Genomic DNA, 57,671 nt, shown 5'->3' on the forward strand with positions numbered 1-57,671 from the left:
CCAGATCCTTTTTCAATAAAGACTTTACTTTTATACTAATTTTTCATCTTGCTTATTTTTATGTAATCCAGAATCTTAAGCTGGCTGCCTTTTTTTTCTATTAATCCTTCATTTCTAAATTCGGTTAATGTTCTGCTTACTGTTTCGGATGCAGTTCCTGACATCGCCGCCAGATCACCCCTTGTTACATTGATGCTATCTCCTTTTACCATTTCTTGCTGACGAAAGAGTCTCAGCAGGGACTCTGCAATCCTCTTTCTGACCGACTGATAGGCCAATTGCAGCAAATGTGTGTCTTTGCTTCTGATTTCATTCGAAAGGATTTTAATGAATTTCTCCCCTACATCAGGGTATAATTTTAGTAATTCTTCGAGCTGTTCTTTTGGAAAAAAACAGACCTGACTGTCTTCCAGTGCTGTTGCGGTATCGGTGTAGGTATCATCTGAAAGAATCGTGTGAGCCCCTAAAAAATCATTGGTGTAGTACATACCGGTCATAAGTTCCCTGCCGTCTTCAGACAGCTTAACCGTTTTGATTTTACCTGAGATTACCAAATAAATACCTATGGCACGATCGCCTTCATAATGGATAATCTGATTTTTCTTAAAAGGCCTGTGAACATGCTCTTCTATCATTTTTTTCAGTTCAGAGAGCCCTTCTTTATCTCCCACTAAACTTTCAAGCCGTCCGAGCGAGTGGCTGTAAAAATCTATTTCAGACTTCTTTTTGTTCAGCCTGCTTTCTATTGCATGTAAAAGTTCCATATCATCAAAAGGTTTGGTCAGATAATCATCCGCTCCCATTTCCATGGCTTTTCGCAAATCCGGCCTTTCTGATTTTGCAGTAATAAAAATAAAGGGGATTGTACTTGTTTTGGGATTTTTATTGAGCATATACAATACACCGTAACCGTCGAGCTCCGGCATCATAATATCACATAAAATGATATTGGGCAGGTTTGCAACAGCAGATTCAACACCTGCCTTGCCATTATTAGCCTGATAAACAGCATATCCGGCTAAATTAAGAATTTCTACAATATTTTCCCTAATGTCATTATTGTCTTCAATAATCAGTACTTTACTCATGATATGGAAAATGTTAAGGTGAATAATGTTCCCTCTTGTTTATTACTTTTAAAATCTGCCGTTCCATTCATCAGGGATACATAACGGCTCACTATATTTAAACCAAGACCAGTCCCTGGGATACTGCCGGTGTTGTGCGCCCTGAAAAAGGCCTGAAATAAATGTTTTTGTTCTTCCAAAGGAATCCCAATCCCGTCATCGTGCACTGAAAGAATATAGCTTGTATCACTAATTTCAGTTGTAAAATCAATACAGCAACTATCTCCTGAATACTTTATCGCATTTGTAATCAGATTAATAGCGCAATTCTTTAATAAATTAGCATCCAGATATATCATGGTTTGAATACCTACATGTTTACAGACAATCTTTTGGCTGGGTTTGGCCAGAAGCTGCATTTCTTCGGCTATTCCTTCACCAAATTTAACCAGATCAAAACAAGTAAAACTAGCTTTCATCTTTCCTGTTTCTAATTTTTCAACATAAAGAAAATCATTCAGTATAGCCGTTAAACTCATCACCGAATTTTTAATTTTCCCAACGTGCTTATTTATAGGCTCACTTTGAAATGCCTCGGCATATTTTTCAATTAGTGAAGCCGATAACTGCACTGTGCTTAAAGGGGTACGAAACTCATGGGAAGCCATGGATAAAAAACGATTCTTCAATTTATTGAGTTCTTTTTCCTTCTCCAGAGAAATGCTTACTTTTTCTTTTGCTTTTTCCAAAGCAAAAATAGTATCATTAAGCGATTTGGTCCTCTCTTCTACCAACTCTTCCAAATGTGATGCATAATCCTTAAAACGTTCTTCATCTACTTTCTGCTGAGACTGATCGTGAATAAATCCGGCATAAATAGTCCTGCCTGAATATTGCACTTCACTCACACCTAATTTCATCGGAAACTCATAACCTCCTTTACGCAGTCCTGTCAGTTGACGGCCAATACCAATGATCCCTGGCTTTCTGCTTGTTTTGTAACTACTTAGATAGGCATCGTGCCTATCACGGTCAGGCGAAGGCATCAGCATCGAAATGTTTTGGCCTACAACTTCTTCTTCGAGATAATCAAAAAGAATACAACCTGCCGGGTTAATTGTTTCTATTGTCCCAATTTCATCTATTGTAATTATTCCATCCAAAGCATTTTGTACAAGAGCATATAGCAGTGCAGCATTATTCATCATCAAACCGATCAAATTATGATGATCCTTATAAAGGTCGACTATTTAAAAATGGAAAATCACTTTATATCAGGTTTTCACACCACAATTAACACATTATCATCGTTTTGGCTATAAATAAGACCTATTGTATTTGTTTTGCACCCAACAAAATAATATACATCATTCTTTATTCTGCTTTAGCTCATTTGAGTTCACTTATACATGTTGGTTCTTTGACATGAAAATCTAAAACCAAATTTGATGCACTACAATCCAAGACCACTCTGCATGCTGCTTATTAAAGATCATTCCAAAATAACAGATACACTTCAGACCGCTCTGACCAATTTGGAATCTAAACATTCCATTACAGTGTTTAAAGATGTAGAATTGTGCCTGAAACATTTAAGAAAAAAGCCTAAAGCCGCATCGCCAATCTTATTTTTTAATTTAAATGATACCAATGGACATAAACTTCTTACTGAAATAATAACTGTCAGAAATGATAAAAAAAACAAAGATCTCCCCATTGTAGTATATGATCCAAAGGCAGCCCTTTGTGATGAAGAAATATTCATAGCAGGCGCCAATATCTATATTAAAAAATCAAGCGACATTTTTGAACTCAAAAAAGTGCTTAAGAAAGTGATTAATATGGATTGGTATTTTGAGTCCGAGAAATTTAATCGTGAAACCTTTTTCGTGTCAGTATAATTGCAATTTTTTCTCCACATAAAAAAAGTGCCCTACATCACTTTTATTGCTGATGTCTGTCATTTTGAATTCCTTGCTGTTACCTCAACTTTGTACAACAAGGAAGAAGGATAATAAGTTCTTCTGGCAGGCTAAATTTAAAGAAACCATCATCAACAAAAAGATGGTTCAGGACGCCTTAAATGGAAGCACCAATTGAGAACAGCTGAAATTGGAGTTACAGTAAAAAACAGCATAGAATACCCAACCCGGTATTGTTGATGTACCACAAAAAAGCTAAAACAGAAACACCCCAAAACAAACATCAGGAGTTACGGATGTCTTAGAAAATATACAGTTAAAAATCAATCTAAAATAATGTATTAGCATATAGCAAAAACCTCAGATGGATATTATAAAGCCATTCATTAAATGCAATCAACATGAAAAACACAAATACATTAGTTGCCTTTTATGCCACTCATCTTAAAGCCGAAACAGCTATTAAGAAACTCGAAAAAAGCGGATTCGATATGACTAAACTATCCCTCATAGGAACAGACTACCATAGTGATGAAACTGTAACGGGTTACTACACAGTTGGAGACCGCATGAAAAAATGGGGAAGCTTTGGGGCTTTTTGGGGTGGCTTCTGGGGATTACTGTTTGGATCCGCTTTCTTTTTTATTCCGGGACTCGGGCCTCTGCTGGTTGCGGGACCTCTTGTTTCAGCCATTATTGGGGCGCTGGAAGGTGCCGCCTTACTGGGAGGCAGCAGTGTTATTGTGGCCGCATTGGTAAGTTTAGGTATTTCAAATCATGATGTTTTAAAATACGAAACAGAGATAAAAGCAGGCAAATTTATGCTCTTGGTGCATGGAAGCAAAATCCAAACAGAAAATGCACGCAAAGTACTGGGAATCCATATTCCTAAAGAAAACGGTGTAAAAGACCAAGAATCTGTTTCTGCTGAAGAAATCGAAGCCGAAACAATGCAATAAGTAAAGAAAATATTCAAACTTATAACTTTAAAAAAATGAAAACGATAAAACAATTAGGCATCTATTTAGACCATGCCGCAGCGAATTTGATTGATTTTACCGGTAATGATAAAGGGCCTCAGGTTATAGCATCTGACTTTGATATTCAGGACAAACACGAAACCCTGCAAAGAAGCGAGAGTGAAATGCACCATAAAGAGCAGGATAAGCAAAGGCAATACTTTAAGAAAATCGCAGCTATTGCCGTAGACTTTAATCAACTTGTCTTATTTGGCCCTACTACGGCAAAAACTGAATTACTACACTTTTTGCAAAAAGACAACAGTTTTGAGAAAATTCAAGTAGAAACTGAAAACACCGTTAAAATGTCCCTTAAAGAGCAAGAGGTTTTTGTTCACGACCATTTTAAAAAATTTGACTTTAAAAATAGTTGAGATGGAAAAAATACTTTTTAAAATAAACTGCTATGCTGCAGAAAATGGAATTATCATCAAAGTCATCTCCCTTTATCAAAGTATTCAGTACTATCTGGGAATTGTATTTCCAGTCTGACAAAATCGGTGCTTGGGATTCTTTCAAGAAGCATTAACTAAAAATGAATTATAAATTTTTAATACATACATTATGAAAACCAACGAAGAATTACAAAAAGACGTTCAAAATGCCATTAAATGGGAACCTCTTTTACATGCTGCAGAAATTGGAGTAACCGTAAAAGATGGTGTAGTAACCCTAACGGGTATGGTAGACGGATATTATAAAAAAAAGGAGGCTGAAACCGCAGCCAAAAATGTATCGGGAGTAAAGGCAGTTGTAGAAAAAATAGAAATTAAATACTCCCATACCTTTACCAAAACTGACAATGATATCGCCAATGAAGTCTTAAAAGCCTTAAAGGACAATTGGGCTGTGGCAGAAGATCATGTTAAGGTAAAAGTAGAAGATGGCTGGGTCACACTTGAGGGTGAACTGACCTGGAATTTTCAGAGACAAGATGCCAAAACTGCCATCAGCTTCCTGCCGGGAGTAAAAGGGGTGACCAATGAGATCAAAATCAAATCGGACATCAAAGATGCTATCGAAAAAAAGGATGTCGAAAAAGCACTGGCAAGAAGCTGGTCACTGAACGCTAAAAATATCACGGTGACTGTAAATGGTACCAATGTAAAATTAACAGGTTTTGTTGATTCGATTTATCAAAAAGATCAAGCCGAAAAAATCGTCTGGAAAACTCCAGGGATATGGTCCATTGACAATGATCTTGTTGTGGAATATGATTATGCCATTTTATAAATGCAGAACAAAACAGAGGGCAATGTCCTCTGTTTTTATTTACAAACCTCGGCTCATTGATCTCTAAATTAAAAGTATTACAAGATTACCAAAACACTTAAAATAAGCTTATGATATCGATAAAAAGAGAAGGGATTATACTGGAGAAAACCGAACTTGTATTTGAAGACGAAGGGGTAATGAATCCGGCTGTTATCAAAAAAGGAGATGCTGTTCATCTTTTTTACCGGGCCGTACGCCATGGTAATTATTCAACTATAGGCTATTGTAAACTAAAGGGACCATTGAATATTGTTCAACGAAACACTGTGCCTCTTATTATTGCTGAATTTGACTACGAAAGTCACGGAATAGAAGACCCCAGAATAGTAAAAATTGAAGGCGTTTATTACCTGACCTATACCGCATTTGATGGTGTAAATGCTTTAGGATGTCTGGCAGTTTCGACAGATTTAATTCATTTTGAAAAAAAAGGGATAATAGTACCCACTATTACTTATAGCCAGTTTAATGAATTGACAAATGCTGAAAATTTAAACAACAGCAAATATTTCAGATACAACCAGCACAACGGAATGGTCGAACAAGATGGCAAAAAAATACTCCTATGGGATAAAAACGTTATTTTCTTTCCCCGAAAAATAAAAGGTAAATTCTGTTTTATGCACCGCATTAAACCCGAAATCCAGATCATTGTTGCTGTTAGTTCACTTACAGATCTAACAAATGCATTCTACGAGGATTACTTCATGAATTTTAATGACCATATTTTACTCTCACCAAAATACGATCATGAATGCAGTTATGTTGGTGGAGGATGTCCGCCGATAGAAACGCCCAAGGGATGGCTTATTATTTATCATGGGGTCAAGGACAGCATTGATGGATATGTATATTCGGCCTGCGCTGCTTTATTGGATCTTGATCATCCGCAGATTGAAATAGCACGCCTGCCCTATCCTCTTTTCAGTCCAAAAAGGGATTGGGAACTGGAAGGAGAAGTCAATAATGTGTGTTTCCCCACAGGAACAGTTGTCTTTGAGGATACTTTATATATCTATTATGGTGCCGCAGATGAACAAATAGCCTGCGTATCGGTTAGCTTATCAGGTTTAATTAATGAATTAATACTTAATACTAAAAAAAATGACAATTAAGACTCCGCTTCTAAACAGTATCAGCCTATGGGCATCAAAAAAAAACACAGCTATTTCAGAGGATAAAAAAGAGCATAAAATACCTGAAATTTTATTTATCACCTCATTTCCTGCCCGCGAATGCGGTATTGCAACCTATTCTGAGGACTTAATTGCTGCTTTAAATAATAAGTTTGAGAGTTCTTTTAATATAAAGGTCGCTGCTCTGGAATCCATAAATGACAGCTATAGTTATGGTGATGCTGTGGATCAAATTCTTAAAACGGATTCTGCTGATTCCTACCAGAAGCTCTCTGAATACTGCAATAGCGATGAGGGAACTAAGCTACTTTTAATACAACATGAGTTCGGACTCTTTAAAAATAATGAGACCGATTTGATTAAATTCTTAAGCGCTTCGATAAAACCTGTTTTAATTGTCCTTCATACTGTTTTGCCTCTGCCCAATCAGGAGATGAAACGAAATATTATCGAAATGGATACCTTTATTGACGGATTTATTGTCATGACTCAAAGATCCGCTGCATTGCTGCAGAACGTTTATGGCATTGACAGGGAGAAAATTTCGGTTATTGCCCATGGAACCCATTTGGTAAAACATGGGGATAAAGAAATATTAAAAGAAAAATACGGACTTGCAGGTAAAAAAGTAATCTCCACTTTCGGACTCTTAAGTTCTGGTAAATCAATTGAGACCACTTTAGATGCACTACCGGTTATCACAAGCCAAAACCCTTCTATTTTATTTTTGATCATTGGGAAAACTCACCCGTCAGTAGTTAAAGAGGAAGGAGAAAAATATCGGGATTTTCTAAAAAAAAGAGTCGAAATCTTAGGACTGCAAGAGAACGTAAAATTTATTAATGTCTATTTGCCATTAGAGGAATTACTCGAATATTTGCAGCTTACAGATATCTATCTTTTTACCTCCAATGACCCGCATCAGGCTGTAAGCGGCACTTTTTCCTATGCAATAAGCTGTGGCTGTCCCATTATATCTACCCCAATTCCACATGCACTTGAAGTACTTCAGGATGGAACCGGAGTTATCATTGAGTTTGGAGATACGATACAATTGGCTGAAGAAGTTCTAAGGCTTTTAAAAAATTTACAGTTTCGTAAAGCTATTTCGGCCAACGGCATCCACAAAATGGCACCTACGGCATGGGAGAATTCCGCAATTGCACATGCCGGATTATTTAAAAAAATCATAGCCGAAAAAATAGATTTGCATTATAAAATTCCGGAAATAAATCTGAGCCATTTCAAAAATTTAACCACTTCATTTGCCATGATCCAATTTTCAGTAATCAACCATCCTGATATCAGCACAGGATATACTTTAGATGACAATGCCCGTGCATTAGTGGCTATCTGCCAGCACTATGAATTGAAAAGGGAGCCTGAGGATTTAGAACTCATTGAAAAATATTATAGTTTTATCAAATTTTGTCTGCAGGAAAATGGGAGTTTTTTGAACTATGTCAACATAGATCAAGAATTTACCAAACAAAACAGTGAAAATCTGGAGGATTCCAACGGAAGAGCAATCTGGTCTCTGGGTTTTATGCTTTCCCTTTCCAGTATTTTTCCTGTCGGATTTACAGCAGATGCCGCAAAGACCATGAAGAGAGCTTTACGAAAAGTACATACAATTTATTCCACAAGAGCAATGGCATTTGTCATTAAAGGAGTTTATTATCGTAACAAAAATGCGGTAGATTTTGAAAATATTGCACTTATAAAACTGCTTTCGAATCGATTGGTAAAAATGTACAGACATGAATGCAAATCTAACTGGAAATGGTTCGAAAGCTATCTGACTTATGGCAACAGCATACTGCCCGAAGCGCTTCTTTGTGCCTACTTAGCCACAGGTGAATATCAATATAAGGAAATTGCCAAAGAATCTTTTGATTTTCTTTTATCTCATATTTTTACAGACAATAAGATCAAAGTAATATCCAATAAGGGATGGCTTGACTCAAACAGGCATAAAAAAGAAACCGTAGGCGGAGAACAGCCCATTGATGTTGCCTATACGATTCTTGCCCTTGAGCGATTCAATGGTGTTTTTAAAAATTCATCCTATCTGGAAAAAATGGAAACTGCTTTTAGCTGGTTCTTAGGCAATAATCATTTGCACAAGATCATCTATAATCCATGCACTGGCGGCTGCTATGACGGTATGGAAGAAAATTATATTAATCTCAATCAGGGTGCAGAATCTACAGTAAGCTATTTAATGGCACGTTTAACTATGGAAAAATATACTGCTAAAAAAGAGCTGCTGCATAAAAACACAAGTAAAATCAAGCTTTCGGAGAATATTACTGCTTTAAACATATAAATCATCATCCAAAAATGTTGCTAAAAAACAAATCAGATCAGTCCGATGATTTAAAGATACTTCACTGCCGAGAGTTCTAGTTCTGTATTAAATTCATAAAGCCGGGGCTGGCCTGTGGGGATATTTACCTTGACAATGTCAAGCGGATCGATGTTTTCAAGGTACATCATCAGGGATCTTAAACTGTTGCCATGGGCTACTATTAAAATATTTTGACCCATTTTTAATTTTGGTTCTACTTCTGTTTTATAATAAGGAACCACGCGGTTATACGTATCCAGCAGGCTTTCTCCTCCTGGAGGACATATATCGTAGCTTCTTCTCCAGATATCCACTTGTGCCAAGCCATACTTTTGCGCTGTTTCATCTTTGTTGAGTCCCTGCAAAGTACCGTACATACGCTCATTAAAAGCTTTATTTTTTACAATAGGAATCCTTACCTTCATTTCAGCGAGAATAATTTGCAGGCTCTGCTGCGCCCTTGTAAGCATGGAAGTATAGGCGATATCAAAAACATAATCAATCAGTTTTTGCCCTGCCTGTTTTGCTTGTTCTCTTCCAAGGTCAGTGAGCGGAATATCCAGGATTCCTGTAAAACGGTTCTCTAAATTATAAAGCGATTGTCCGTGTCTGACAAAGATTAATAGTGCCATTTTTTTTCATTAAAACCAGTATCAAAGCTAACGTAAAAACAGCCTGAGAAAGTGTTCCAGATCACTCTTTACAATGTTAATGATCATTTCCCTATTGGCTGTTTTAGACCAAATTTGCTGGACAGATTTAAAAACTAAATCCTCTAAATCCAATCTCTAAAAATTACAATCATGAAAACATTATTCGCACTTATCGCCCTAGCCGCTTTAACAGCCACTATCCTTATGAATACTGTAGGCAGAAGAGTCAAACCAACTAAAACCAAGTCCTAAACCCTAAGCTATTTCTTTATGTGTTTCTCTGCTACAGCAAGTTTTAGTGCCGGGATTGTCCTTGCAGTTATTGGAGTCGCCTCCATAAAAAAAATACAGCATCGCTCACAAACTATGTTTGCCTTAATCCCTTTTATATTTGCCATACAGCAGTTCTCTGAAGGATTATTATGGTTATCCATTCCCAATGAAAAGTGGTCCTGTCTGCAAACCAGTATTACTTATTTTTATCTGATTATCGCACAAATTATCTGGGCCGTCTGGGTTCCGGTTGCCATACTGCTTTTGGAAAAAGAACAAACCCGAAAGCAAATGCAAAGAATACTTGTGGCAATTGGGATGTTTGTTTCGATGTACCTTACTTACTGTTTGTTCCATTTTAGTATTAGATCCGAGATTGACTGTTATCATATAGCCTATATCCAGACTTATCCCGAGGACTTTCGGGTGATGGGTGGATTGCTTTATATCATTGCTACAATACTTCCTCCTTTCTTTTCACACATCAGACGCATGTGGTGGTTAGGGGTAATGGTTTTGATATCCTACATCGTTACAACTGTTTTTTATGAAAGTTATCTGGTATCAGTATGGTGCTTTTTTGCTTCCGTGATTAGTTTATCGGTATACCTGATCTTGTCAGAGATAAAAATAAGTCATCGTGAAGAAATATACCTGAAAAGAGCTGTAGGACGGAACTAAAAAAAATCAGTTCATCACGATATGTAACTAGAATCAGTTTTTAGAATGTCGACGATCATTTATCAAGACTTTGATAAGGCGCAACTTTACTTCCATAAATCTATACACAAATGAAAACCAACGACGAACTACAAAAAAAAATCATAGAAGCCATAAATTGGGAACTCCTATTATCAGCCGCAGAAATTGGCGTTGAAGCTTCTGACGGAATTGTTACCCTAACGGGATCGGTAAACAGCTATGCAAAAAAAGAAGAAGCCGAAGCAGCAGCTAAAAATGTATCGGGCGTAAAAGTGGTAGTAGAAAAAATCGAAGTAGTACTCAACGATAAAACTCAAAAGTCAGATAATGAAATTGCAGCCGAAATTATAAACGCTTTCAAATGGCATTGGGATATTCCGCATAACAGAGTGCAGGTAAAAGTCGAAAATGGCTGGGTAACACTTACCGGTTCTCTGGAATGGAACTACCAGAAAGAAGAGGCTAAAAAAGCAGTAAGCGTGCTCATAGGTGTCAAGGGGATCATCAATAACATTATGATTATCTCTTTGTCCAAAGACCGGATCAATAAAAAAGACATTGAAGATGCTATAGAGCGAAACAAAATTATAGGAAATATAGCCATCACAGTCGAAGTTATAGACAATTCTGTTACGCTAAAAGGGAATGTCGAATCCTGGTTTCAAAAAAATGAAGCAAGCCGTCTGGCCTGGAAAACTCCTGGTGTACTGGAGGTCAAAAACAACTTACATGTAGAACTTGAGCAATAGCCCTGAAACATTCCCTGGCAAAAAAAAATATGAATTATGGAAAAAGTAAATATGGATAGTCTGGTCACCGTACTGGCCGAAATTGAAAATCTGGGATTTACATCCCAATTTGAAATTAATGGAAAAACCATGGTTTCGCTTAAAACAGATAATCATTATATGCCGGATCAAATAAAAATAGTCCATTTCTATCGTTTTGAGGGAGAATCCAATCCTGAGGACAGCTCTATCATGTATGCTATTGAGACCCATGATAAAGAAAAAGGAACCCTTGTGGACGGTTACGGAATCGCCTCAGATTCTGCAACAACAGATTTTATATGCAAAGTAAATGATATTCATAAATGATAACTTCACCAAAGATGAAAAAACTGAATCCATCCATTACGATCATTTTTGTAATCTCGGCAAGTATAATTCTACTGAACCGATACACCCAGTTTCATATTAATGATTACAGGGTGCATTTTTTCTTTCTTTTTTTTTCTGTATCTTTAATGGTAATTCTGATTGGACAGTTTTTTAAAAAATTACAAAGCAATTGGTCGATCATTGCTGTTTTCCTAATCATTGGCATCCTATGCGGGCTTAAAGCTTTTTTTACATGGGGCGGAGACTGGAAAACACAAACCATACTTTACAGAAATATTCAAAATAAAGGCAAAACAATCAATTATCAATTGCGTGGAGACCGATTTGCATTTGGATACAAAAAACGAATTATAGGTATCTACCATCTGGCACCTTTTATGGAGTGGACAATAGATGTAGATACACTTTATCTGGATAAAACAAAATGGAGAAAGATAAATCTGCAGGTCAATGAGATGAAACTCAAATAGAAAAAAAATAATAACCTAAAACTACTGTAATGGAATTTATAGATTATTATAAAGTTCTCGAGATACCCAAAACGGCAAGCAAAGCCGAAATTAAGAAAGCCTACCGGAAACTGGCCAGAAAATACCATCCTGATCTGAATCCGAATGACAGGCAGGCTGAAAAGAAATTCAAAGAAATCAACGAAGCCAATGAAGTGCTGGGCAATGAGGAAAACCGTAAAAAATATGATACATACGGAAAAAACTGGAAACAAGCCCAGGAGTTTGAAAAATCAGGTTACAATCCAAATGATCGGCAAAGTTCCGCAAGACAGTATCAGGATGGTAATTCCGAAGAAAATTTTTCGCAGTTCTTTCAATCGATGTACGGCAGTGGCAATTCGCAGCGAAGAAGCACGTCTAAATTTAAGGGAGAAGATCTGAATGCACAATTTCAGCTAACCTTAAAAGAGGCATTTTCTACCCATAAGCAGATCATCACTGTTAATCATAAAAATATCCGAATTACCATTCCCGCCGGAGTTGAGAATGGACAGACCATAAAAATTCCAGGACATGGCAGCAGTGGTATTAATGCAGGACCAAATGGTGATTTATTCCTAACTTTTTCCATAACTGATAATGCTGATTTTAAGCGTGAAGGCAACAATTTGTACAGCAATACCGAATTAGATGTTTTTACCGCTGTTCTGGGAGGCGAAATTACTATCAATACCTTCGATACAAAAGTAAAACTCAATGTACCTGCAGGAACACAAACAGGAACAAGGGTAAAATTAAAAGGGAAAGGTTTTCCTGTTTATAAAAATGAAGATCATTTTGGAGATTTATACATCACTTATATTCTTAAAACACCTGTTAACCTTACCGAGAAACAAAAAGAACTCTTTGTTGAACTTTCTGAATTAAGTACTTCTGAATAAGCCAAAATAATTATTGCAGTTTTAAAAATAAATTACCATGAAAAAATTACTCGTTACTACTGACTTCTCAAGTATCTCAAGGGCAGCAATACGATTTGCAATTCAATTTGCTTCTCAGACTCCCTGTGAACTCCTATTCTATAGCGTAAATACAAAACAACTTAAAGATAATATTGACAATTATTATAAAAAAACCACGCAGGACTATAAACTTAAAAAATTCATACTATCCATTTACAAAACAACCAAAAAAGAAGTTGGAAAGGCAGAATTTGTAACAGAGAACCATACTCACGTCGATAAGGCCATTATCGCTTATGCACAAAAATGGAATGCTGATTATATTTGCATCAATACATCTGGTCCGGGGATTTTCAATCAATTGATAGGTACTACCGCTTCAAAATTAATTACCACTTCTCCTACTCCAATTATAGTAGTACCCTACACGTATCGCATGAAACCGATCAATCTTTTATTATATGCCTCAGATCTTACAAAACTAGGTATCGAGCTCCCTTTTGTTAAAAAATTTGCAGCTTTGTTTACGGCAGCTGTTGCAGTATATCATTACGATGCATTATTAGATCAGGGTAGTTTCAAGGAAGATTTTAATAAAATAGCCCAAAACAACCAGTCGGATAAAGTCTCTTTCAATTTTAAAAAATTAAATATCGAATATTCTTTGCTGAACCACTTAGAATTGGATATCAGAACGATAAGACCCTCAATCCTCGTAATGTTTACCAACCAGAACCGGGACTGGTATGAACGTCATTTTCTGTCCAGTAAAACCAAAGAGTTTGGTTATGACACCAGTACACCTATTCTTGTTTTCAGAAAGTAACCCAAAAAAAGGCAACTTACAAATGACTACAAACAAATTCAATACCGATGGTTTAACAGCTGCCCAAGTACTGGCTGCAAGGAAAAAATACGGTCAAAACGTATCTTCTTATAAAAAAACGAACCGCTACACCGCTGCGATGATCCGAATGATAAAGGAACCCATGATGATTCTGCTGCTTATAGCCTCTAGTATATATTTCATTAGTGGAAAAACGGCTGATGGTTTCTTTTTAGCTTCAGCAATCGTTTTGATTGCTGCTATTTCGTCTTACCAGAATGCAAGAAGCCGGAATGCCCTTGAGCAGTTAAAAGATTTTACCAAACCCAAATGCAAAGTCATTAGAGATGGCAATGCTATAGAAATAAAAACTGAAGAAATCGTTATTGGAGACAGTCTTCTGATCGAAGAAGGCGTATTAATTGCTGCCGATGCAATCATTATACATTCCAATGATTTTTCGGTAAACGAATCAATTCTTACAGGAGAATCCATGGCAGTCAATAAAGACAAAGAAGCTAAAGACAATATAATTTATCAAGGTACCACGGTTGTTGGCGGATTGGCTATTGCAACAGTAACTGCTATTGGCAGCGAAACCAAACTGGGTAAAATAGGCAAAAGCCTTGAGCGGATAAAAGAAGAAAAAACACCTTTAGAGATTCAAATTGGCAATTTTGTAAAGAAAATGGCCATTGCCGGAGCCATCGTTTTTTTAATTGTATGGGGAATCAACTATTTTCATTCCTTTAAGATATTTGACAGTCTGCTAAAAGCCCTAACCCTGGCCATGAGTATTCTTCCTGAAGAAATCCCTATTGCTTTTACAACCTTCATGGCAATTGGTGCCTGGCGGATGATGAAAGAAGGGATTATTGTCAAACAAATGAAAACTGTTGAAACATTAGGAAGTGCTACCGTCATTTGTATTGACAAGACAGGTACTATTACCGAAAACAAAATGAGTCTGGCTAAAATTTTTTCTTTAAAATCAGAGAAAATTACCGATTTGAAAGATCAGCTTTCTGAGGATGAAAAAAAATTAATTACCCTGTCGATGTGGGCAAGTGAACCCATTGCTTTTGACCCAATGGAAATTGCCCTTCATGATACCTATACACAAGTCATTGAAAAAGACCAGAGACCTGATTTCAAACTGGTACATGAGTATCCTTTATCAGGAAAACCTCCCATGATGACGCATGTTTTTGAAAATAAATCAGGTAAAAGAATCATTGCCGCTAAGGGAGGCGCAGAAGCCTTAATAGAAATATCTGCACTTACTGCCGATCAGAAAAAAATAATTCTAAAAGCAATTCAGGAATTATCACAGGAAGGTTACCGTGTTCTGGCAGTAGGAGAAACTCATCACTCCTCTGGAAATTACCCCAAAATACAACAGGAATTTAAATTCGAATTTATTGGACTATTGGCCTTTTATGATCCTCCAAAAAAAAATATCAAACTCGTTCTGCAGCATTTTTATAAAGCCGGAATAGACGTAAAGATCATCACTGGAGATAATGCCCTGACTACTTCATCCATCGCAAAGGAGATCAATTTTAAGGGATACGAAAAAAGCATCTCCGGTGATGAGCTGATGCAACTTAACCATAAAGAACTCAAAAAATGCGTAAGGGATACTACTTTATTTACCCGAATGTTTCCTGAGGCTAAACTCAAAATAATTGATGCCCTGAAATCAAATAAGGAAATTGTGGCCATGACCGGTGATGGTGTAAATGATGGACCAGCGCTAAAAGCTGCTCATATCGGAATTGCAATGGGTAAAAAAGGAACAGAAATTGCCAAACAGGCAGCTTCTCTAATTTTGGTCAATGATGATCTCTCGAAAATGGTGCATGCCATAGCCATGGGCAGGAAGATTTATGCCAACATCAAAAAATCAATCCAGTTTATTATTTCGATACATATTCCCATCATATTTACGGTTTTTATTCCACTGGCATTGGGCTGGAGATATCCTAATATATTTTCTCCTATTCATATCATCTTTTTAGAATTAGTGATGGGGCCCACCTGCTCTATTGTGTATGAGAATGAACCAATGGAAAAAAATACAATGGCACAGCAGCCAAGACCTTTTACTTCAACATTTTTCAATTGGAAAGAACTCTCCACCAGTATTATTCAGGGATTGGTAATCACTATCGGTACATTATTAACTTATCAATACTCTATTTATAACGATTATAGCGAACAGCATACCCGAACTATGGTTTTTGTAGTATTGGTAACGGCTAATATCTTTTTAACATTAATGAACCGCTCTTTTTATTATTCCATTTTTACCACTTTGCGCTACAAAAATAATCTGGTTCCTTTAATAATAGGAGTTACCATTTTTATTACAGGAATGTTACTATACATCAAACCTTTTGCCGCATTCTTTGCCTTCGAACCTCTTAGTGGGCCTCAGCTATGTATGGCAATTGGAGTTGGTTTTCTGGCTGTTATCTGGTTTGAATTAGTAAAAGTATGGAAACGAAATTTTAATGAATTTAAACCATGACGCTATCACTCACTTCAATTATAAAAAAACTGCTTGTACTATTTTTAATTTTTACAGGACTCTATTTTGCTAAAGATCTTCTGATGCCTCTTTGCATTGGCGGTATTTTAGCCACCTTATTTTTGCCTTTGTGCAAATGGATGGAAAGTAAAAAAATAACAAGAAATATTTCCATATTCTTTTGCCTTTTAACCTTTTTGTCGATAATTTTTATTCTGATTGCTGTTTTAGGCTTAAAAATTTCGGAACTTTTAACCGATTTAGCTTTTATCAAGCAAAAAGCAATTGAATCGGGAACTCATCTGCAGAAATACATTTTTAATCATCTAAACATTTCTATTGACGAGCAATTTGAAATCCTTAAAAATGAACAGCCGTCCTACTCTTATATACTGCAGACAATTTTTGGGTCTGTCGCTTATTGTTTCACGACCTTTATTCTGGTGATGGCCTACTTTGTTTTTTTACTTCTATACCGAGATCATATCAAAACTTTTCTATTGAAAATTACACCCGCAGCGCAAAAATCAGAAATAAAAAATATACTGTATAGTGCTGCACATATTTCCTATCAATATTTAATAGGACTCTCCAAGATGATTGGTCTGCTTTGGATTATGTATGGCATTGCCTTTAGCATCATAGGAATTAAAAATGCGATTTTCTTTGCGATATTATGTGGTATGCTTGAAATCATTCCCTATATAGGTAATATTACAGGAACTGTTCTGACCGTTATTTTTGCGGCTATTAATGGTGCACATCCGCTAATGCTTGCCGGAATTGTACTGAGTTATGGCATCATACAACTTGTTCAGACATGGTTCTTTGAACCTTTGATTATGGGACCGCAAGTTAAAATAAATCCTCTCTTTACCATTATTGCTTTGGTAATGGGAGAATTGCTCTGGGAAATACCCGGACTTGTTTTGGCTATTCCCCTTACGGCACTGCTCAAGATTGTCTGCGATCATATACCTTCCTTAAAACCATACGGGTTTTTAATTGGAACCATTAAACCTGTAGTTCATCCTAAAATTATTTGACTTTAAATGGTATCAAATGTCTGTACTTCCTTTCAAGTAAAACAGCATTAAACCTGATTCTGTCATATAAGAGCCCCACAAGCAAAGCCACAACGCCAATGAGTAAAACGTGTAATCCCATATTCGAATAAAAAATACCGCCAATAATGCCGCCAAAAAAGAAAAAACTGATAATGGTCATTCGTAATTTTATTGATACAAAGAGTTTTTTTCGAAAGAGTTCCTCCTGATAAAAAAACAGTTGCGACAATTCGATTCCAAGATCTGTAAAAAGCCCTGTTAAGTGTGTTGTTCTTACTGTGGCGTTGGAAATTTTTGTTACCAATGAATTCTGCAGCCCCATGGCAAACAATAAGGTATAGGCTATAAAGTTGGGGTTTTGAGTTACTAAATGCTCTCCAAAGACAGCAATCCCAAGTAAAATTAAGCTTTCAATCGCTGTTGGAATGACATAACTGTATTTTTCATTTCTTCGCAAAAGAAACTCTACGAGCAGACTGGAGAAAAAAGACCCAAGGAAAAAGAAAAAAATATATAAAAAGTATATAAATCCCTGTTTAAAATTGAGTTTGAAAATCTCATCTACAAAAAAAGCAAAATGTCCTGTAACATTGGTCGTCAGTTTTTGAACTGCCAGAAAACCTGCAACATTGACCAGTCCGGCCACAAACGATAATAAAGAGGCTATTTTTAGGTTGTGCCTTAAGTTTCTTTTGTTTCCCTGATGTTTGAACATTGATTTGTGATATTCTGTAATTATTGAACTATAATATCCTTTTTAGGAACGTTTGGGTTCTATTTTATTGCTGTCACGCTCAACTTTGCATAACTGAAATCTCTTCTTTTCAATTTCCAGACTGTTTCTGCTGAAAAAGGAATTTTTATACCATTTATGTCTTTATAATTGGCCATTCTGCAAAGCCATGATTCCCTTTTCTTAGCGGTCATGAACACGAAGGGTTTCCATCGTAACAATTTCACATAAAACATAATACACCACCCCAATCATAACTGTAATTCCTCAAAATGAGAGAAGTCTACGATGTGTTTTTTTTAGCTGCTTTTTTCATCACGCTACTGGGTTTAACGGTTTATTGTAATTATTCCTGTGATCAGTCAAACAGAGTTAAATTGGTAATATGATATGAAATTCTGCCCCAATATTTTCTTGGGCTTTTGAAAAAATAATTCCCTTATGATTCTCTACAATTTTTTTTCCTATCGACAGTCCAATTCCTGTGCCTATATATACTTCATTATTGTGAAGCCTTTGAAAAATAGTAAAAATCTTATTTTCATATTGCTGATTAAAACCTATGCCGTTATCTTTAATAATGATTTCGCAATATGCTAAACCTGGATCCAGATCGTTATACGTTTTAACTTGTTTTGTAGTAAGTTTTTTAGAACTTATTTCTATTTTAGAAAGGGAACCATCATTTTTATAAAACTTAATGGCGTTGCTGATTAAATTATAAAAAAGCTGATTCATTTGCAGTGGAATTGCATTGATAACGGGTAAGTGCCCTACTTTTATTTTAAAATTACGATCCTGAATCAACAGCTCGAAATCAATTAAAATATTTTCGACAACGGTATTCAAATCAGTCGCTATAAATTGCCTGTCGGGATTATCAAGGTATGAATAGGCCAGTAAATCCTTAATAAGTGTATTCATCCTAATAGATGATTGGCTTATTTTTTCCAGTAGTAAAAGAGCAGGATCAGAAATTTTTTCTTCCATTCCTAAAAGTCTGCTGATAAACATCAGTATTTTACGCAACGGTTCCTGCAGGTCATGACTAGCTACATAAGCATATTCCTGCAATTGACCATTGGCAGTATGCAGGTTTTTAACCGAGTCCTCCAGTTCTTTATTGGCTGTGAGCAGATCTAGAGTTCGCTCCTGAATTTTAACTTCTAAGCCTTCAGTTAATGTCTTCAATCTCTTTTCAATGTTTCTGCGCTCTGTAATATCCTCAATAGCCAGCAGGATTAATTGTTTGTTACTGGTTTCGTAAGTGACCTGCCTGGCGTTTAGCAACATGATACTTTCCCCGTAAGGCAAAAGATTTACTGACATCTCATAATCATCAAGCTGTGTTTTTTGCTGAAGTACCTTTTCAAGCATGACACGCATCTGAATATTGTCAAACAGATGATTCTGGATTTCATATATTGGTCTGTCTGCCGCCTCTTCTTTGGTGATGTTATATTTTTTAGAGAATGCCCTGTTAATGTTTTTTATAATCAGCTTGTTATCCAGAACTACGATAGGCTCCCTAAGGGTAGCAACAATGGCCTCTGTATAATTTTTTGAAATATTGATTTCCAGCTGCTTGTTTAAAAGTTCCTGATTAATCTGCGATAGCTCTTCATTAGTGGATTGCAGCTCCTCTTTAGAAGTTTCCAGCTCTTCATTCAAACTTTGCAATTCCTCGCTTCCGCTCAATAATTCTTCATTGGCACTCTGCAACTCCTCATTAGAGGCTTCCTGCTCTTCACTAATGGCATTTACATCATCATGTATTCTATCCAATTCTTTTTCAAGTTGTGCAATCCTCTTTAAATTGACATCATCCCGCATTTCTTCAGCTGTAAATTCACTTGATGACAGTGCCTTAGTACTGCTGATTTTGTGAAACAGCACTAAAAAATAAGACTCCGAAGTGTCCGGCAGAGGCTGTACTTCAATTATAATTTCACTTACAATTCCTTTCTTTTTTATCTGAATTCCTTCTTTTTTTATAAGCTCTCCCGTTTCTTTTGCTTTGTGCAGGGCATTACGAAGCTCAAAAGCTAATCCGTTCCGAACCATTTTAAGCAAATTAAATGTGGGTTTTCCCTGCGAAAATTTAATAAATTCTGCAATATCCTTATTGATATGAACAATATCCAGATGTTCATTTACAATGACACTTGCTGGTATATAATTCGAAAGCAATATCGATTCTGCACTTTTTCTAAAATCCTCTTTTATAATTTCTTTTTTTGGAAGGTCTGATTTAAAACTTTTTGATTTATCTGCAGTACCCCAGCGTGAATTTGTTACTCTCCCGGAAACCTCTTTTCGGGTATATATTTTTCCAGATTTATCAAAAGACTGAAAAAGTTCTCCCCCAGGAACGGCAGTCTCTGATTTTCCAAGAAGTAGAAACCCGTTTTCTTTTAAGGCATAATGAAAAGTACTTAAAGATTTTTTTTGTAAAAATGTATCCATGTATATAAACACATTGCGGCAGGTAATCAGATCCATTCTGGCAAATGGAGGATCTGTAAGGAAATTATGGACCGCAAAAACGCATAAGTCCCTAATTTGTCTTTTAATGGTATACCCATTTGCATTGGATGTAAAATATTTGGAGAGGATGGCTTCAGATACATTTCGCATTTGAGATTTTCTATAAAATCCAGCTCTTGCCTTAGCAATAGCAACTTCTGAAATATCCGAAGCAAAAATCTGAATTTCCTTTCCCTGCAGGTTTTCTCCTAAAAATTCATGAAGTGCAATGGCCAGGGTATACGCCTCTTCACCTGTAGAGCAGCCTGCAATCCAAATGCGTATTGCATTTCCTTCCGGTACATTGCCCGCCAGTAATGGAAAAACTTTTTCCCTCATTAACTGGAAAATTTTAACATCCCTGAAAAATTCCGTTACAGGAATGAGCAGATCGTTAAATAAATCTTCAGAAGCCAATTTATCGCCCTGCAGAACTTTAAGATAATCCTTAAGACTCAATATTTTGTCTAAGGCCATTCTTCTGGCAATACGCCGGCGTATGGTAGTTTGTTTATAATAGGCAAAATCAACTCCGCTGTGATGAAGCAGAAGTTTAACAATTTCATGAAATACGGCATCATCTTTTAGAACATTCTCTTCACCTGTAGTGCCTTTTGCTTTCCTAATTTCAACTAATTTTGCTACTATTTTCACCGGTGATAATACATAATCAACAACTCCGGCATTAATTGCATTTTGAGGCATTTCATTATAAGAAGCATCCATATCCTGGGCAAAAGTAACACCTCCGTGTTCTTTAATTGACTCCAGTCCAATTGTTCCGTCAGATCCATTTCCGGAGAGAAGCACCCCACAAGCTAAGTTAAGATGAACCTCTGCCAGTGAAGTAAAAAAGATGTCTATAGCCTGATTTTTCGTATCCTTGATACGCGGACTCAACTTTAGGACTCCATCAAAAGAAGTCAAAATTTTGTTTTCCGGAATAACGTAAATTGTATTTGGAGCCAAATGAATGTCATCTGTAATTTCATTAATTGGTATTTTTGCTACACGGGAAAGCAGTTCAGTAAGCATGCTGTCATGCAATGGATGTAAATGCTGTACAATAACATATGCCATCCGGGAATCTTCTGGGATAGCATCAATAAACTGGGTAAAAGCCTCAAGCCCCCCTGCCGAAGCTCCAATACCTACAATTGGAAAGTCCTGGCGCGTAGCCTTGGGCAGGATGTTTTTTTTGTGGAGCATGGCTTCTAATTTTAATTTTGTTGTTAAGCATCTTCTTAAAATGAAGTCGTATAATTAAAGATTTCTTTGAAACCTAAACTGTAATTATAAAAGATTCTAATTTTGAATGCTTCAGGTTTTCTCTCCAATCCATTTCGACAACTTTTTTTATGAGTTTCTTTAATTCGTTAATATCAGTGGGTTTAACGATATAGGCATTTGCACCTGAGCCAAAAGTATTCTTTATACTTTCTTGAGATGATGAAGTAGAATAAATAGCAATTACAGGAATTTCCTTAAATAAAATGTCTTCCCTAATTTGCTCCAAAGTTTCAAAACCTGACATTACAGGCATATTAAGATCTAAAAAAATGATATCCGGAATAATACGATTTTTGTCATAAAGAAAATTTAAAAGCTCAAGTCCATTTTTACAAAATTCAACCGTTACATTCAAATGAAGATCCTCTACTGCATCAGCAAAAAAGTCTCTGTCATCCTGATCGTCGTCAGTGAGCAGAATCCGTATATTTTCTTTATTTGCCATTAGTTGTTTATCATTTATTTCAAATATACGATTTAATAAACGTTAGATGATGTATTATTGCATAAACAATAAATTAAAACTTAAATAAGCACCGAAAACCACAATTCCATTACTTGTTATATCCTCTCTTGTAAAATCTTATTAGATTTCTTATTAGGCAAACAATTAGCATTTTTATAACACACAACATTACTATAAAACATAAAAACTATTTGATTATAATAATTTTTAAAAGAAATTATTATAGAATGAAAATAATGTTTTTACTCTTTAATAATTTCTTTTCTGTATGCTGTACCCCAAACAGCTAGTTGTTTAATTGAGTCCTTTAATTTTATTCCGTGTTCGGTAAGTTCATATTCTACGGTTATTGGCTGCGTTTCTAAAACAGTTCTTTTTAAAAGCTGATTCAATTCCATATCCTTTAGTTCTTTGCTCAACATTTTTCCTGATATTCCTTTAATTTCTTTTAAAAGATCGGAATATCTTTTTTTACTGAAACAAAGTACTGCAATAATTGGAATCTTCCATTTACCATTCAGTACATCCATTGCATCGTGTGCGGCTCTAATGATTAAAGTACACTCTGATTCTTCATTTTGATTTGCTTCCATAAGTTACTTTGTTACCTTATTGTTACCATTACTTTTTGTTACTATATTACAAAAGTAAACCAATTTACTTTAGTTTTGTAAGTCATTAAATGATAAATTCATGCAGATATAGCAATTACTATTTCCATGCTTTCTTGAATAACTAGCGTATTAAATTATAAAACAAAACGATGAATAAACTGATTTATGTAATGGATCCTCTTTGTGGTTGGTGCTATGGAAACAGTAGCAATACCCAAAAAGTATACGATAAATACAAAGACAAACTAACTTTTGAGATTTTACCTGCTGGAATGTGGATTGGAGAAAACACCAGAAAACAATCCAAACCAATGGCACAATTTATCAAAAAACACGACCCTCAAGTACAGCAAACTACGGGAATTGAATTTGGAAAAGATTATTTTGAATTTATCGAAAATGAAAGTATCATTTTAGACAGCGAAATTCCATCAAGAGCTATCGTTACTGTAAAGAAATTATGGATTTCAAAAGCTATTCCGTTTGCTATTGAAGTTCAAAAAGCAAGGTATTTGCACGGAAAAGACTTTAATAACGACGAAACGTATTTGAGCATTTGTAAAAATTTGGGATTGAATGAAAAAGATTTTTTAGACCTATTTCATTCTGAAACCATCAAAAACGAAACACAAGAAACCTTTGCTCTGGCACAAAAATATACCAGTTCTTACCCTACCCTTTTGGCAGAAAAAGAGGGTAATCTGTATATTTTAGAACAGGGTTATGCCCCATTTGGAGCCATTCAAAAACAAATTGACACACTCTTTTTTAACTAATTCAATAATTGAAGAATGAAACCAATTATCTCAACAGTATTTTTAGCAACCTTAATTTTATTTAATATGGAATCACAGGCACAAAGTTTTAAAACGATTGAAAACAAAGATTTAAAACTTCAGGTTTATAATGCATCCGAAAACAGTTTTGGTGTAGCATCGGTACTGGTATCCGGAAAAACGGATGCTGTTTTGATTGACGCACAATTTACTTTGGCGGATGCCGAAAAAGTAGCTTCAGAAATCAAAGCAAGTGGCAAAAAACTGACCACTATTTATGTTTCTCACGCAGATCCTGATTACTATTTTGGACTGGAAATATTCAAAAAACATTTCCCAGAAGTTACAGCCTATGCAACACCTGCAACCATTGAACATATTAAAGCAACAGCTCAAAAAAAATTAGAAGTTTGGGGCGAAAGATTGGGTAAAAACATTACTTCAAATGTTATTTTACCTCAAGTTTTAAAAGGAAACAGTATCGAATTAGAAGGACAGCAATTAGAAATTATTGGTTTGGATGAATTCCCGAAAAGAACTTTTGTTTGGATTCCTTCGATCAAAGCAGTTGTTGGCGGTATTAATGTCTTCGGAACCACTTTTCATCTTTGGATGGCTGATGCTCAAACTACAGAAGCCCGCAAAAACTGGATTACGGTTTTAGATAAAATATCGGCTTTGAAACCTGAAATTGTAATTCCGGCTCACGCTAATTCCAATTCTCCGTTTGATATTACTGCTATAAATCATACCAAAAGCTACATTCAATTCTATGAAGAAACTTTAAAAACCAATAAAACTTCTGAAACTTTAATTGCAGCTTTGAAAGCAAAATATCCAACACTTACTTTTGACACTGCTTTGATGATAGGTGCAAAAGTAAATACAGGAGAAATGAAATGGTAAAATCAATTCTATGCAGCTTGGCTTTGCTTTTGGCATTGTCAGGCTGTTCTTTAAATAAAAAAGCAATGACAAATCTTGACATTATAAAAAGCACCTACGAAGGCAAAACTTCGGAAGAAAACGGTAAAAATTTGGCTAAATACGTAGCAGACAATATCAGTTGGACCGAAGCCAAAGGTTTTCCGTATGCAGGAACTTATATTGGTTTAGAAAATGTAATCAAAAATGTTTTTAGCCGTTTAGGAAGTGAATGGATCGATTACAAATTTACTCCGGAAGATTATGTTGCTAGCGATGATAAAGTAGTGGCTTACGGAACTTACACAGGAACCTATAAAATAACAGGCAAATCATTCACCGCCAGAGTAGCTCACGTTTGGAAATTAAAAGATAGCAAAATTATCAGTTTCGAACAGTTTGTAGATAGCCAGCCGGTAAATGATGCAATGAAATAAAAATCATTTTTTTGTATCTTGCATGGTCTTTAATACGAATAACAAACAGTAAATTGGTTGTTTTTTAGCTTGCTCTTTTTAATTTAATCAAAAATAAATGCATCAAAATCTTATATCCTACATCAACCAATACGCTTCTTCACCTCTAACTAAAGAAGAAGAAAGCCTAATTGTAGCGACGTTTCAGCCCAAAAAATTCCGAAAAAAACAATATTTTTTGCAAGAAGGCGATGTATGCAAATATGCGGGTTTTATTGTAAAAGGAGCGATGCGACAATACAGCGTAGACGACAAAGGAGTAGAACATATTGTACAATTATACATAGAAAATTATTGGGCAAACGACCGTGAAAGCTCTACAATGCTTACCCCTTCTATTTATAATATTGATGCTTGGGAAGATACTGATGTACTTCTTGTAACCAGAGCAGATATGCTGGATCTAATGGCAAAAATTCCTTCGATGACCGAAATGATACGGTTAATGGACGAACGAAATGCCATTGCCAACCAACGAAGATTAAATTCGACTATTAGCAATACAGCCGAAAAACGCTATGAAGAATTTGCTAAAAATCATCCTCAATTTATTCAACGGTTTCCGCAACACCTTATCGCTTCTTTTTTAGGCATAACCAAAGAAACCCTGAGCCGAATTAGAAAACAAGCCATAAAATAGTTTTAAAATGATAAGAAAACCGTTGATGAATTGTCAACGGTTTTTTGTGATTTAACTTCTATTTTAAATTCTCTTTAAAGAAAACCTCCAATTTTGTAAAAGGAATTACATCCACTTTATCATACAAATCTATGTGAACAGCGTTTGGAATAATCATTAGTTCTTTTGGTTCTGCTGCATTTTCATAGGCTGTTTCGCTAAAATATCTTGAATGTGCTTTTTCGCCTACAACAATTAAAACGGGTCTAGGCGAAATTTCTTTGATGTAGGTTAAGATGGGCATATTCATAAACGCTAAAGGTGTAGTTGCAGTCCAAGCGTTTCCTGAATTTACCGAACGTTCGTGATAACCTCTTTTGGTTCGATAATAGTCGTAATAATTTTTTAAAAATTGTGGTGCATCTTCTGTTAACGCTTTATTGCCCTCTGGTCCGTAAGCAAATGTACTATTTTCTGCATCTTTCCAACGTTGCTCACCTAATTGTTCGAGCATTTTTGTGCGTTGTTCCAAAGTTACGGAATCATTATATCCTTTAGACATTACTCGGGTCATATCATACATAGCAGCAGTAGCAACGGCTTTTATACGTTTGTCAACCGCAGTTGCGTTTAATGCAAAACCGCCAAAACCACAGATTCCGATGATGCCTATTTTATTTCTATCCACATTTTTTTGAATTCCTAAAAAATCTACAGCAGCACTAAAATCTTCGGTATTGATTTCTGGTGAAGCCAGATTTCTTGGTTCGCCACTGCTTTCACCTGTGTAAGATGGGTCAAATGCTACCACTACAAAACCACGTTCTGCCATTTGGTTGGCGTATAATCCTGAAGATTGTTCTTTTACGGCACCAAAAGGCCCGCTGATTGCCAAAGCCGCCAATTTTTGGTTTCCTGCATTTTTTGGAAGATACAAATCGCCTGAAAGCGTGATACCATAACGGTTTTTGAATGATATTTTTTGACGGCTTACTTTATCACTTAATTGAAAAGTGTAATGTTCTTTTGATGTATTCATTTTTTCTGAATTTAATTTTACGTTTTGTGCAGATACTTGTCCTGTTACCAAAAACAGTATTGCGATAGCCAATTTTTTTTTCATTTTTATTAAATTAAATTGTTTTTAAAAATTTTGCAGGAACTCCGCCTACAATAGTGTTGTGAGGAACATCCTTTGAAACCACTGAACCCGATGCCACAACAGCATTTTCGCCAATGGTAACACCTTGCAAGATGGTTGCATTGGCACCAATCCAGGCATTTTTTTTAATGTGAATTGGTTTCGGAATTAAAGAATGTCGGTTTTCGATTGTCGTTGGATGCCCTTCTGTTAAAAGACTTACTTTTGGTGCTATTAACACGTTATCTTCAATGGTAATTCCGCCCAAATCCAGAAAGACACAATCAAAATTGATGAATACATTTTTACCAATTTTAGTATGTTTTCCGTAATTGATATACAATGGTGTCAATACGGTTACGCTCACGTCAATTTCAGTATCCGTAATTTGGCTTAAAAAATCTCTAATTTCATCAGGGTTTGATGAATTATTCATTTCAACCAACAATTTCTTCGTGGCAAAAGAAGCTTCACGCATTTTATGGGCGCCAGAGTCGGTTGGCAAAATGATTTCTCCGTTTTTTAATCGTTCGAATACTGTTGTTGTTTGCATTTTCCATTAATTTTCCAATGCAAATTTAAAAACAAAGCCCCGTAACGGCTTTGTTACGAGGCTCAAAGAATCTTTCTGACAAGCTCAATTTCAAATTTCTGTCGGAGAAATTCCATATTGTTTTTTGAAAGCTGTCGAAAAATGAGAAGGATTTTTAAATCCAACTTCCATATAAACGTCTTGTACTTTTTTGTTTTCTTCTTGTAGTTTGATGTAAGCCATTTCCAGGCGTTTTTTTATCAGCCATTTTTGTGGTGTGAGACTGCTTATTTTTTTGAAATCTCTTTTGAAAGTGGCCAAACTTCTTCCTGTAAAAGAGGCAATTTGCCCCATCGAAAGTTCTTCTGCATAATTACTGTTGAGAAAATCCAAAAGGTCAATTTTCCAAGGTTCGGCAAAGTCAAAAAGTATAGGGTAAAGTTCTTCGTTACTGTTTAGTAAAGCATAAATGCCTTCTAATAATTTTAAATTTATTACAGCTTCTGTTGGTTTTATATTACTATCAAAATAAGGCGTAAGCGATTGAAATAAACTTTCTATCGCAGGACTTTGAGCTAACTTGAATACCGTATTGTCGGAAATTTTTACAGCCGTAGGGATTTCAGATTTAGTCATTTTCCTGTAAAAATCTCGCAATACACTACGCTTGAATGTCAACGAAATGCCTTTATACAAATCTTCGCCTTTACTGTTTTTGTACATTTTCAAGCGATGATCTCTTCTAATAAACGCACAATCTCCTGCCTGCAATTTTATTTTTTTGTTTCTGTCTTCAATCACTTGTTCGCCAGAATACAAATAAACCAAAACGTGTTCGGGCGTAGCGTGAATACACTTTTCGCTATAATCACTATAGCAAGACAAGAATATTCCTGAATAGCCCAAGGTTTTTAATTTATCGTCTTGTTGCACGTTCATAATTGTATTGTTGTGTTGATACACCTGCAAAAATAGAATTTATATTTTCAAATGTCTTTGCTGTAAGGCTTGTTTTATCTTTCTCTAAGGCTCATTTGATTATAAACAATTACAACAAAAGTGTCAAGCTCAAATAGAAACAAGCAACTAAATAAGCTCCATTTTAGTTTTATTTATTGAAACCGTTGACAAATGTCAACGATTTTTTTTATCATATCTCATTGTTGCAAGGCTTGCCTTTGATGCAACTTTGCCCTATCAAAATGAATAATAATTTTAAAAAATAAAACAATGAGTGATTTATCAAAAATGTCTAAAACGGTTGTTTTCCACGAAGCTGGAGCTCCAGAAGTATTAAAAGTAGAACAAGTTGAAGTAGCCTTTCCAGGTGCTCAAGAAGTACGAATTCAAGTGAAGTCAATTGGTATAAACAGAGCTGATGCAATGTATCGTCAAGGAATGTATATCGAAAATCCTATTTTCCCGGCTCAATTAGGTTATGAAGCAGCTGGAATTGTTGAAGCTGTTGGATCTGAAGTTACAAATATTGCCGTTGGGGATTTAGTAAATGTTGTTCCCGGTTTTTCTTTACACAACTATGCTTCTTATGGCGAATATATCAATATGCCTGCCTATGCCATACATAAATATCCATCTAATTTGTCTTTTGACGAAGCAGCATCTGTTTGGACAAGTTATTTAACAATGTTTGGGATGGTAGTGCATTCTGGACAATTGAAATCGGGGCAATTTGTAGTAGTTAACGCAGCCTCTAGCAGTGCTGGATTGGCAGCCATTCAAATGACAAACTATGTTGGAGGAATTGCTATTGCTTTGACTACTTCACAAAAGAAAAAAGAGGCTTTATTAAAAGCAGGGGCAGCTCACGTAATCGTAACATCAGAACAAGATATTGCAACTGAAGTTTTAAAAATCACTGAAAATGTAGGGGCACATATAATTTTAGACCCTGTTGTAGGAGCAAAATTCAGTAATCTATTAAGTGCTGTTGCCGAAAACGGAAAAGTGTTTGTTTATGGTGCATTAAGTCACGAACCTGCCAGTTTCCCAGCATTTGATGTTTTAATGAAAACACCAACTATTAGAGGCTATTCAGCTATTGAAGTAATGGGAAATATGGAAGTTTTAATACAAGCCATCACTTTTATTGATAAAGGGTTAGCAGAAGGAAAATTAAAACCAGTTATCGATAAAGTTTTTAATATTGATGACATCGTTGCTTCACATAATTATTTAGAATCCAACCAGCAATTTGGGAAAATTGTAGTGAATATTTAAGTCAAAACACCTTTTTAAAATTCAAAACCGTTGACAAATGTTAACGGTTTTTTATATCAAATCGCATCTTTTTAAGACTTGCTTACGATGCAACTTTGCTCTATCAAAACGATAAAAAAACAACATTAAAATTGAATCAAAAATGAAAAACTTAAAAACAATAGCATTAGCCCTATTAGTAGTATTCGGAGCAACCGTATCGGCTCAAACAAAAAAAGCAAAAACAACAAAAAAAATTCCGGCGACAGAATTGCTTCGCAACAGCTTAAACACCTTTCTTTCTAAAGATATGAAAGCCTGGTCAGAACTTTGTGATAAAGATGTAGTATGCGAATTCCCTTTTGCACCAGAAGGTATGCAAGCAAAATTTGAAGGACGTGCCGCCATTTATGAATATCTGAAAAATTACCCCAATTACATTGATGTAAAATCGCTTCCCACCTTGAAAATTTATCCTACTGATGACGAAAATGTTGCCATAGCAGAATGGAGTGCATCTGGAGTGGTAATAGGTAATGGTAATCCGTATGAAATGAAGTATGCTACTTTTGTAACTTTCCGCAACGGACTTATTATAAACTACCGTGAATATTGGAATCCACAAGCTTTTCAAAAAGCAATGACTGGTAGTAGTTTTGATAAAAAATAATTCCATCTACTCCTTTTTTAACAATACACCCATAGAAACCATTGACAAATGTCAACGGTTTTTTTTATCATATCGCATCGCTTTAAGGCTTGATTAGGATGCAATTTTACAGTATTAAAATAAACAAAAATCAACCCTTAAAAATTAGAAAAAATGAACAAGAACAAAATCATTTATTGGACAACAACAGGAATTATTAGTGTTATGATGCTTTTTAGTGCATTTGGGTATTTTACTAACGCTGATATGAAAGCAGCATTCGTACATTTAGGATTTCCTGATTATTTCAGAATTGAACTTGGAGTTTTCAAAGTTTTAGGAACTTTAGCATTAATACTTCCAGTGATTTCTGCTAAAATTAAATCCTTCGCTTATTTCGGATTTGCATTGACCTTTATTTCAGCCTTTATTGCCCATACAGCCAGTGTCGATCCAATAGCTTTGACAACTGCACCTATTATTTTTTTAGTAATTCTAGGAATATCCTATTACTACCAAGATAAAATTTAAATAATGAAATCGTAACTCACAAAAAGTTTATCCAAGCAAAAAGCAATCGTTAAAAAGACAACTCAAATTAACGATAGATGTTCAAACAAGGTTAATCAAAAAATAAATCCTAAACCTATGAAAAAGGAAACCAGTTTCTCGACAAAAGGAAATATAACAGACCTTGGTCCTTTAGTTATCAATAGAATTTTACCCAATCGTTATGCCAGAAAAGTAGGTCCTTTTGTGTTTCTTGATTATGTGGCACCTACCATCAAAGAAGTCATCAATACAAACGGTATGGGTGCACATCCACATCGGGGCATTGCTACCTTAACCTATATTCTTCAGGGCGAAGTGGAACACTTTGATAGTGCAGGACATACTGGCAAAATATATTCGGGCGGTACGCAATGGATGAAAGCCGGAAATGGAATCGTACACGACGAAAATTTTAATTATGATTCTCAAACGAATAGTAAAATGATTCAAGGCTTTCAGTTTTGGATCAATCTGCCTGCCAAAAACAAAGCAGAGAGTCCAGCCCATATCGCCATTCAAGCGGATGAAGTACCCAGAAAAGTATTGCCTAATACTGCTGGCTGGATAAAAGTAATTTTAGGCAATTATGAAGAGTTGAGTTCTAAAATCCCTAATTATTCCGAGCAGTTTTTATACCATATTCATTTAGAAGCAGGAAAACATTTTTCTATCAACCTGACTGATAAAATTGAAGCTGCTGCTTTTTTGACCACACAAAATGCAATACTTAACGATGCCGAATTTCAAGCAGGAGAGTTTATAGAATTTGGCAGAAAAGCAGAAGAAATCGAAATAAAAAACACTTCTCAAATCGCTCTTGATGTCTTATTATTTGGTGGGGAAGAATATACAGAAGCTATTGTTGCAGAAGGTCCATTTGTAATGAATAGTAAGCAAGAAATAGTTCAGGCGTATCGAGATTTTTATGATGGAAAATATGGTCAAATTAATATAGATAAATAAAAAAAATGATAAACAATTCAAATAAAATAGTCTTATGAGCATGCGGTGGCCGTTGACCGGGTAAAGAATCTGCTTTACGATTGGTAAAAAGTGGTTTTGATGTAATTATCACATTTCAAAAGAAGAAAACAGATGCAGAAAATGAAGTAGCCGAAATAAAAGTATTGGGCTGAAAATCGACAAGCCTTTCATTGAATTTAACAAAAGTGACATTAAATTTATAAAGATTAATTCCCAAAAATGGTATCTTAAAATTATTCCTTAACTCATTTAATCACTTAAGTGTATCTTATAAAATGTTTCCAGGAACAATTCATGCAGTTGCCTTGTAAGGTTTTCTAATAAAGCTAACCCTGTTTGTCTTTAGGTCACAATTAAATAAAGCTATTCGAATTACTCGACTTTTAGATAATCTACAATTTCAGTGACTTAATTTGTCATAAGTATTGCCCCATTGTGAGGTATTTTTATTTCAACTTCGCGGTCTTTTTTTATGGTTACTGTACCTGCTTTTCCGTTTAACTGCTCATCATCACTAAAACATCTTAATACTGTGCCAGAAGTCAGCATTTCTAATTTTATTTTTGTTTTAAGTGTTTTATTTTCAGCATTAACTCCTGCAATATACCACTTGATTCCTTTACGGCGCGCCAATAGTACATATTTACCCGGATAGCCATCTAAAAAGCGAACCTCATCCCAGGTTGTGGGTACTTCTTTCATAAAGTTTACTGCCCAATCAGGTGCATCATTCAGGTTATTGGGTGCTAAGGCAAAATGCTGTACCCCACTCTGAAATAATACTGCTGTTGCCAATGCAAATACATCTGAAGTCATTCTTTTCGATCCTTTATTTGGGGTATTATCACTGTTGTAAAATTTATTTAAAGCACTTCCTCCAAAATCCATACTTCCAACTGTGTTTCTGATAAAAGGATGTATAGTAGCATTCATTGCCTCGTTATTACAGCTTTCCTGTCCAAAATGTAAATTTTCGCTCGCTAAAACGGCTTCACTGGCTGCAAAATTTGGGTACATGCGTTCCCAGCCACGCGGTAAAGTGCATCCATGAAAAATAACCATTATCCCAAAATCATTAGCATCTGCCAAAATATCTTCGTATAATTTCATCGTTACCTGTTTGTCCCCTCCAAAGAAATCTACTTTAATTCCTTTTATTCCTATACTTTTCATCCATGCCATTTCTTTACGACGAATGGCCATATTATCCATTAATCCTCTTGGGCCTTGCGGAGCATCGTTCCAATACCCATTTGAGTTGTACCACAGATACAGCCCTACTCCCTTTTCTGCTCCATATTTTGCTAATTCTGCTATTTTATCACGGCCTATTTGAGTATCCCAAAGTGCATCAATCAGAATGGTTTCATATCCCATTGCAGCACTAAAGTCGATGTACTGTTTTTGTACAGGAAAAGTAGTATTACTGTCCATTTTCATGATCCAGCTCCAGGTACCTTTTGTGTATTGATATTCTTTGGAAGCTTCGTATTTTGGTTTAACCAGATCAAAAGGAATCGTAGTTTCTACAATTGATGCCAATGTTTCTCCAACTGTAATAGTACGCCATGGCGTTTCGCCCGTAAGCGGTATTCCTGGTGCAGTCGTGCCATTTCCGTTATTTTCACCTTCTGCCGGAAATCCAATTGTATATAATCCATTTTCATGACCTATTAATTTACTGGCACAATAACCGCTGTCTACTCCTGTTTCAGAAATTAAAACCCATCCATTATTTTTTACTTTAAAAAGACATGGAAATGAATACCCACTGCCCAGACCATTTTTACCGGTCGTATCATCGAGTGTGTATGACGTTTCATAGCTTGGCGCAGTACGGGCATATCCGGTCATTGGTTTACTTTGCGGACAAAGAAAGGTTGTTGCCCCTGTGGGCAAAAGAAAGCCCGAAGCCTCTTCCTGAACCACACAGGAACGGATCTCTTTTTGAGGATATACTTTATATTTAAAAGCCAAATTGTTATTGCTTACCCTAAATATCACATCGATAGCTGCCTTTCCTTCTTTTGTAAACGAAAAAATGGCTTCGCTAGCGGTATAATGAACATTGCTTTGCTTGATATTTCGCAATTGATACGTCTCATCAATTTTATTTTGATTTACATTGGCTTCCAAACGTAATCCGGAACTAAAATCTCCAACGTTTGTTTTTAGGCCAAGAGGCGATTTTTCTAAAAAAGTTTTTTCATTGTAGATAACACTGTAAACAGGAATGCCGTTTTCTACAAAAACAGAAACATTAAGTTTTCCGTCAGGGCTTTTTACAATAGATTGTGCATTTAGTTTAAAAAAACTGATTAAAAACAGGCAGATAACATATTTGAAATTCATAATAGGTAGTGGTTAATAGGATTGCAATATTTGCAATCAGTTAGCAATTTCAGGTAAATAATCGGTATTCATATTACGCTTGTAACTTATACTTAAATTATTATTTTTCCGTTCATTATCGTTAATTTACTTATCATTCTTAATTTGTTTTATTGTTATTACCCCTAATTATTGACATATCTGACACATCTGCAAATAAGACAGGATTTTGGGCTTGGCTTTTTTGGACAAGGCTTGTTGCAAAATTCAAAGTAATCAGGACAATAGCATAAAAAAACTTTTCTGATTTTCATTCTGATTTTCTTATTTTAGAGTTCTTATGTATTATTGCATTTTTCCCCGCTTTTAATTCTTAAGAATACGCAGCTGATAAAATTTTGGAGTCTCATTGCCGTCTTTTGATAAAATTTTAATGTTTACAACTTCCAGTTTATCTGCTTTCAGTCTTCTAAAGTGCTTATATATAAAAATTGCCCAGCTTTGTTTTTGTTTAGCATCTGATAAGAAATATACGAGCGCGTATTTCGCCAGAACTTCCCATCATCATAACCTGAATTACTTTTTTCGCCTTTGTATAAATGGTCTGCTTCCGGTTGCTGTTTCCGCAATTTATTTTATCTATTGTTCTGTATTCTAATGCCATTGCCTCAATTTCCTGCTGTTTTAACAATTCCTGCTTTTCTTTCTAATCTTCATTAAGTCTAAACAATTGCATTTGAGCCATAGCTCCTGATCCTGTTAATAAAACGAACAGGCAACACAAAACTTTATTTTTCATTTTGAGGAATTAATGTAAAATTATCCAATATTAAAAGTGTACAATTTACATTTATTTATTATTGCATTATATATTTTAGGCTGATTTTATTTTAAAAAACTTTATTTTTTATCACATCTGCAATAAAAGTTCAAAATCCCTGCTCCTCTTTATTATATCCATTAAGACTATTTGCTTTTTTTAATGCTTAATAAAAAAACGAATTATATCTATTGTTTCTTATTCTCCTAAAAGGGTGTATTTTGCAAAACCAGACTGATTTACCGGCTTAAATAAAAACTGCGAAAACATATATAAACCATTTTTCCATACTTTAAAATCGTGAACCCCAGGCTCAATGTAATAAATATGAGGAACATCATTTTTAACTAAATAATCGTGGGTACGTTTACTATTTTCTATCAGCCAGTCCTTATCCCCACAAGAGATCCAAAGGAGTTTTAATTTCTTTTTTGCATCTTCGGGATTCGGTAATAATTCTTTTGGCATTTTAGTATTTGGTGCCGATGAAAATCCGCCAACCCAGGCAAATTTATCTAAATTTCCTAATCCAAAATTCAAAGACTGCCCTCCCCCCATTGATAATCCTGCAATTGCCCGGTGTTCCCTGTCTTTAAGAACTGGGTATTTTTTTTCAATAAAAGGAATTAAATCATTCAGTAAATCTTTTTCAAAATGAGCAAATGCCTCTACTTTTTCAGGTGCCATTATGTTTCCGGCAGCACTGTCGTCTTTCATTGCCCTTCCGTTTGGCATGACTACGATCATCGGTTCTAATTTTCCTTCTGCATACAGATTGTCTAATATAATCTGCGGACTTCCTCCGTTAAGCCATTCTTTTTCATCCCCGCCAATTCCGTGCAAAAGATATAAAACCGAATATTTTTTCTTTTTATTGAATCCGGGCGGTGTATAAACCGTTGCTTTTCTGGTTGCACCCACTGTTTTTGAATCGTAAGCTATAGTTTCAAGTTTCCCGGGCGGAGCATTTGGATTTAACTCGTCAAATCCTACTGGTGCCTGAACGATAAAGGGTTCATTGTTATTGCCTGATTTATATCCTAATAATGAAAGCATTTTTTCTGCATAACGTTTTCCTAATTCCCTGTAACCTTCTGCATTAAAATGTATAAAATCTGCAGCAACGCCACAGCCTTTTGACGAAATAACATAAGAATTCTGAATCGTCTGCGGTAGTGTTGCAATAATTTTATTCATACTTGCACATTTTCCGTTTTGATCTTCATTGACCGTTTCTCCAGAAAGCAAAGGCACTTTTTTAGGGTCTAAATTGAGGTCTTTTATCAAATTATCGTATACTATTTTAACTTTCTTCGGCCAAAGTGTGTCGCCGGTATTAGATTCGCCCTGATGCAGTAAAATACCTTTTATGACCCCTTTTTTTTGTGCAATTCTGGCCATTTCTACCAGTCTTGTATACGGATTTCCATCATATTCCCTGATGATTCCTATCATCCAGTCTGGAGCCGTGGCAACGTAATTTTCGACTTTTTCTTTATCAAAAAGTTCAATTTTGCAACCTCCTACGGCAACATTTACAACACCTACTTTACTACTTTCAGGAAGCCTGGCCACCATTGTTCTGCCAAAATTGTCTGTCAGGGTAAATCCTGTATTACATCGGCATAAAGGAGGTATTGCTGTATACCATTTGCCTATCTCACGACCTAAATCGGGGCAATTTACTGCCTCAAGAACCTGAAAACGAGGATTAACATTCATCTTATCCTGAGGTTCTACTGGGGCTGCTCCTTCCATGTTAGACTGCCCAAAACTCAAATAGACATGAAAATTCGGATCCTGAGAACAGGCTCTTTGTCCTATTGAAAAAAGAATTACAAATGCGAAAAATTTTAGTATTGATTTCATTATGTTGCTTTTTTATCAAAATTATTGATGAAAGTTTTATTTGGGCTGTGCATTGTTTGCTGCTGTAGCATATAAGCCAACCAGAGACCCGGTAAAGCCTCCGGCCACATTTGTCGAGAGAATATCTCCTGAAACTTCTCTGCCCAGGTGTTCAAAATCAACACCATTAAGGGCATAACTAAACTGGTAATTATCTCCCGTTGCTTTTACCTGCAGGCGCAATGGTTTCTTAATTTCAATTTTTGTACTTGCCATAATTTCTGACTTCCCATTTTCTGTCCTTTCGAGTAATATGTAAGTATCCTTTCCTTTTTTTGTTATTCCAAAAACATAATTAAATCGTTCATTTTGTAAACATACGATCCCTGCAAGGTCTTTCTCAGATACTGGATTATAAGCTAATGTTGTCGAAAAAGAAAAGGTATTATGCTGTTGTCTGTAAAAAAGTGTCGAAGTAGGTTTTAGTTCTTTAATAGTTACCTGAAACGGATTAATTTGTAAACCTTTTTTAGTGACAGAAATAAAATTCTCACGTGGTCCTCTCAGTCCTATCCATCGATAATCTAATTTATCTGAGGTGAAATTTTCGGTAAAAGTAAAATTACCATTTGGAAAATATCCGTCTCTACCTGTTTTATTTTCTACACCCTTTGGCATTTTTAATTTTGGTTCTATAGGAACTAACCCATTTTCAAAAACAGGAAAAGTACCCGACCAGTCTACCGGTAACATAAATGTTTGGCGTCCTGTATTTACCCTGTCTTTTTCATTTGGTCGAATTCCTAAAAAAACACCATAATATTTACTATCAGGCCCTTGTATTATATCGGCATGTCCTGTCCAGTCTACTTTATCAGATCTGTTTTGCGGAAAATATCTTTGGGTAAGAATTGGATTATTTGATGATGGCTTAAACGGCCCTTTTGGACTGTCACTGATAAAAATAACTTCACTATGATTTCCTCCGGTACCACCTTCAGCACACATTAAGTAATAATGCCCGTCTTTTTTATACAAATGTGGCCCTTCTATCCATATTGGTTTTTTAGAAAGATCAACCCCTCCATCGACTATGATTTTATCTGTTCCAGCAATTACCTGATCTTTTTCAATATCGTATTCCCAAACTTTTATCACACGATGTCCGTTGTATAATTCCTTTCCCTTATCAGGCGCATCATTGTGTACCACGTATCCTTTTCCGTTATCATCAAAGAAAATACATGGATCAATCCCGTTAAAATCTAATTTAACCGGACTTCCCCATCCTTTCTTCGGGTCTTTTGTTTTTACAATAATATTACCCATATTACCTGTAAATGCCGTCACAATCATATAGAAAGTGTCATTATAGGGGTTATAAGTGATTCCGGGTGCGTAAACTCCTTCACTAATTCCCGTGTCATGCGGATTAAATTCGGAAATATTATTTAAGACACCTCCTAAGTCTGTCCAGTTAACCAAATCTTTAGAATGAAATATTGGAACACCAGGAAACATAGCAAATGATGAACATACCATATAATAATCATCTCCTTTTCTGGTAATAGCCGGATCGGGATAACATCCCTGCAAAACCGGAGAATAAAACTCGTCAGATTTTAACGGGTTTGCTTTATAAATCTGATCATTTCCCTGATAAACAACATTAGAAAATACAGGGAGGTTTTGAGTCTGTTTTTTTATAATAGTATCTTTTACAGGGATACTTTTAAAAGAAAAAAGAAATAGTACTGAAATTAAAAAATACAGGTGAGATTGTTTCATTGTTAGGATTTATTATGAATTATATGATTAATCTGGATTCGGATGAATGAACTAAAACTGAGTTTTTTTATAATTTGTGATTATCTGACGCTACATGGAACCAACATATAGCAATAAATTAATAAGTGTATTTATTACGAATATAAAAAACATTTACATCAAAACAATCGGTTGTGTTGTTTTTTTTGAGAAGGTATTAAAGATAATGTCATTAAAAGAAAACCGAAATGTTTTGTATACGAATAAATATATTTTCAACCAGACACCTTTATTCTCTAAAATCCTGATCTTACTGTCAGAATAATTAGTTCAACACTTATTTGTTTTAAATCCCAACATCAAAAACAGTATTTTATCTGATAACCAAAAGGTTAATAAAAAGATAACCAAAGTGCTTCTAAAACTTCAGGGATAGGATCATATGAAAAAACGGGTAGTTAAAACCCGCATACACCCCTCAAATATCCACTAAAAACCAGTTCAATACCAATGGGGCAAAAGACAGGAACTATTGGTAACGGAAAACGCATACAAATCTCAAGTCTTTCATTATCAAAAAAAACAAGAATGTCTGTTAAGAGGTTTGTGTCACCAAGCTAAAGGAAATAGGACGATAGAGATAAACATTGAGGAACCATCTAAAGGTCTCCATAAGGGTTCTGAATGGAACTATAAAAGTCGAAATTTACTTTTTAAATACTCTCAGGGAATATTTTTTCAGAAATCAACTGGCTCAAAATCGATTCCTGAAATTTGCTGTATAAAAAAAGCTGCCCTTTTGGGACAGCCTCTTTCATGTTCTATGAAATAAGGATTTTTAAATAATAATTATTTAATCGCTCCAATAATATCATATTTAGTAATGATATGATAGTTGCCATTTTCCAGATCAACTAAAACAGCGTCATTTTCTTTCGTAAAAAGTTTTGAAACTTCTTCAATCGGAGTTCCTGGCTTAACCATCGGGAATGGTTTTCCCATTACTTCTTTAATAGGTTTTTCGGCTACATTTTTATCTGCTACATAACTTCTGAATAAATCAGTTTCATCGACAGAACCAACAAAACCGTTGATATCAACTACCGGAATTTGTGAAATTTTGTATTTACGCATACGCTCAATAGCATGCGAGACCAACTCTTCGGTACGAACCACGATCAATTCTTTGTCTATATGATCTTTGATAACATCCTCTGCTTTGGTAATATTCTCATCCAGAAAACCACGTTCACGCATCCAGTCGTCATTGAACATCTTTCCTACATAACGGCTTCCCGAATCATGAAATAAGACCACTACAACATCATCTGGCTTGAAATGCTCTTTTAGCTGCAATAATCCCTTAATACATGCTCCTGCTGAATTTCCAACAAAAATCGCTTCCTCCAATGCAATTTTTCTGGTATAAACTGCGGCATCCTTATCGGTTACTTTGGTAAATCCGTCGATGAGTGAAAAATCAACATTTTTAGGTAAAATATCTTCACCGATTCCTTCCGTGATATACGAATATATTTCGTTTTCATCAAAGATTCCGGTTTCGTGGTATTTTTTAAAAACCGAACCGTAAGTATCGATTCCCCAGATTTTAATATTCGGATTTTTCTCTTTTAAATATTTCCCAACACCCGAAATAGTTCCGCCAGTTCCTACACCAACCACAAAATGGGTGATTTTACCATCTGTCTGTTTCCAGATTTCAGGCCCCGTCTGCTCGTAATGCGCAAGGGTATTTGACAAATTATCATATTGGTTTACATACCATGAATTGGGTGTTTCTTCGGCCAGACGCTTTGAAACCGAGTAATAGGATCTTGGATCTGTGGGCTCTACATTGGTCGGGCAAACAACAACTTTGGCACCAACAGCGCGCAAAATATCCATTTTTTCCTTAGATTGTTTATCTGAAATAACACAAATCAGTTTATATCCTTTTATAATAGCAACAAGTGCCAATCCCATTCCGGTATTTCCTGAGGTTCCCTCAATTATGGTTCCGCCGGGTTTTAGTCTTCCATCAGCCTCTGCATCTTCAACCATTTTTACCGCCATCCTGTCTTTAACAGAATTACCAGGATTAAAAGTCTCGACTTTTGCCAATACCAAAGCATCAATTTCGGCAACTATTTTATTTAGTTTTACTAATGGTGTGTTGCCAATGGTTTCTAAAATATTATTCGAAAAATCCATTTTATATACGTTTAATTTTTGCTTTAAGATAAAACAAATTTCGCTCTATTGAAAGAAATTCCAAACCAAACCAAACCGGATAGTAAAATCACGATATGGATTATTTGGAGCTGAGTAATAATTGCTTTCGCCAAAAGCAGCATTAAAATGTTCCGCTTTTAAATAAATTCGGGTCTGGCGGATTCTTCCGTTTAGGAAAAAATCAAACGTTGGATAGCCTCCAATTTTCTTTGTATCCTGAACAAAAAATTCTCCAACTACAGGATTATAATCATTTCCGTAATACTTAGTAAAATAATTAAAGATAATCCCGGTTTGAATATAAAGTGCTTTTTTAAATAAATAGCCCGAATAATAAAATGTGTTTCTGGTTACAAAATCCGGTACATTTAAAATAGCCTCAGACTGATCTACTTTTTGGTACAATAAGGTGTTATCCAATCCAAAAGCTCCAAATTTAAACTCTCTGTTTGCTTTTAGTTCTAAATAATTAATTGCATTTCCGTATTGCGCCGGTTTTATAATTTGGGTATTCACCGCTTTTTGAGCATCTTTTGATTTATCCTCAAAATACAAATGATCATTTAAAACCGTATAGCTGGCCTCGGCATTCAGCCACGGCGTATCTATTTTAGCACTAAGCAAATTGATTTTTTCATTTTTGAAATCATTTGTCCAATTGTATTCTATGTAACTGCTTTGATAAAGATTGTAATTGTTATTTGGCAGCTTACTGATGTTTTTATAACGGAAATCAAATTGAATCTTCTCATTTAAGTTGTATCTCAGCCTGGCATCTAAATCCGAAATAGATTCTTTTGTGATGGATCTTGAAAACAAAAATCTTCCGTTCCATTTATTCTTCTGATATTCGTATTGTGCCCCGGCACTATTAATTTCCCGGAATAAATTATCGGGAATATCTGATCCTTCATTATTGATTATGATACGATTATATTTATAATTTGACCGGTAATCCTCAATAAAGAAATTAAATTTTCCGAGAAGAGAATTCTCGTAAGCCAATCCTACTTTGTTATATAATTTTTCAAAACGGGTCTGATCTTTAATGTTACTGGTAACATAAGACTCCCCAAATCTTTGAACACGTGTACTCCCCACAGTTGACAAGACAGTAGGCTGTTTGTATTCGAAAAACTTATTTTCAAAATTAAACTGATGTGTTACATATAGATTATTATTTCCCTGTTTAGGATTTATTCTGAAAGCATGGTCAAAAAAAAGCCTCTTCCCTTTTAAGAAAGATTCAGCATCGTTCAGATAAACTTCAAGTCGCTGGCGATTGGTAAAGTTTGGATCTCCGCTTTCAAAATCCTCAGGAGTCGTTATTCCGCCATTTTCTTCATTTAAAACATCCTGATAAGTATAGTGAGTATACAAAACATAACGTTTATCAGTTGTATTATAACTCCCTCCAATCCTGAAATTTCCAATACTGGTCAACTGGTTAATGTATTTACCCTCTGATCGCAGACCTCTGTAAGCAGCAAAAAAATTGAGGTTTTTTGATGTGTTTAGCGTAATAAAGGAATCTACATTTTGTCCTTTTCCAACACTTGTATTAAAAAACAATTCGGTCAATGGTGTTGCAACATGATAATACTGAATCTCTTTAGCGTCCATAAAATTAAAATGCTTTCCCTGAAAACCGATATCCGGGTAAGGAGAGAAATCAGTTAAACTGTATTGTAACGTATTGTAGGTTTGACCAATATTAGAGAAAGGCAAAAGACCAAAATTATCCCTTCGGAGATAATTTTGTCTGTAAGCACTTTTTAAGGTTAAAGAGGTATCTACAATCGTAGTATCGTGTTCTAAAGTAACGATTTGATATTGCTCAATTTTAGCAACAAGCACTTTTTTCTTTTTTACAGTATCAGTGATACTCGAATATTGCGAATTCATATCTAAATTCTTTTTGGGAGTCGTACCTTGAGAAAACAATAAAGAAGGCAGAACTAATAGATATAGAAAAAAAAGTATTCTCATTTGCTTGCGTATGTATGGTAATGATTTCAATAAAATTGCTAAGCAAAGGTAAATTATAAATATGTATAAATAAAAAATCATATCAATTTATGCGATTGCTTTAGCAAATAGAAGCAGAACGTAAATTTTTACAGAAAATTTTACAATATTTGTGTTTTAAAAATCAAAGAAATGCTTCAGAAAAATTTTTCAGGACATATTTTCGAAGCCGGAACCGATGAAGCCGGCCGAGGATGTTTAGCTGGCCCTGTGACCGCTGCAGCCATAATTTTACCTGCTGATTTTGAACACTCTTTTTTGAATGACAGTAAACAATTATCTGAAAAAATACGTGAATCCTTAAAACCAATTATTGAAGAAAATGCCATTTGTTTTGCTGTAACCCATTTACATCCTGATGAAATTGACGAAATCAATATCCTGAATGCTTCTATGAAAGGAATGCAGGAATGTATCCTGAAATTAAAACAGGTACCAGAATTCATTATTGTTGACGGCAATCGTTCCCTAAATGCTAAATTGGGGTTAAAAAACAAATTCGGAAAACAATTTTCTGAGACAGAAATAGAATTACTAAAATCGATTCCGAATCAAAGTATCACAAAAGGAGACAGTAAATTTCTGAGCATTGCAGCAGCTTCTGTATTGGCAAAAACCTATCGTGATGAATTCATGGATGAGATTCATAAAGAATTCCCAATGTACAACTGGAAACAAAACAAAGGTTATCCTACCAAAGAACACCGCGAAGCTATTAGAAAATATGGTACCACAAAATACCATCGGATGAGTTTCAGGCTCCTGCCGGAACAATTAGAACTGGATTTTTTTGAGCAATAAATCTGCTTTCCTTGTAGGGTTTTACCAGAAACTATTCTGAAAGTAAAATTCTAATCACAACCATGATTTACAGAAATGTTCACTCAATTACTTTATTATTTCCTGCTTTTTAAAAACTCTACAAACTGTTTGGTATCAAAATAAAATGGTCTGATACCCGTAATTTTTCCATCTTTTAAATCAAAATGTTCTGAAATTGGCATTGAAAGTGTTTTGCCTGACTTTTTTGACTTGCATTTTATGGTAAAATAAATAATGACTTCGTTTTTTGAAGCATCGCTAAAGTAAACAGGTTCCTTTTCGATTTCTACATCAAAAAATTCTGTTGCTTTTGCGAACATTTTTTTCCATTCTTCAAAACCTTTGTAAGTGCCGCCATAAGGCAATTCTTCTGCCTGATTATAAATTGCACCTTCTTCAATTAAGGTAGCCATTACATTAAAATCCCGGGTTTTGAAAAGGCTTTCAACGTATTTTGAAACTAGTTTAAAATGATCTGCTTCCAGATTTTTTAAAATATCTGCCTCAGACAAAATTGCACCTGAATCCCAAAAACCAATAATTTTAGCCACCTGACCTTTGCCGTTTAATCTGGCAAAATCACGGCCTGTCATTATCAAATTATTTTTAGCATCCTGAATTTTCCAGTCCCACGATACATAATTATCTTTTACAACCTTTGCTCCTGCGGTTAATTTCGCATCCGGAAATTTTTTATAAAACTCGGTAATGACATTATTAAAAGCAACAATACCTTTTATTGAAGCAGAAGGATCTTCGAAAGTACTGTCGTCAAGCCAGATTGTTTTGATTATTTTTAGTCTTGCGTCACTATTTTTCTCCTGCCAGGCTTTTTCATAAACCGTAACCGGGTATAATTTATCTTTCTTTTGAGCCAGAATGTCATTACATATAAAAAGAATACAGATGAAGTAAATTTTTCTCATAAGTCAGACAGATTAGATTAATAAAGCTTGTACATTAAGTATTCACTCAAATTTAGCACAAATACAGAAAAGAATTACAATACTTTTATAATTTTCACCATCCATCTTAAAATTGTTTTTGATGATGATTTTTCATCAGTTCGATTTCTATTTTCACATCCAACAAAAACAAATACTATCTCAGCGTACATTATTTATTTTTTTGAATGCAAATTTGGGGGCTAATCTGTAAATAAAATAAAGCAGCTTCACTTTCGAAACCCTGATTTCAGTTTTGTTTCGGGTAATTCCTTTTAGCATTTCTGTAACTGCTTTTTCGGGCGAAATGGCAATCTTGGGGGGATTTCCATGATGCCATGGGGTATCAACAGCCGGAAATAATACTTCAATAACTTTAATGTCCTCGTTTTTTAACTGCTCGCGCAAAACCTGCGTAAAAGAATGCAACGCAGCTTTTGAAGCATTATAAAAAGTATAAATCGTTCTTGGAACATAAACCAGTCCTGTTGTAATATTTATAATTTTAGAGTGACTATTTTTAATTAAAACCGGATACAAGAGTTTTATCAGCCGGATTGGCGCCAGAAGGTTTGTTGCTATTTCTTCATTCATTTTTTTCAGAATAAAAGAGTCTTCAATAAAATTAGTTTGGGATTCAATCGCAGCATTGTTAATCAAAACATTAGCGTCAGGATGATTTGTAATAATCCAGTCTGCAAAAGTTTCACATTCAGGTTGCTGAGCGATATCGCACTGGTAAATAATTAAATCAGGTAATTGTTTTTGTGCGGTAGAAAGTTTCTCCAAAGAACGAGAACAGGTAATTACTTTATTGCCTTTTTCAACAAGCTGTCTGCACATTTCGAATCCAATGCCGGAACTTCCTCCGGTAATGATAACAGTACTATTTAAGATTTCCATAATTCGTTTTTTATAATTATGAATCAAAAATAGCTTACTGTCTAAAGGCTTACATTGACCTATGTTAAGTCTTACGTTTTCTTTTGAGCCTGCTGAGTGATTCGGGCCGAATTCCTAAATAAGAAGCTATGATTTGTTGTGAAACACGATTTTCAATATTTGGAAATTCGGTCATACAAATTTCATATCGTTTTTCTGCATCCAGAAGCAGTAATTCTCTTTCACGTTTTTCTTTAATGTAAAACGCTTTTTCGAGAACCTGAACTAAAAATGCGTTCCAAAACGGATTCTTTTCTTTTATGCCTAACCAATCTACAAAATCAATTTCGAGAATTTCGGCATCTTCCAGCGCTTCAACAGAAAAATAAGAAGGTGTATTATAAATCATAGCCGAATAAGAACTGATAAAATTCTTTTCGGCTATAATATTTTTAGTGAATTCGTTTCCGTTTTCGTGAGTATAGACATATCGAAACAATCCTTTTATGACAAAAGCCATTTTACGTGGGACCTGACCTTCATTAATAAAATAATTTCCTTTATTAATTTTTTTATACTCCGAAATATTTAATAATTCCTGCAGTTCCTTTCCCGGAAGGTTTAAATGATTTAAAAATGATTTTTTCTTTTCATTTTCCATACAGAAATACTTCTGAAGAGTTTACACAAATTCAGCCCCAAACAACTGAGTTAAGTGTTTTATAATTTTGGATTTTACTTCTTCTTCATCCACTTTTTCAACTCCCAATTCTACATTTAGAGAAGTAACAGCTTTTCCGCGAATCCCACATGGGATAATATTATCAAAATAACCCAAATCTACATTTACATTTAAGGCAAATCCGTGCATGGTTACCCAGCGTGAAGCACGCACGCCCATTGCGCAGATTTTGCGCGCAAAGGGTGTTCCAACCCCCAACCAGACTCCGGTTTCTCCTTCGCTTCGTTCACATTCAAGACCATATTCTTTTAAAGTCAGAATAATTGATTCTTCCAGAAAACGCAGGTATTTATGAATATCGGTAAAGAAATTTTCTAAATCCAAAATTGGATACCCCACAATTTGCCCAGGTCCGTGGTATGTAATATCTCCTCCACGATTGATTTTATAAAAGGCTGCCCCTTTTGCTTCTAGTTGTTTTTCGTTTAAAAGCAGGTTTTCAAGATCGCCACTTTTACCCAGAGTATACACATGAGGATGCTCTACAAATAATAAATAATTTGGTGTTTGTAAATCCAGTTCTTCCCTTCTGTTTTTTATTTTCAGATCGACTATATCCTTAAAAAGTTCTTCCTGATATTCCCAGGCCGATTTATAATCTTTACTTCCTAAGTCCTGAAGTTGAATTTTTTTATTCATTTTGTTTATTTTTCAAACTCAACATCAAAGTTTAGTTTGTCCGGGTTCTCCATATAATCCGTAAAAGGGTATTGAATTGTAATTGTTTTTCTGTCCTCACTGAACAAAGCATTCGGATTTGAAACTTTCTTAATTTTCTTTGGGAAATGATATTTTACCACATAATTGGATGATGCAAACATCATTTTAGACATATCAGCTGTGCTGTCTTTTGCTTTTTCAGCGAGTTTTTCGGTATCAAGAACTGCTTTTCTGCTAAATCTCTTTCCGTCATAACTATAGCTCAATTTGCTGTTGTTATCTCCAAAATTGCTTCCAAATGGTGATACTGTGCTTGCGCCCTGTTCTAATTTCTGTAAAACACTTAGTGTCTGCAGAATGTCCTGCATTTCATTTACATTTTTAAAATCGGTTGAAAGTGTCATTAAAAACTCTTTCTTTTCAGAGCTCATTTTGGTCTTTACTACAAAATTTTCGAGTTTTTTAATTTCTTTCTGCATTTCCGGGGAAAGCTTGGCGATACTGTCTTTTTTCTCCTCAAATAGTTGTTTGAATGTAAAAGAGGAGTCAATATCCTTTTTGGCATCAGCTCCCATCTGGCTTCCAATCTGGTCGCCGGCCATTGCCATCAAGGCAGAACCATCCATGTCTACAGAGAATTTTCCGGTTCCGTTATCGTTGATTGTGATGTTTTCAGTAAAAGTGCAGCTCGTAAGTGTTGCCAGTACAAAAGAAAAACTAAGTAGTTTGTATAATTTCATTGCCATGTAATTTTTATCAAAGATACAAAGACTATTTTATTTTTGATGGTTTTGAGATACTGGAGCTATAAATGTTCTGAAGTGCTAATTTTATCTTTTTAATTATAGATTGTTCCTGCGGAACTGGACTATCAGGAACTATGTTTATTGAACGGATTACAATCTGTTGCTAGAATACAATTAATTTCTACGGAATTTAATTCGTTTTTTGAATGATAAAGCTTTAAAAGATTCTAAGAAAACGTCTTTTGAAAACAAGATTTCTAATTTAGCCCCGATAGGAGCGAAAATCCTTTTGCTTTTTTCTTTAAAAGGCAAAAGATTGCAGCGAATAGCGGGACAGAACGTGCTGAAAAACCTGCATTTTCTGCTCCTGATAAAAAACATTATTCTATTCTATAACTTTAGACTTTATGACTTTGCAACTTTGCGACTTAAAAACTATCTTTGCACACTTAAAAAACAGTATATAATGGCCTTATCTGAACAAGAAATCATCCGAAGAGAGAAACTTCAAAACTTACGCAACTTAGGAATCAATCCTTACCCTGCTAATCTTTTTCCTGTAAATCATACTTCAAAGCAAATAAAGGAATCGTTTGAAGAAGGTAAGAAGGTGATCGTTGCGGGACGTTTGATGAGTGTTCGTGATCAGGGTAAAGCTTGTTTTGCTGAACTGCAGGATAGCGAAGGACGAATTCAATTGTACGTAAACCGTGATGTTTTGTGTGAAGGTGACGATAAAACGTTGTACAATCAGGTTTTCAAAAAATTAACCGATTTGGGTGATTTTATTGGTATTGAAGGTGAATTGTTTACTACACAGGTTGGTGCAAAATGTATTCGTGCGACTGGTTTTACTTTTTTGAGTAAAACATTACGCCCGTTACCTCTACCAAAAGTGGACGAGGAAGGAAATATACATGATGCGTTTAACGATGCTGAATTGCGTTACAGAATGCGCTATGTGGATTTAACAGTAAATCAACATGTTAAAGAAACTTTTCTAAAACGTACCCGGTTATTTACTGCAATGCGCGGTTATTTTAATGATGCGGGTTATCTTGAAGTAGAAACTCCTGTTTTACAGCCTATTGCGGGTGGTGCTTCGGCGAGACCTTTTATCACACACCATAATTCGCTTGACATTCCGCTTTACATGCGTATTGCGAACGAATTGTACTTAAAAAGATTAATTGTTGGCGGTTTTGAAGGTGTTTATGAGTTCTCTAAAAACTTTAGAAATGAAGGAATGGACAGAACGCATAATCCTGAATTTACCGCTATGGAAATATATGTAGCCTACAAAGACTACAACTGGATGATGGAATTTGCTGAAGGTTTGCTTGAGCATTGTGCAATCGCTGTAAACGGAACAAGTGAAGTTACTTTTGGCGAACACAAAATCAATTTTAAAGCACCTTACGCCCGTGTCACGATGACAGATTCTATCAAACATTTTACTGGTTTTGATATTTCCGGGAAAACGGAAGAAGAATTGTTTGAGGCTGCCAGAGGAATGGGCATTGATGTTGATAAAACAATGGGAAAAGGGAAACTGATTGATGAGATTTTTGGAGCGAAATGCGAAGGAAATTATATTCAGCCCACTTTCATTACTGATTATCCAAAAGAAATGTCGCCGCTTTGTAAAGAACACCGAGACAATCCAGATTTGACGGAACGTTTTGAATTAATGGTTTGCGGAAAGGAAATCGCAAATGCGTATTCTGAATTGAATGACCCAATTGATCAGCGTGAGCGTTTTGAAGACCAAATGCGTCTTTCTGAAAAAGGTGACGACGAAGCAAACGGAATTATCGATGAAGATTTCTTAAGAGCTCTTGAATACGGAATGCCTCCAACATCCGGAATGGGAATTGGAATGGATCGTTTGATTATGTATTTAACTAATAATGCATCGATTCAGGAAGTTTTATTGTTCCCGCAAATGCGTCCGGAGAAAAAACAAATTCAGATTGAATTGACTGATGAAGAGAAATTTATCGTAGATCTATTGAAAGGAAATGAAAATAAAATGGACCTTCAGCAATTAAAAATTACGGCTAATTTAAGCGGTAAAAAATGGGATGCGTCTATGAAAAATTTATCTAAACACGGTTTGACAAAAGTTGTTGTTGAAGGTGAGTTTAAGTTTGTGGAATTGGTGGGATAATTCACTATTAGGCATATAAAATAAAAAGTAAAACAGGCTGTTTAAATATAGACAGCCTGTTTTTTTTATAAATAATCTTTATCTTTGAGTAAAATTAATTAATATGGAAAATCTAATTTCAAGAATCACCATCAACACTGATGTTTGTCACGGCAAGCCAACCTTAAGAAATATGAGATGACCAGTAGAAGTTATTCTCGACATGCTGGGTTCTGGTATGGAAATATCAGAAATTTTAGAAGACCATCCTGAATTAGAAAAAGAAGATATCTTAGCAGCATTATGTTATGCAAAAAACAAATATAATGTGTGAATTTGATTGGACGATTATCACTCCTATTCTTTCTTTTTTAGGAGGAACTTTAATGGCAAATATTTTTAATTTACTTTTTTTAAATAGAATAAAACGAAAAGAATTAGAATATAAAAGAGCTGAATTTATTTACAATCAAAAACATAATGGTTATGAAAATTTACTAAAAACAACTAGTAAATATTCTATTGAAACACGTGATTTAATTTTTGAAGATTTCTTGTTAGTTGTTTTTGAATTTAATCTTAAGGAAAATGAACTTGATTCGGATCATGATGATGAACTTGAATTATTTTATGAAAAATATCGCGAAAAATTTAGTTCAATTTCAAAAAAATATAATGATCTATATCAATTATTAAATATAGAAATTCAGCCTTCAATTTTAAATTCATCAGATGAAGTATATGAACTAATTGAGAATGTAAAGAGCAGTTACAATTTAATGTTTAAAAAGTTTAACGATGATTATCTTCCTAAACTAACTACATTAACTATGGAAGAAATAGAAAAACATAATGATGAAATAAAAACCTTTTTTCTAAAATATCAATCAACATTTGATCAACTAAAGATCCAAATGAGAAAGGAAATAAAAGAAGAAGAATCTAAAATCCATAAATAATTTTTTCCTTAACTTTGTTATTCAAAATCATACTATTTATGAGCACTTTAGAATTAAAACTAGAAATATTTGACAAACTAAAATCTGTAGAAGATGAGGGCTTGTTAAAAAAAATAATGACTTTACTAAAGACAGTTGATAAAAATACAGTTTACCAGCTTAGTGAATTCGAATTGAATATGGTAAAAGAAGGTGAGGAAGATATAAAAGCTGGACGTATATACACCAATGAAGAAGTAATTGCTGAAGAAAGCAAATGGCTAAACGGGTAATTTGGACAGCCAAGGCAAAAGCTAGCAGAAAGTCTATTATAACTTCTTTAATTAGTAAAAAATATGCTAAAAAACTTTCAGCCGAAATAAACAGTATTATTGATAACTTCTCAAAATTCGAATTGATTGGAAAAGAATCTGATTATAAAACCATTCGCGTTTTTGTCTTTAAAAACTATTCCATTTATTACAAACTAGAGCTAAGACAAATAGTTATTATTGGAATTTTAGACAATCGTAGAAATCCAAATGAAACAAACAAAAATATAGATTTATAAAAAAGGAGCTTCAAATCGAAGCTCCTTTTTTATGTGTAACAATTGACTTTCTAAACCAACAACGCCGATTTATTCTCAATATCATTATCCAGCAACAACGACTCTATATTTCCAAAAGTGACCAAAGCAATCTGCGTCAAAGCCTCATTAGTAAAAAATGCCTGATGTGCCGTAACCAAAACATTCGGAAAACTCATCAAACGCTGAATCGCATCGTCCTGAATGATATCATCTGATAAATCCCTGAAAAACAGTTTTTCTTCCTGTTCGTAAACATCGATTCCGAGATAGCCAATTTTCCCATCTTTTAAACCTTCAATTACGCTGGCTGTTTCTATCAGTCCGCCACGGCTGGTATTGATAATCATGACGCTATCTTTCATCGAATCAATCGACTTTTTATTGATTAGATGTTTTGTCTGGTCGTTCAGCGGACAATGCAGTGAAATAATATCACTCAATTTAAAAATATCTTCTAAACCTACAAAAGAAACACCGTCTTTGAGCATTTCGTCATTTTCGACAATATCATAGGCCAGAACTTTACAGCCAAAACCTGAAGCAATTTTAGCGAAAGCTTTTCCAATGTTTCCGGTTCCGATGATTCCGATTGTTTTTCCGAATAAATCGAAACCCAAAAGTCCGTTTAGAGAAAAGTTTTGCTCACGCACTCTGTTATACGCTTTATGTGTTTTTCGGTTCAAGGTCAAAATCATCGCCATCGCATGTTCTGCAACTGCCTGAGGCGAATAGGCAGGAACACGGCAGACTTTTAGATTGTATTTTTTTGCTGCTTCTAAATCGACGTTGTTAAAGCCGGCACAACGTAAAGCAATAATCTTTACCTTCTTTTCTGCCAGTTGTCTGATTACCTCTTCGTTTACCATATCATTTACAAACACACACACAACAGAGCCATTTTCGATTAAAATTACCGTTTGCGGATTCAGCTGTGTTTCGAAAAAATCTAGTTGAAAACCAGATTCGTTGTACTTATTAAAGAACACCTTATCATAAGGCTGGGTAGAAAAGAAAGCTATTTTGTTTGTTACTGAATTCATATTGTTGAATTTAAGTGTATAATCCTGACACCTTAAAATTAAGCAAATAATTCTGTGATTTCATCACCATTATAAAAGCCTTTTGAAAAATATCTTCAATTTATTAAATAATATACAATTCTGACTCTCGAATTAAACCAATCGAATTCAATAAGGTCTAAAGGATATAACCTTAAAAAAAAAATCATGAAAAAATTACTTATTACAGCTTTACTATTCGTTGGAATAGCAAGTTTTGCACAAGACGGAGATGAGGGAGATATGGATCAAAGACCAGCCCGTGAACAAAGAGAACGATTAACTCCTGAACAACGAAATGAAAAACAACTGAAAAAATTAACTGCAGATCTTACTTTAGACACAAAACAGCAAGAACAGGTAAAACAATTGATTGCAGAAAGAAGTGCTAAAACTGAAAAATTAAGGGAGGCAAGAAAAGAGCAAAAGGAAAAAGGCACTAAACTAACTGCTGAACAAAGAGAAGCCTTGAGAAAAGAAATGAAAGCTGAAGCTGATGCAAATGATGCTAAAATGAAAGGGATATTAACTGCAGATCAATATACCAAATGGAAAAAAATTCAGGAGGAAAATAAGGATAAGGTAAAAGACAGAATGAGAGAATACAGAAAAAATAAAGATTAAATTTACCATAAAAGAGACTTTCGGGTCTCTTTTATATTTTATGCCCTTTTATGTATTTCTTAGCAATTTCTGTTAAATAAAAGACAAACCTGCTAAGTGCCTTAAACTTAATAAAAATGATAAAGTCTAATTGCTATAAACCTAAAAAAGTGACTTATGAAAAAAGTATTTATCGCAGCCTTATTATTCGCCGGAATGGTAAGTTTTGCACAGGACATCAATCAGAAAGCGGGACATGATCACAGAGAAAAATTAACTCCGGAACAGCGTACCGAAAAACAGTTACAAAAACTGACTTCTGAATTAAATTTAGACAAAAAGCAACAAGAACAGTTTAAGCTGCTTTTGTCTGAAAAAAATGCGAAAGCAGAAAAATTTAAAGAAACACGAAAAGACAGTAAAAAAAAACCTAATGCGGAGGAAAAAGAAGCGTTCAAAAAACAGATAAAAGCCGAAAAAGAAGCCAACGATGCTAAAATAAAATCAATTTTAAACGCAGATCAATATGCAAAATGGAATGCACTTAAAAAGGAGCATAAAGAAAAACATCCTCATAAAGGTGATTTTAAAACACCGCAGGAACGTAATCAGGCACATTTGGAAAAACTAACAACTGAGTTAAGCTTAACTACAGATCAACAAAAAAAGGTTAGCGAACTTTTATCTGAAAGAAGCACAAAAATGGCAATGCTTAAAAAGGACAGAAAAGATAACGAGCCAACTGATGCCGAAAAGAAAGCCCTGAAAAAACAGATGAAAGAAGATCATAAAATTTATGATACCAAAATGAAATCGATCCTAAATGCAGATCAGTATAAAAAATGGACTGCCATTCAAAAAGAGCATAAAGACAAAATGAAAGAACACAGAAAGAATAAGAAATAATTTTATTCAAAAAAGAGGCTTTTCGAAGCCTCTTTATGTTTTTAAAATGTTTTCGAAACTTTATCGATCGCATTAATTGTAAAATCCAGATCTTCGTAAGTTAAGGCATCTGTAATAAACCAGGTTTCATAAGCAGATGGTGCGATATAAACGCCCTCATTTAATAATCCGTGGAAGAACTTTTTGAAGGTTTCGTTATCTCCTTTTGCCGCCGTTTGAAAATCGGTAACCGGATTAGCATCAAAGTGTACCGAAATCATAGAACCTACTCTGTTGATGGTAAAAACAACATTATTTGCTTTTAAAACTTTATCGATTCCTGCTGCCAAATAGGCCGTTTTTTCTTCTAAACGGGTAAATATGCCTGCATCATTATTTAAAGATTGCAACATAGCTAACCCGGCAGCCATGGCTAATGGATTTCCGGATAATGTTCCAGCCTGATAAACCGGACCAAGAGGCGCTAAATAATTCATAATTTCTTCGCGTGCTGCAAAAGCCCCCACCGGTAATCCGCCCCCGATTACTTTTCCGAAAGTCACAATATCTGCATTGATATTGAATAATTCCTGAACACCGCCTTTTGCTAAACGGAAGCCTGTCATAACCTCATCAAAAATCAATAAAATTCCGTTCGCTGTACACAATTCTCTTAATCCTTCCAAAAAGCCTTTTTGAGGTGGAATACAACCCATATTTCCTGCAACAGCTTCTATAATTATTGCCGCAATTTCACCTTTATTCGCTTCTATTAAAGTTTTTACATTTTCTAAATCATTATATTGGGCTAACAGAGTATCCTTTGCAGTTCCTTCTGTAACTCCCGGACTGTTTGGTGAACCAAACGTTACGGCACCGCTCCCGGCCTGGATCAAAAATGAATCTGAATGTCCGTGGTAACAGCCTGCAAATTTGATGATTTTGTCTCTTTTTGTAAATCCGCGAGCCAGACGAATCGCACTCATACAAGCTTCTGTACCTGAATTTACAAAACGGATTTTGTCAATATTCGGAACCATCGAAACAGCCAAAGCTGCAATTTCGGTTTCTAATTCTGTGGGCATTCCAAATGAAGTTCCCAGTTTTGCTTTTTCGATTACCGCATCCACAACCGGCTCATAGGCGTGACCCAAAACCATAGGCCCCCAGGAATTGATATAATCTATTAGTTTATTCCCGTCTTCATCATACAAATATGCACCTTTGGCACTTTTTACAAAAATCGGAGTTCCTCCAACGGCTTTAAATGCTCTAACTGGTGAATTTACCCCTCCCGGAATTACTTTTTCTGCTTCAGCAAAAAGCTGACTACTTCTTTTATAAATCATTCTATTTATTTTAGATTTTTGAGCTCAGATTTTAAATTACTTTCAAAATTAACTCTTAACTTACCACTCTTACCTATTTCACTTTCAGTTTCTGCCCTATCGAAAGCGCATTGTCCATCAGATTATTTTTTTGTTTCAAATCATCTACCAGTATATTAAACTTTTTGGATATCGAATACAAAGTATCTCCTTTTTGTACTTCGTATAAATTCGGATCGTCTGAATTTGAAACCGAAGACGAAGATGAAATCCTTACCGGTTCCGTTTTATTAATTGCTGTATAGTTTTTTCCTGTTATCTGGCAATCGTACTGATGCAGATTATAACGTTCGATATAACCTATTAACTTATCCGGATAATTAGGATCTGTTGCATACCCACAAGCTCTTAGTCCCTTTGACCAGGCTTTATAGTCATCTTTTTCATAAGTAAATAAAACGGCATATCTGTTTTTTCCAACCAAAAACAAAGCATGGTCCCGATACGATTCTGAAGCCTCATTATATTTTCTAAAACATTCCTGAGCCGAATCATCATCATGACGGACACTTTCGCCTAGCCAGTCTTTATGACATTTAATTCCGAAATGATTATTTGCCGTTACAGCCAAATCTCCTCTTCCCGCTCCCGATTCTAAGATTCCCTGTGCCAGGATAATACTGGCAGGGATACCATATTTCTGCATATTTCCCATCGCAATGTCTTTATACTGCAAAATATAATTATTGATTAAATCACTGGTTACAACAGTTTTCGAAGTCGATTGAATGACCTCTGTCGTAGTATTTGCAGAAGGATATTTTGCAATTGGTTTAGAATAGGTGCCTTTTTTAGTCGAAGCTGTTCTGTTTTTTTTAACTGCTGCCTGTTTTTTAGTTGTTGCAATAGTGGGTTTGCTGGAAGAACAGCTTGCCAATACTGCGATTATGAAGAGTGTAATTATTTTTTTAAGCATCAATTTTGAGTGTTGGTAATTTTTTCTGCTCCAATCTTAAATTCATTCCCTCAATTCCTTGTAATCCGCCGGTGTGAATGAGTAAAACTTTTGAATCTGCAGGAAAATAATTTTTACGGATTAAATCTATAACGCCAAAAACCATCTTTCCTGTATAAATTGGATCTAAGGAGACTTTATTTTCTTCAAAAAAAGCATTCATAAATTCAATTAATTCTATATTTATTTTGCCATAACCTCCAAAATGATAGTCAGAAATTAAATTCCAGTTATCTTTTTTTGCAAAAATACGAATTTCATCGGTTAAAAAGTCACCTTTTAAAGCCGGAAATCCTAAAATTTTCTGATGCTGCAATGCGCTGTTTATTAATCCGGAAATCGTTCCGCCAGTTCCTACAGCACAGCAAACGTAATTAAAAACAGCATCTTCATCAGTCAAAATCTCCTCACAGCCTTTTACTGCCAACAGATTGGTTCCGCCTTCGGGCACCAGATAAAAATCGCCAAATTTCTGTTTTAGGCTTTCAACATAAGAGGTTTCATTTTTTAATCGATAATTTTCCCTGGAAACAAATTCAAATTGCATTCCGTTTTCCTGAGCGAATTTCAGGGTTGGATTTTCTTCTATTTTATCAAAAAGCTCATCTCCCCTGATAATTCCAATCGTTTTAAATCCCTGCTCTTTTCCGGCAAAAGCTACAGCAGCAATATGATTAGAAAATGCACCGCCAAATGTCAGTAAGTTTTTTTTATTTTCGGCTTTCGCCTGAAGTAAATTGTATTTTAGTTTCCTGAATTTATTTCCCGACACAAAAGGATGAATCAGATCTTCACGCTTTATTGTCAAAGAAATGTTGTTGGGAAACTGAATATCTATGGATTGATTGAAAACTGGATTCATTTTAATTTGATGTACTGTAGAAACTGAAAAAAAGTTCTGTTTTTTAAATATTTTAAATCGGTTTCTTTGGCATAAGCTTCTCTTTCAAAACTAATATTCTGATAGGCCAGTATCGTATTTTTATACTGAATGAACCGAATAAAATATTCCAAAAAATACCAGATAAAAAAAGGCAGAATCAGCATTTCTAACTGTTGTCTCAAATGGATTCTTTCATGATTTACAAAAACAACATTGACCTGATCTTTATAATATTTAATCAAAATGAATGGAAATACCGCCATACCGCGATATCCTTTTGGAATTAAATATTTAGCAACAATCAGAAACATTGGCTGTAAAATTTATAAATTTGTAGATGCAAGATAGCTCGATTTCATTAAAATCACAATCTAAAAAAATGTTTTAATGGTAAGACAGCCGAAATCTGACTCAAAAATTTTATGAAAGAGCAAAATAATGAAAATAAATTAACAGAAGGGGAAGATTTTTATTTTACACCTGATGGTTATAAATGTTTTACCGAAAAACACCATTTAAAACGTGGTTACTGCTGCAAAAA

Annotated in this window: 58 protein-coding genes (1 of these 58 only partly in view); 31 read left to right on the plus strand and 27 right to left on the minus strand. The window is 35.0% G+C overall.

Annotated features, from left to right (window positions below; all coding sequences use genetic code 11):
• Window positions 1-35: 35 nt before the first annotated feature.
• Together DMB65_RS12430 and DMB65_RS12435 are read right to left on the minus strand one after the other, a co-directional pair.
• Complete coding sequence (locus tag DMB65_RS12430) at window positions 36-1,088, minus strand: response regulator (protein ID WP_110306969.1); 1,053 nt, start codon at window positions 1,086-1,088, stop codon at window positions 36-38.
• Complete coding sequence (locus DMB65_RS12435) at window positions 1,085-2,275, minus strand: PAS domain-containing sensor histidine kinase (RefSeq protein WP_230470662.1); 1,191 nt, start codon at window positions 2,273-2,275, stop codon at window positions 1,085-1,087. Before DMB65_RS12435 ends, DMB65_RS12430 begins: the two co-directional genes overlap by 4 nt.
• 240 nt (window positions 2,276-2,515) lie before the next feature.
• Between DMB65_RS12435 and DMB65_RS12440 the strand changes: the two genes are divergently transcribed.
• The 6 genes from DMB65_RS12440 (at window position 2,516) to DMB65_RS12465 (ending at window position 8,748) form a co-directional block, all read left to right on the plus strand.
• On the plus strand, window positions 2,516-2,968 hold the full coding sequence (locus DMB65_RS12440) for a response regulator (protein WP_110306971.1): 453 nt from the start codon (window positions 2,516-2,518) through the stop codon (window positions 2,966-2,968).
• A gap of 422 nt (window positions 2,969-3,390) precedes the next feature.
• Window positions 3,391-3,948 (plus strand): general stress protein, encoded by a 558-nt coding sequence (locus DMB65_RS12445; protein WP_110306972.1) that lies wholly within the window; start codon window positions 3,391-3,393, stop codon window positions 3,946-3,948.
• A 35-nt stretch (window positions 3,949-3,983) separates the two neighbouring features.
• Window positions 3,984-4,382: a hypothetical protein gene (locus DMB65_RS12450; protein WP_110306973.1), complete on the plus strand. Its 399-nt coding sequence runs from the start codon at window positions 3,984-3,986 to the stop codon at window positions 4,380-4,382.
• Window positions 4,383-4,572: 190 nt separating this feature from the next.
• Complete coding sequence (locus tag DMB65_RS12455) at window positions 4,573-5,241, plus strand: BON domain-containing protein (protein WP_110306974.1); 669 nt, start codon at window positions 4,573-4,575, stop codon at window positions 5,239-5,241.
• Between the two features lie 110 nt (window positions 5,242-5,351).
• Complete coding sequence (locus DMB65_RS12460; RefSeq protein WP_078229883.1) at window positions 5,352-6,398, plus strand: glycoside hydrolase family 130 protein; 1,047 nt, start codon at window positions 5,352-5,354, stop codon at window positions 6,396-6,398.
• Window positions 6,388-8,748 carry a glycosyltransferase gene (locus tag DMB65_RS12465; protein WP_230470664.1) on the plus strand — a complete coding sequence of 787 codons (2,361 nt, stop codon included), beginning with the start codon at window positions 6,388-6,390 and terminating at the stop codon, window positions 8,746-8,748. The genes DMB65_RS12460 and DMB65_RS12465 overlap by 11 nt, the downstream gene beginning before the upstream one ends.
• A 50-nt stretch (window positions 8,749-8,798) precedes the next feature.
• Here DMB65_RS12465 and DMB65_RS12470 read toward each other — a convergent pair whose 3' ends face one another.
• Window positions 8,799-9,401 (minus strand): 2,3-bisphosphoglycerate-dependent phosphoglycerate mutase, encoded by a 603-nt coding sequence (locus DMB65_RS12470; RefSeq protein ID WP_110306975.1) that lies wholly within the window; start codon window positions 9,399-9,401, stop codon window positions 8,799-8,801.
• A gap of 291 nt (window positions 9,402-9,692) precedes the next feature.
• Between DMB65_RS12470 and DMB65_RS12475 the strand changes: the two genes are divergently transcribed.
• From DMB65_RS12475 to DMB65_RS12510, 8 genes are all read left to right on the plus strand, one after another.
• Window positions 9,693-10,376, plus strand: a complete 684-nt coding sequence (locus DMB65_RS12475) for a DUF6629 family protein (RefSeq protein ID WP_110306976.1) — start codon at window positions 9,693-9,695, stop codon at window positions 10,374-10,376.
• A gap of 110 nt (window positions 10,377-10,486) precedes the next feature.
• The gene (locus DMB65_RS12480; RefSeq protein WP_110306977.1) at window positions 10,487-11,146 is read left to right on the plus strand and encodes a BON domain-containing protein; all 660 of its coding nucleotides are present in this window, start codon (window positions 10,487-10,489) and stop codon (window positions 11,144-11,146) included.
• A gap of 36 nt (window positions 11,147-11,182) precedes the next feature.
• On the plus strand, window positions 11,183-11,494 hold the full coding sequence (locus DMB65_RS12485; RefSeq protein WP_110306978.1) for a hypothetical protein: 312 nt from the start codon (window positions 11,183-11,185) through the stop codon (window positions 11,492-11,494).
• A gap of 14 nt (window positions 11,495-11,508) precedes the next feature.
• Window positions 11,509-11,988 (plus strand): hypothetical protein, encoded by a 480-nt coding sequence (locus DMB65_RS12490; RefSeq protein WP_123955341.1) that lies wholly within the window; start codon window positions 11,509-11,511, stop codon window positions 11,986-11,988.
• 29 nt (window positions 11,989-12,017) lie between these two features.
• Complete coding sequence (locus DMB65_RS12495) at window positions 12,018-12,911, plus strand: DnaJ C-terminal domain-containing protein (protein ID WP_110306980.1); 894 nt, start codon at window positions 12,018-12,020, stop codon at window positions 12,909-12,911.
• A 37-nt stretch (window positions 12,912-12,948) separates the two neighbouring features.
• Window positions 12,949-13,758 (plus strand): universal stress protein, encoded by an 810-nt coding sequence (locus tag DMB65_RS12500; protein ID WP_110306981.1) that lies wholly within the window; start codon window positions 12,949-12,951, stop codon window positions 13,756-13,758.
• A complete protein-coding gene (locus tag DMB65_RS12505; RefSeq protein ID WP_230470665.1) occupies window positions 13,721-16,291 on the plus strand; it encodes a cation-translocating P-type ATPase in 2,571 nt (856 codons plus the stop codon). Before DMB65_RS12500 ends, DMB65_RS12505 begins: the two co-directional genes overlap by 38 nt.
• Complete coding sequence (locus tag DMB65_RS12510) at window positions 16,288-17,337, plus strand: AI-2E family transporter (protein ID WP_110306982.1); 1,050 nt, start codon at window positions 16,288-16,290, stop codon at window positions 17,335-17,337. The genes DMB65_RS12505 and DMB65_RS12510 overlap by 4 nt, the downstream gene beginning before the upstream one ends.
• Here DMB65_RS12510 and DMB65_RS12515 read toward each other — a convergent pair.
• The 5 genes from DMB65_RS12515 to DMB65_RS12530 all read right to left on the minus strand — a co-directional run bounded on the left by DMB65_RS12515 (window position 17,330) and on the right by DMB65_RS12530 (window position 22,966).
• Entirely contained in the window at window positions 17,330-18,073 is a 744-nt protein-coding gene (locus tag DMB65_RS12515; protein WP_110306983.1) for a YoaK family protein, read from the minus strand. The two genes, DMB65_RS12510 and DMB65_RS12515, sit on opposite strands and share 8 nt — an antisense overlap.
• Before the next feature lie 59 nt (window positions 18,074-18,132).
• Window positions 18,133-18,327 carry a DUF6920 family protein gene (locus DMB65_RS22695; RefSeq protein WP_394336110.1) on the minus strand — a complete coding sequence of 65 codons (195 nt, stop codon included), beginning with the start codon at window positions 18,325-18,327 and terminating at the stop codon, window positions 18,133-18,135.
• A gap of 136 nt (window positions 18,328-18,463) precedes the next feature.
• Entirely contained in the window at window positions 18,464-21,826 is a 3,363-nt protein-coding gene (locus tag DMB65_RS12520) for a CheR family methyltransferase (protein WP_110306984.1), read from the minus strand.
• A gap of 73 nt (window positions 21,827-21,899) precedes the next feature.
• Entirely contained in the window at window positions 21,900-22,352 is a 453-nt protein-coding gene (locus tag DMB65_RS12525; protein ID WP_110306985.1) for a response regulator, read from the minus strand.
• A gap of 263 nt (window positions 22,353-22,615) precedes the next feature.
• Window positions 22,616-22,966 (minus strand): winged helix-turn-helix transcriptional regulator, encoded by a 351-nt coding sequence (locus DMB65_RS12530; protein ID WP_110306986.1) that lies wholly within the window; start codon window positions 22,964-22,966, stop codon window positions 22,616-22,618.
• A gap of 170 nt (window positions 22,967-23,136) precedes the next feature.
• Between DMB65_RS12530 and DMB65_RS12535 the strand changes: the two genes are divergently transcribed.
• The 4 genes from DMB65_RS12535 (at window position 23,137) to DMB65_RS12550 (ending at window position 25,803) form a co-directional block, all read left to right on the plus strand.
• Window positions 23,137-23,763 (plus strand): DsbA family protein, encoded by a 627-nt coding sequence (locus DMB65_RS12535; protein WP_230470666.1) that lies wholly within the window; start codon window positions 23,137-23,139, stop codon window positions 23,761-23,763.
• A gap of 15 nt (window positions 23,764-23,778) precedes the next feature.
• Window positions 23,779-24,669, plus strand: a complete 891-nt coding sequence (locus tag DMB65_RS12540; protein WP_110306987.1) for an MBL fold metallo-hydrolase — start codon at window positions 23,779-23,781, stop codon at window positions 24,667-24,669.
• A gap of 65 nt (window positions 24,670-24,734) precedes the next feature.
• Window positions 24,735-25,124, plus strand: coding sequence for a nuclear transport factor 2 family protein (locus tag DMB65_RS12545; RefSeq protein WP_110307059.1), 390 nt, complete (start codon window positions 24,735-24,737; stop codon window positions 25,122-25,124).
• 97 nt (window positions 25,125-25,221) lie between these two features.
• A complete protein-coding gene (locus DMB65_RS12550; RefSeq protein WP_110306988.1) occupies window positions 25,222-25,803 on the plus strand; it encodes a Crp/Fnr family transcriptional regulator in 582 nt (193 codons plus the stop codon).
• Between the two features lie 58 nt (window positions 25,804-25,861).
• Here DMB65_RS12550 and DMB65_RS12555 read toward each other — a convergent pair whose 3' ends face one another.
• The 3 genes from DMB65_RS12555 to DMB65_RS12565 all read right to left on the minus strand — a co-directional run bounded on the left by DMB65_RS12555 (window position 25,862) and on the right by DMB65_RS12565 (window position 28,394).
• Window positions 25,862-26,905, minus strand: a complete 1,044-nt coding sequence (locus DMB65_RS12555) for an alpha/beta hydrolase (RefSeq protein ID WP_110306989.1) — start codon at window positions 26,903-26,905, stop codon at window positions 25,862-25,864.
• Window positions 26,906-26,915: 10 nt separating this feature from the next.
• Entirely contained in the window at window positions 26,916-27,476 is a 561-nt protein-coding gene (locus DMB65_RS12560; RefSeq protein WP_110306990.1) for a sugar O-acetyltransferase, read from the minus strand.
• 90 nt (window positions 27,477-27,566) lie between these two features.
• Complete coding sequence (locus tag DMB65_RS12565; RefSeq protein WP_110306991.1) at window positions 27,567-28,394, minus strand: helix-turn-helix domain-containing protein; 828 nt, start codon at window positions 28,392-28,394, stop codon at window positions 27,567-27,569.
• A 291-nt stretch (window positions 28,395-28,685) separates the two neighbouring features.
• Here DMB65_RS12565 and DMB65_RS12570 point away from each other — a divergent pair, with 291 nt between their 5' ends.
• The 4 genes from DMB65_RS12570 (at window position 28,686) to DMB65_RS12585 (ending at window position 31,836) form a co-directional block, all read left to right on the plus strand.
• Complete coding sequence (locus DMB65_RS12570; protein WP_110306992.1) at window positions 28,686-29,693, plus strand: zinc-dependent alcohol dehydrogenase family protein; 1,008 nt, start codon at window positions 28,686-28,688, stop codon at window positions 29,691-29,693.
• Window positions 29,694-29,835: 142 nt separating this feature from the next.
• Window positions 29,836-30,342: a nuclear transport factor 2 family protein gene (locus tag DMB65_RS12575; RefSeq protein ID WP_110306993.1), complete on the plus strand. Its 507-nt coding sequence runs from the start codon at window positions 29,836-29,838 to the stop codon at window positions 30,340-30,342.
• A 153-nt stretch (window positions 30,343-30,495) separates the two neighbouring features.
• Window positions 30,496-30,852: a DoxX family protein gene (locus DMB65_RS12580; RefSeq protein ID WP_110306994.1), complete on the plus strand. Its 357-nt coding sequence runs from the start codon at window positions 30,496-30,498 to the stop codon at window positions 30,850-30,852.
• A gap of 117 nt (window positions 30,853-30,969) precedes the next feature.
• Complete coding sequence (locus tag DMB65_RS12585) at window positions 30,970-31,836, plus strand: pirin family protein (protein ID WP_110306995.1); 867 nt, start codon at window positions 30,970-30,972, stop codon at window positions 31,834-31,836.
• Window positions 31,837-32,265: 429 nt separating this feature from the next.
• On the opposite strand, the gene DMB65_RS12590 is transcribed toward DMB65_RS12585, so the two are convergent.
• The 6 genes from DMB65_RS12590 to DMB65_RS12625 all read right to left on the minus strand — a co-directional run bounded on the left by DMB65_RS12590 (window position 32,266) and on the right by DMB65_RS12625 (window position 42,844).
• The gene (locus DMB65_RS12590) at window positions 32,266-34,209 is read right to left on the minus strand and encodes a glycoside hydrolase family 97 protein (RefSeq protein ID WP_110306996.1); all 1,944 of its coding nucleotides are present in this window, start codon (window positions 34,207-34,209) and stop codon (window positions 32,266-32,268) included.
• Between the two features lie 440 nt (window positions 34,210-34,649).
• Window positions 34,650-34,817, minus strand: a complete 168-nt coding sequence (locus DMB65_RS22645; RefSeq protein ID WP_317048137.1) for a DUF6805 domain-containing protein — start codon at window positions 34,815-34,817, stop codon at window positions 34,650-34,652.
• A gap of 389 nt (window positions 34,818-35,206) precedes the next feature.
• On the minus strand, window positions 35,207-36,877 hold the full coding sequence (locus tag DMB65_RS12600) for a sialate O-acetylesterase (protein WP_230470667.1): 1,671 nt from the start codon (window positions 36,875-36,877) through the stop codon (window positions 35,207-35,209).
• A 36-nt stretch (window positions 36,878-36,913) separates the two neighbouring features.
• Window positions 36,914-38,644, minus strand: coding sequence for a glycoside hydrolase family 43 protein (locus tag DMB65_RS12605; protein WP_110306997.1), 1,731 nt, complete (start codon window positions 38,642-38,644; stop codon window positions 36,914-36,916).
• A gap of 828 nt (window positions 38,645-39,472) precedes the next feature.
• On the minus strand, window positions 39,473-40,834 hold the full coding sequence (locus tag DMB65_RS12620) for a pyridoxal-phosphate dependent enzyme (protein WP_110307000.1): 1,362 nt from the start codon (window positions 40,832-40,834) through the stop codon (window positions 39,473-39,475).
• A gap of 45 nt (window positions 40,835-40,879) precedes the next feature.
• Window positions 40,880-42,844: a putative porin gene (locus DMB65_RS12625; protein ID WP_110307001.1), complete on the minus strand. Its 1,965-nt coding sequence runs from the start codon at window positions 42,842-42,844 to the stop codon at window positions 40,880-40,882.
• Window positions 42,845-43,015: 171 nt separating this feature from the next.
• On the opposite strand from DMB65_RS12625, the gene DMB65_RS12630 reads away from it, so the two are divergent.
• Window positions 43,016-43,684 carry a ribonuclease HII gene (locus tag DMB65_RS12630; RefSeq protein WP_110307002.1) on the plus strand — a complete coding sequence of 223 codons (669 nt, stop codon included), beginning with the start codon at window positions 43,016-43,018 and terminating at the stop codon, window positions 43,682-43,684.
• Between the two features lie 95 nt (window positions 43,685-43,779).
• Here the strand turns inward: DMB65_RS12630 and DMB65_RS12635 are convergent, their stop codons facing one another.
• The 5 genes from DMB65_RS12635 to DMB65_RS12655 all read right to left on the minus strand — a co-directional run bounded on the left by DMB65_RS12635 (window position 43,780) and on the right by DMB65_RS12655 (window position 47,673).
• The gene (locus DMB65_RS12635; protein WP_110307003.1) at window positions 43,780-44,631 is read right to left on the minus strand and encodes a nuclear transport factor 2 family protein; all 852 of its coding nucleotides are present in this window, start codon (window positions 44,629-44,631) and stop codon (window positions 43,780-43,782) included.
• A 180-nt stretch (window positions 44,632-44,811) separates the two neighbouring features.
• A complete protein-coding gene (locus DMB65_RS12640; RefSeq protein ID WP_110307004.1) occupies window positions 44,812-45,552 on the minus strand; it encodes an SDR family oxidoreductase in 741 nt (246 codons plus the stop codon).
• Between the two features lie 64 nt (window positions 45,553-45,616).
• Complete coding sequence (locus DMB65_RS12645; protein WP_110307005.1) at window positions 45,617-46,192, minus strand: Crp/Fnr family transcriptional regulator; 576 nt, start codon at window positions 46,190-46,192, stop codon at window positions 45,617-45,619.
• Between the two features lie 21 nt (window positions 46,193-46,213).
• The gene (gene lipB, locus DMB65_RS12650) at window positions 46,214-46,912 is read right to left on the minus strand and encodes a lipoyl(octanoyl) transferase LipB (protein WP_110307006.1); all 699 of its coding nucleotides are present in this window, start codon (window positions 46,910-46,912) and stop codon (window positions 46,214-46,216) included.
• A 5-nt stretch (window positions 46,913-46,917) separates the two neighbouring features.
• Entirely contained in the window at window positions 46,918-47,673 is a 756-nt protein-coding gene (locus DMB65_RS12655) for a hypothetical protein (protein ID WP_110307060.1), read from the minus strand.
• 472 nt (window positions 47,674-48,145) lie between these two features.
• Between DMB65_RS12655 and lysS the strand changes: the two genes are divergently transcribed.
• From lysS to DMB65_RS12680, 5 genes are all read left to right on the plus strand, one after another.
• Window positions 48,146-49,849, plus strand: a complete 1,704-nt coding sequence (lysS, locus tag DMB65_RS12660) for a lysine--tRNA ligase (protein ID WP_110307061.1) — start codon at window positions 48,146-48,148, stop codon at window positions 49,847-49,849.
• Between the two features lie 217 nt (window positions 49,850-50,066).
• Entirely contained in the window at window positions 50,067-50,162 is a 96-nt protein-coding gene (locus tag DMB65_RS22420) for a DUF433 domain-containing protein (protein WP_230470668.1), read from the plus strand.
• Window positions 50,137-50,787: a hypothetical protein gene (locus DMB65_RS12670; protein ID WP_110307007.1), complete on the plus strand. Its 651-nt coding sequence runs from the start codon at window positions 50,137-50,139 to the stop codon at window positions 50,785-50,787. The genes DMB65_RS22420 and DMB65_RS12670 overlap by 26 nt, the downstream gene beginning before the upstream one ends.
• 38 nt (window positions 50,788-50,825) lie before the next feature.
• The gene (locus tag DMB65_RS12675) at window positions 50,826-51,059 is read left to right on the plus strand and encodes a hypothetical protein (RefSeq protein ID WP_110307008.1); all 234 of its coding nucleotides are present in this window, start codon (window positions 50,826-50,828) and stop codon (window positions 51,057-51,059) included.
• Window positions 51,044-51,337 (plus strand): type II toxin-antitoxin system RelE/ParE family toxin, encoded by a 294-nt coding sequence (locus DMB65_RS12680; protein WP_110307009.1) that lies wholly within the window; start codon window positions 51,044-51,046, stop codon window positions 51,335-51,337. Before DMB65_RS12675 ends, DMB65_RS12680 begins: the two co-directional genes overlap by 16 nt.
• A gap of 50 nt (window positions 51,338-51,387) precedes the next feature.
• Here the strand turns inward: DMB65_RS12680 and DMB65_RS12685 are convergent, their stop codons facing one another.
• Complete coding sequence (locus tag DMB65_RS12685) at window positions 51,388-52,398, minus strand: 2-hydroxyacid dehydrogenase (protein ID WP_110307010.1); 1,011 nt, start codon at window positions 52,396-52,398, stop codon at window positions 51,388-51,390.
• 186 nt (window positions 52,399-52,584) lie between these two features.
• On the opposite strand from DMB65_RS12685, the gene DMB65_RS12690 reads away from it, so the two are divergent.
• Together DMB65_RS12690 and DMB65_RS22425 are read left to right on the plus strand one after the other, a co-directional pair.
• Entirely contained in the window at window positions 52,585-53,040 is a 456-nt protein-coding gene (locus DMB65_RS12690; protein ID WP_110307011.1) for a hypothetical protein, read from the plus strand.
• 156 nt (window positions 53,041-53,196) lie between these two features.
• Complete coding sequence (locus DMB65_RS22425; protein ID WP_230470669.1) at window positions 53,197-53,925, plus strand: hypothetical protein; 729 nt, start codon at window positions 53,197-53,199, stop codon at window positions 53,923-53,925.
• Window positions 53,926-53,966: 41 nt separating this feature from the next.
• Here DMB65_RS22425 and hemL read toward each other — a convergent pair whose 3' ends face one another.
• From hemL to DMB65_RS12715, 4 genes are all read right to left on the minus strand, one after another.
• Window positions 53,967-55,253, minus strand: a complete 1,287-nt coding sequence (gene hemL / locus DMB65_RS12700; RefSeq protein WP_110307012.1) for a glutamate-1-semialdehyde 2,1-aminomutase — start codon at window positions 55,251-55,253, stop codon at window positions 53,967-53,969.
• Window positions 55,254-55,326: 73 nt separating this feature from the next.
• Window positions 55,327-56,208 (minus strand): glucosaminidase domain-containing protein, encoded by an 882-nt coding sequence (locus tag DMB65_RS12705; protein WP_110307013.1) that lies wholly within the window; start codon window positions 56,206-56,208, stop codon window positions 55,327-55,329.
• Window positions 56,201-57,109, minus strand: a complete 909-nt coding sequence (locus tag DMB65_RS12710; protein WP_110307014.1) for a 1-aminocyclopropane-1-carboxylate deaminase/D-cysteine desulfhydrase — start codon at window positions 57,107-57,109, stop codon at window positions 56,201-56,203. The genes DMB65_RS12705 and DMB65_RS12710 overlap by 8 nt, the downstream gene beginning before the upstream one ends.
• A complete protein-coding gene (locus DMB65_RS12715; RefSeq protein ID WP_110307015.1) occupies window positions 57,106-57,441 on the minus strand; it encodes a hypothetical protein in 336 nt (111 codons plus the stop codon). The genes DMB65_RS12710 and DMB65_RS12715 overlap by 4 nt, the downstream gene beginning before the upstream one ends.
• Window positions 57,442-57,552: 111 nt before the next feature.
• On the opposite strand from DMB65_RS12715, the gene DMB65_RS12720 reads away from it, so the two are divergent.
• On the plus strand, window positions 57,553-57,671 hold the 5' portion of the coding sequence (locus DMB65_RS12720) for a DUF5522 domain-containing protein (protein ID WP_110307016.1). Its footprint extends 64 nt past the window's final position; 119 of the gene's 183 nt are visible here — the first part of the coding sequence; its start codon is at window positions 57,553-57,555; the stop codon falls past the right edge of the window.

Source organism: Flavobacterium cheongpyeongense (genome assembly GCF_003202435.1).
In the GTDB taxonomy this organism is placed as follows: domain Bacteria; phylum Bacteroidota; class Bacteroidia; order Flavobacteriales; family Flavobacteriaceae; genus Flavobacterium; species Flavobacterium cheongpyeongense.

What these genes read in the sequence shown, in the direction of transcription:
- DMB65_RS12570 (WP_110306992.1), top strand. Translation starts at nt 28,686, where the DNA reads ATGAGTGATTTATCAAAAATGTCTAAAACGGTTGTTTTCCACGAAGCT.
- DMB65_RS12710 (WP_110307014.1), bottom strand. Translation starts at nt 57,109, where the DNA reads ATGAATCCAGTTTTCAATCAATCCATAGATATTCAGTTTCCCAACAAC.
- DMB65_RS12620 (WP_110307000.1), bottom strand. Translation starts at nt 40,834, where the DNA reads ATGGATTTTTCGAATAATATTTTAGAAACCATTGGCAACACACCATTA.
- DMB65_RS12655 (WP_110307060.1), bottom strand. Translation starts at nt 47,673, where the DNA reads ATGAAATTATACAAACTACTTAGTTTTTCTTTTGTACTGGCAACACTT.
- DMB65_RS12445 (WP_110306972.1), top strand. Translation starts at nt 3,391, where the DNA reads ATGAAAAACACAAATACATTAGTTGCCTTTTATGCCACTCATCTTAAA.
- DMB65_RS12435 (WP_230470662.1), bottom strand. Translation starts at nt 2,275, where the DNA reads ATGATGAATAATGCTGCACTGCTATATGCTCTTGTACAAAATGCTTTG.
- DMB65_RS12715 (WP_110307015.1), bottom strand. Translation starts at nt 57,441, where the DNA reads ATGTTTCTGATTGTTGCTAAATATTTAATTCCAAAAGGATATCGCGGT.
- DMB65_RS12645 (WP_110307005.1), bottom strand. Translation starts at nt 46,192, where the DNA reads ATGGAAAATGAAAAGAAAAAATCATTTTTAAATCATTTAAACCTTCCG.
- DMB65_RS12545 (WP_110307059.1), top strand. Translation starts at nt 24,735, where the DNA reads ATGACAAATCTTGACATTATAAAAAGCACCTACGAAGGCAAAACTTCG.
- DMB65_RS12580 (WP_110306994.1), top strand. Translation starts at nt 30,496, where the DNA reads ATGAACAAGAACAAAATCATTTATTGGACAACAACAGGAATTATTAGT.
- DMB65_RS12640 (WP_110307004.1), bottom strand. Translation starts at nt 45,552, where the DNA reads ATGGAAATCTTAAATAGTACTGTTATCATTACCGGAGGAAGTTCCGGC.
- DMB65_RS12495 (WP_110306980.1), top strand. Translation starts at nt 12,018, where the DNA reads ATGGAATTTATAGATTATTATAAAGTTCTCGAGATACCCAAAACGGCA.
- DMB65_RS12550 (WP_110306988.1), top strand. Translation starts at nt 25,222, where the DNA reads ATGCATCAAAATCTTATATCCTACATCAACCAATACGCTTCTTCACCT.
- DMB65_RS12510 (WP_110306982.1), top strand. Translation starts at nt 16,288, where the DNA reads ATGACGCTATCACTCACTTCAATTATAAAAAAACTGCTTGTACTATTT.
- DMB65_RS12670 (WP_110307007.1), top strand. Translation starts at nt 50,137, where the DNA reads ATGCAAAAAACAAATATAATGTGTGAATTTGATTGGACGATTATCACT.
- DMB65_RS12685 (WP_110307010.1), bottom strand. Translation starts at nt 52,398, where the DNA reads ATGAATTCAGTAACAAACAAAATAGCTTTCTTTTCTACCCAGCCTTAT.
- DMB65_RS12500 (WP_110306981.1), top strand. Translation starts at nt 12,949, where the DNA reads ATGAAAAAATTACTCGTTACTACTGACTTCTCAAGTATCTCAAGGGCA.
- DMB65_RS12575 (WP_110306993.1), top strand. Translation starts at nt 29,836, where the DNA reads ATGAAAAACTTAAAAACAATAGCATTAGCCCTATTAGTAGTATTCGGA.
- DMB65_RS12470 (WP_110306975.1), bottom strand. Translation starts at nt 9,401, where the DNA reads ATGGCACTATTAATCTTTGTCAGACACGGACAATCGCTTTATAATTTA.
- DMB65_RS12430 (WP_110306969.1), bottom strand. Translation starts at nt 1,088, where the DNA reads ATGAGTAAAGTACTGATTATTGAAGACAATAATGACATTAGGGAAAAT.
- DMB65_RS12705 (WP_110307013.1), bottom strand. Translation starts at nt 56,208, where the DNA reads ATGCTTAAAAAAATAATTACACTCTTCATAATCGCAGTATTGGCAAGC.
- DMB65_RS12630 (WP_110307002.1), top strand. Translation starts at nt 43,016, where the DNA reads ATGCTTCAGAAAAATTTTTCAGGACATATTTTCGAAGCCGGAACCGAT.
- DMB65_RS22425 (WP_230470669.1), top strand. Translation starts at nt 53,197, where the DNA reads ATGAAAAAAGTATTTATCGCAGCCTTATTATTCGCCGGAATGGTAAGT.
- DMB65_RS12590 (WP_110306996.1), bottom strand. Translation starts at nt 34,209, where the DNA reads ATGAATTTCAAATATGTTATCTGCCTGTTTTTAATCAGTTTTTTTAAA.
- DMB65_RS12440 (WP_110306971.1), top strand. Translation starts at nt 2,516, where the DNA reads ATGCACTACAATCCAAGACCACTCTGCATGCTGCTTATTAAAGATCAT.
- DMB65_RS12450 (WP_110306973.1), top strand. Translation starts at nt 3,984, where the DNA reads ATGAAAACGATAAAACAATTAGGCATCTATTTAGACCATGCCGCAGCG.
- DMB65_RS12490 (WP_123955341.1), top strand. Translation starts at nt 11,509, where the DNA reads ATGAAAAAACTGAATCCATCCATTACGATCATTTTTGTAATCTCGGCA.
- DMB65_RS22420 (WP_230470668.1), top strand. Translation starts at nt 50,067, where the DNA reads ATGGAAATATCAGAAATTTTAGAAGACCATCCTGAATTAGAAAAAGAA.
- lipB (WP_110307006.1), bottom strand. Translation starts at nt 46,912, where the DNA reads ATGAATAAAAAAATTCAACTTCAGGACTTAGGAAGTAAAGATTATAAA.
- DMB65_RS12530 (WP_110306986.1), bottom strand. Translation starts at nt 22,966, where the DNA reads ATGGAAGCAAATCAAAATGAAGAATCAGAGTGTACTTTAATCATTAGA.
- DMB65_RS12525 (WP_110306985.1), bottom strand. Translation starts at nt 22,352, where the DNA reads ATGGCAAATAAAGAAAATATACGGATTCTGCTCACTGACGACGATCAG.
- DMB65_RS12625 (WP_110307001.1), bottom strand. Translation starts at nt 42,844, where the DNA reads ATGAGAATACTTTTTTTTCTATATCTATTAGTTCTGCCTTCTTTATTG.
- DMB65_RS12560 (WP_110306990.1), bottom strand. Translation starts at nt 27,476, where the DNA reads ATGCAAACAACAACAGTATTCGAACGATTAAAAAACGGAGAAATCATT.
- DMB65_RS12540 (WP_110306987.1), top strand. Translation starts at nt 23,779, where the DNA reads ATGAAACCAATTATCTCAACAGTATTTTTAGCAACCTTAATTTTATTT.
- DMB65_RS12635 (WP_110307003.1), bottom strand. Translation starts at nt 44,631, where the DNA reads ATGAGAAAAATTTACTTCATCTGTATTCTTTTTATATGTAATGACATT.
- DMB65_RS12565 (WP_110306991.1), bottom strand. Translation starts at nt 28,394, where the DNA reads ATGAACGTGCAACAAGACGATAAATTAAAAACCTTGGGCTATTCAGGA.
- DMB65_RS12535 (WP_230470666.1), top strand. Translation starts at nt 23,137, where the DNA reads ATGAATAAACTGATTTATGTAATGGATCCTCTTTGTGGTTGGTGCTAT.
- DMB65_RS12475 (WP_110306976.1), top strand. Translation starts at nt 9,693, where the DNA reads ATGTGTTTCTCTGCTACAGCAAGTTTTAGTGCCGGGATTGTCCTTGCA.
- DMB65_RS12680 (WP_110307009.1), top strand. Translation starts at nt 51,044, where the DNA reads ATGGCTAAACGGGTAATTTGGACAGCCAAGGCAAAAGCTAGCAGAAAG.
- DMB65_RS12485 (WP_110306978.1), top strand. Translation starts at nt 11,183, where the DNA reads ATGGAAAAAGTAAATATGGATAGTCTGGTCACCGTACTGGCCGAAATT.
- hemL (WP_110307012.1), bottom strand. Translation starts at nt 55,253, where the DNA reads ATGATTTATAAAAGAAGTAGTCAGCTTTTTGCTGAAGCAGAAAAAGTA.
- DMB65_RS12505 (WP_230470665.1), top strand. Translation starts at nt 13,721, where the DNA reads ATGACACCAGTACACCTATTCTTGTTTTCAGAAAGTAACCCAAAAAAA.
- DMB65_RS12555 (WP_110306989.1), bottom strand. Translation starts at nt 26,905, where the DNA reads ATGAAAAAAAAATTGGCTATCGCAATACTGTTTTTGGTAACAGGACAA.
- lysS (WP_110307061.1), top strand. Translation starts at nt 48,146, where the DNA reads ATGGCCTTATCTGAACAAGAAATCATCCGAAGAGAGAAACTTCAAAAC.
- DMB65_RS12480 (WP_110306977.1), top strand. Translation starts at nt 10,487, where the DNA reads ATGAAAACCAACGACGAACTACAAAAAAAAATCATAGAAGCCATAAAT.
- DMB65_RS12690 (WP_110307011.1), top strand. Translation starts at nt 52,585, where the DNA reads ATGAAAAAATTACTTATTACAGCTTTACTATTCGTTGGAATAGCAAGT.
- DMB65_RS12600 (WP_230470667.1), bottom strand. Translation starts at nt 36,877, where the DNA reads ATGAAATCAATACTAAAATTTTTCGCATTTGTAATTCTTTTTTCAATA.
- DMB65_RS22695 (WP_394336110.1), bottom strand. Translation starts at nt 18,327, where the DNA reads ATGTTTTATGTGAAATTGTTACGATGGAAACCCTTCGTGTTCATGACC.
- DMB65_RS12460 (WP_078229883.1), top strand. Translation starts at nt 5,352, where the DNA reads ATGATATCGATAAAAAGAGAAGGGATTATACTGGAGAAAACCGAACTT.
- DMB65_RS12455 (WP_110306974.1), top strand. Translation starts at nt 4,573, where the DNA reads ATGAAAACCAACGAAGAATTACAAAAAGACGTTCAAAATGCCATTAAA.
- DMB65_RS12605 (WP_110306997.1), bottom strand. Translation starts at nt 38,644, where the DNA reads ATGAAACAATCTCACCTGTATTTTTTAATTTCAGTACTATTTCTTTTT.
- DMB65_RS12520 (WP_110306984.1), bottom strand. Translation starts at nt 21,826, where the DNA reads ATGCTCCACAAAAAAAACATCCTGCCCAAGGCTACGCGCCAGGACTTT.
- DMB65_RS12465 (WP_230470664.1), top strand. Translation starts at nt 6,388, where the DNA reads ATGACAATTAAGACTCCGCTTCTAAACAGTATCAGCCTATGGGCATCA.
- DMB65_RS12675 (WP_110307008.1), top strand. Translation starts at nt 50,826, where the DNA reads ATGAGCACTTTAGAATTAAAACTAGAAATATTTGACAAACTAAAATCT.
- DMB65_RS12585 (WP_110306995.1), top strand. Translation starts at nt 30,970, where the DNA reads ATGAAAAAGGAAACCAGTTTCTCGACAAAAGGAAATATAACAGACCTT.
- DMB65_RS12515 (WP_110306983.1), bottom strand. Translation starts at nt 18,073, where the DNA reads ATGTTCAAACATCAGGGAAACAAAAGAAACTTAAGGCACAACCTAAAA.